Annotated in this window: 63 protein-coding genes (1 of these 63 running past the window's edge); 47 read left to right on the top strand and 16 right to left on the bottom strand. The window is 43.6% G+C overall.

Annotated elements, in window-relative coordinates; all coding sequences use genetic code 11:
* The 6 genes from OKX56_RS08005 to OKX56_RS07980 all read left to right on the top strand — a co-directional run.
* Nucleotides 1–202, top strand: the end of a protein-coding gene (locus OKX56_RS08005) for a TorD/DmsD family molecular chaperone (protein ID WP_019226241.1). 491 nt of this gene lie to the left of the window's left edge; 202 of the gene's 693 nt are visible here — the last part of the coding sequence; its start codon lies beyond the left edge, outside the window; the stop codon is at nt 200–202.
* 32 nt (nt 203–234) lie between these two features.
* Nucleotides 235–2,904 carry a molybdopterin-dependent oxidoreductase gene (locus OKX56_RS08000; RefSeq protein ID WP_019226240.1) on the top strand — a complete coding sequence of 890 codons (2,670 nt, stop codon included), beginning with the start codon at nt 235–237 and terminating at the stop codon, nt 2,902–2,904.
* 14 nt (nt 2,905–2,918) lie between these two features.
* Nucleotides 2,919–3,527 carry a 4Fe-4S dicluster domain-containing protein gene (locus OKX56_RS07995; protein WP_019226239.1) on the top strand — a complete coding sequence of 203 codons (609 nt, stop codon included), beginning with the start codon at nt 2,919–2,921 and terminating at the stop codon, nt 3,525–3,527.
* A 10-nt stretch (nt 3,528–3,537) separates the two neighbouring features.
* Complete coding sequence (gene nrfD, locus OKX56_RS07990) at nt 3,538–4,641, top strand: NrfD/PsrC family molybdoenzyme membrane anchor subunit (RefSeq protein ID WP_019226238.1); 1,104 nt, start codon at nt 3,538–3,540, stop codon at nt 4,639–4,641.
* Between the two features lie 246 nt (nt 4,642–4,887).
* Nucleotides 4,888–5,118: a hypothetical protein gene (locus OKX56_RS07985; protein ID WP_141690650.1), complete on the top strand. Its 231-nt coding sequence runs from the start codon at nt 4,888–4,890 to the stop codon at nt 5,116–5,118.
* Complete coding sequence (locus OKX56_RS07980; protein WP_019226236.1) at nt 5,115–5,798, top strand: hypothetical protein; 684 nt, start codon at nt 5,115–5,117, stop codon at nt 5,796–5,798. Before OKX56_RS07985 ends, OKX56_RS07980 begins: the two co-directional genes overlap by 4 nt.
* 109 nt (nt 5,799–5,907) lie before the next feature.
* Here OKX56_RS07980 and OKX56_RS07975 read toward each other — a convergent pair whose 3' ends face one another.
* Together OKX56_RS07975 and OKX56_RS07970 are read right to left on the bottom strand one after the other, a co-directional pair.
* A complete protein-coding gene (locus OKX56_RS07975; protein ID WP_282432012.1) occupies nt 5,908–6,690 on the bottom strand; it encodes a Fic family protein in 783 nt (260 codons plus the stop codon).
* The gene (locus OKX56_RS07970) at nt 6,663–7,031 is read right to left on the bottom strand and encodes a hypothetical protein (RefSeq protein WP_199269248.1); all 369 of its coding nucleotides are present in this window, start codon (nt 7,029–7,031) and stop codon (nt 6,663–6,665) included. Before OKX56_RS07970 ends, OKX56_RS07975 begins: the two co-directional genes overlap by 28 nt.
* Nucleotides 7,032–7,210: 179 nt before the next feature.
* Between OKX56_RS07970 and OKX56_RS07965 the strand changes: the two genes are divergently transcribed.
* From OKX56_RS07965 to OKX56_RS07880, 18 genes are all read left to right on the top strand, one after another.
* On the top strand, nt 7,211–8,089 hold the full coding sequence (locus tag OKX56_RS07965; RefSeq protein WP_019226235.1) for an AraC family transcriptional regulator: 879 nt from the start codon (nt 7,211–7,213) through the stop codon (nt 8,087–8,089).
* 258 nt (nt 8,090–8,347) lie between these two features.
* Nucleotides 8,348–8,734: a GntR family transcriptional regulator gene (locus OKX56_RS07960; protein WP_019226233.1), complete on the top strand. Its 387-nt coding sequence runs from the start codon at nt 8,348–8,350 to the stop codon at nt 8,732–8,734.
* Entirely contained in the window at nt 8,727–9,626 is a 900-nt protein-coding gene (locus OKX56_RS07955) for an ABC transporter ATP-binding protein (RefSeq protein WP_019226232.1), read from the top strand. Before OKX56_RS07960 ends, OKX56_RS07955 begins: the two co-directional genes overlap by 8 nt.
* Entirely contained in the window at nt 9,601–11,649 is a 2,049-nt protein-coding gene (locus OKX56_RS07950) for a DUF6449 domain-containing protein (RefSeq protein ID WP_019226231.1), read from the top strand. The genes OKX56_RS07955 and OKX56_RS07950 overlap by 26 nt, the downstream gene beginning before the upstream one ends.
* A gap of 333 nt (nt 11,650–11,982) precedes the next feature.
* The gene (locus OKX56_RS07945; RefSeq protein ID WP_019226230.1) at nt 11,983–13,143 is read left to right on the top strand and encodes an acyltransferase family protein; all 1,161 of its coding nucleotides are present in this window, start codon (nt 11,983–11,985) and stop codon (nt 13,141–13,143) included.
* A gap of 229 nt (nt 13,144–13,372) precedes the next feature.
* The gene (locus OKX56_RS07940; RefSeq protein ID WP_019226229.1) at nt 13,373–14,158 is read left to right on the top strand and encodes a hypothetical protein; all 786 of its coding nucleotides are present in this window, start codon (nt 13,373–13,375) and stop codon (nt 14,156–14,158) included.
* A 215-nt stretch (nt 14,159–14,373) separates the two neighbouring features.
* Nucleotides 14,374–14,916 carry a sigma-70 family RNA polymerase sigma factor gene (locus OKX56_RS07935; protein WP_019226228.1) on the top strand — a complete coding sequence of 181 codons (543 nt, stop codon included), beginning with the start codon at nt 14,374–14,376 and terminating at the stop codon, nt 14,914–14,916.
* On the top strand, nt 14,913–16,175 hold the full coding sequence (locus OKX56_RS07930; RefSeq protein WP_019226227.1) for a zf-HC2 domain-containing protein: 1,263 nt from the start codon (nt 14,913–14,915) through the stop codon (nt 16,173–16,175). The genes OKX56_RS07935 and OKX56_RS07930 overlap by 4 nt, the downstream gene beginning before the upstream one ends.
* 435 nt (nt 16,176–16,610) lie before the next feature.
* A complete protein-coding gene (locus OKX56_RS07925) occupies nt 16,611–17,573 on the top strand; it encodes an ABC transporter ATP-binding protein (RefSeq protein WP_019226226.1) in 963 nt (320 codons plus the stop codon).
* On the top strand, nt 17,557–18,426 hold the full coding sequence (locus OKX56_RS07920) for an ABC transporter permease (protein ID WP_019226225.1): 870 nt from the start codon (nt 17,557–17,559) through the stop codon (nt 18,424–18,426). Before OKX56_RS07925 ends, OKX56_RS07920 begins: the two co-directional genes overlap by 17 nt.
* Before the next feature lie 187 nt (nt 18,427–18,613).
* Nucleotides 18,614–19,807 carry a radical SAM/SPASM domain-containing protein gene (locus OKX56_RS07915; RefSeq protein WP_019226224.1) on the top strand — a complete coding sequence of 398 codons (1,194 nt, stop codon included), beginning with the start codon at nt 18,614–18,616 and terminating at the stop codon, nt 19,805–19,807.
* Between the two features lie 117 nt (nt 19,808–19,924).
* A complete protein-coding gene (locus OKX56_RS07910) occupies nt 19,925–20,341 on the top strand; it encodes a hypothetical protein (protein WP_019226223.1) in 417 nt (138 codons plus the stop codon).
* 34 nt (nt 20,342–20,375) lie between these two features.
* Nucleotides 20,376–20,939, top strand: coding sequence for a hypothetical protein (locus tag OKX56_RS07905; protein ID WP_287896113.1), 564 nt, complete (start codon nt 20,376–20,378; stop codon nt 20,937–20,939).
* Complete coding sequence (locus tag OKX56_RS07900) at nt 20,936–22,228, top strand: FAD-dependent oxidoreductase (protein WP_287896112.1); 1,293 nt, start codon at nt 20,936–20,938, stop codon at nt 22,226–22,228. Before OKX56_RS07905 ends, OKX56_RS07900 begins: the two co-directional genes overlap by 4 nt.
* 165 nt (nt 22,229–22,393) lie before the next feature.
* On the top strand, nt 22,394–22,789 hold the full coding sequence (locus OKX56_RS07895) for a GntR family transcriptional regulator (RefSeq protein WP_019226220.1): 396 nt from the start codon (nt 22,394–22,396) through the stop codon (nt 22,787–22,789).
* Nucleotides 22,773–23,678 carry an ABC transporter ATP-binding protein gene (locus OKX56_RS07890; RefSeq protein WP_287896110.1) on the top strand — a complete coding sequence of 302 codons (906 nt, stop codon included), beginning with the start codon at nt 22,773–22,775 and terminating at the stop codon, nt 23,676–23,678. Before OKX56_RS07895 ends, OKX56_RS07890 begins: the two co-directional genes overlap by 17 nt.
* Nucleotides 23,656–24,432, top strand: a complete 777-nt coding sequence (locus OKX56_RS07885; RefSeq protein WP_287896109.1) for a hypothetical protein — start codon at nt 23,656–23,658, stop codon at nt 24,430–24,432. Before OKX56_RS07890 ends, OKX56_RS07885 begins: the two co-directional genes overlap by 23 nt.
* Nucleotides 24,429–25,103: a hypothetical protein gene (locus tag OKX56_RS07880; RefSeq protein ID WP_019226217.1), complete on the top strand. Its 675-nt coding sequence runs from the start codon at nt 24,429–24,431 to the stop codon at nt 25,101–25,103. The genes OKX56_RS07885 and OKX56_RS07880 overlap by 4 nt, the downstream gene beginning before the upstream one ends.
* A 235-nt stretch (nt 25,104–25,338) precedes the next feature.
* Here OKX56_RS07880 and OKX56_RS07875 read toward each other — a convergent pair whose 3' ends face one another.
* The gene (locus OKX56_RS07875; RefSeq protein WP_019226215.1) at nt 25,339–25,584 is read right to left on the bottom strand and encodes a hypothetical protein; all 246 of its coding nucleotides are present in this window, start codon (nt 25,582–25,584) and stop codon (nt 25,339–25,341) included.
* A 409-nt stretch (nt 25,585–25,993) separates the two neighbouring features.
* On the opposite strand from OKX56_RS07875, the gene OKX56_RS07870 reads away from it, so the two are divergent.
* The 8 genes from OKX56_RS07870 (at nt 25,994) to OKX56_RS07835 (ending at nt 32,961) form a co-directional block, all read left to right on the top strand.
* Complete coding sequence (locus tag OKX56_RS07870) at nt 25,994–26,593, top strand: GTP-binding protein (protein WP_025205254.1); 600 nt, start codon at nt 25,994–25,996, stop codon at nt 26,591–26,593.
* Nucleotides 26,586–27,056 carry a hypothetical protein gene (locus tag OKX56_RS07865; RefSeq protein WP_019226213.1) on the top strand — a complete coding sequence of 157 codons (471 nt, stop codon included), beginning with the start codon at nt 26,586–26,588 and terminating at the stop codon, nt 27,054–27,056. The genes OKX56_RS07870 and OKX56_RS07865 overlap by 8 nt, the downstream gene beginning before the upstream one ends.
* Nucleotides 27,057–27,125: 69 nt before the next feature.
* Nucleotides 27,126–27,929, top strand: a complete 804-nt coding sequence (locus OKX56_RS07860) for a methyltetrahydrofolate cobalamin methyltransferase (protein WP_019226212.1) — start codon at nt 27,126–27,128, stop codon at nt 27,927–27,929.
* Nucleotides 27,930–27,979: 50 nt separating this feature from the next.
* A complete protein-coding gene (locus OKX56_RS07855; RefSeq protein ID WP_019226211.1) occupies nt 27,980–28,609 on the top strand; it encodes a cobalamin B12-binding domain-containing protein in 630 nt (209 codons plus the stop codon).
* 93 nt (nt 28,610–28,702) lie between these two features.
* Complete coding sequence (locus OKX56_RS07850; RefSeq protein WP_019226210.1) at nt 28,703–29,668, top strand: uroporphyrinogen decarboxylase family protein; 966 nt, start codon at nt 28,703–28,705, stop codon at nt 29,666–29,668.
* A 211-nt stretch (nt 29,669–29,879) separates the two neighbouring features.
* Entirely contained in the window at nt 29,880–31,172 is a 1,293-nt protein-coding gene (locus OKX56_RS07845) for a PocR ligand-binding domain-containing protein (protein WP_019226209.1), read from the top strand.
* 9 nt (nt 31,173–31,181) lie between these two features.
* Nucleotides 31,182–31,841 (top strand): cobalamin B12-binding domain-containing protein, encoded by a 660-nt coding sequence (locus OKX56_RS07840; protein WP_019226208.1) that lies wholly within the window; start codon nt 31,182–31,184, stop codon nt 31,839–31,841.
* Between the two features lie 289 nt (nt 31,842–32,130).
* Entirely contained in the window at nt 32,131–32,961 is an 831-nt protein-coding gene (locus OKX56_RS07835; protein WP_019226207.1) for a protein-tyrosine phosphatase family protein, read from the top strand.
* A 173-nt stretch (nt 32,962–33,134) separates the two neighbouring features.
* Here OKX56_RS07835 and OKX56_RS14930 read toward each other — a convergent pair whose 3' ends face one another.
* From OKX56_RS14930 to OKX56_RS07815, 5 genes are all read right to left on the bottom strand, one after another.
* Nucleotides 33,135–33,218, bottom strand: a complete 84-nt coding sequence (locus OKX56_RS14930; protein ID WP_353737766.1) for a putative holin-like toxin — start codon at nt 33,216–33,218, stop codon at nt 33,135–33,137.
* A gap of 543 nt (nt 33,219–33,761) precedes the next feature.
* On the bottom strand, nt 33,762–34,931 hold the full coding sequence (locus OKX56_RS07830) for an ArsA family ATPase (RefSeq protein ID WP_019226204.1): 1,170 nt from the start codon (nt 34,929–34,931) through the stop codon (nt 33,762–33,764).
* Nucleotides 34,932–34,943: 12 nt separating this feature from the next.
* Nucleotides 34,944–35,174 (bottom strand): hypothetical protein, encoded by a 231-nt coding sequence (locus OKX56_RS07825; RefSeq protein WP_019226203.1) that lies wholly within the window; start codon nt 35,172–35,174, stop codon nt 34,944–34,946.
* A 13-nt stretch (nt 35,175–35,187) separates the two neighbouring features.
* Entirely contained in the window at nt 35,188–36,357 is a 1,170-nt protein-coding gene (locus OKX56_RS07820) for an ArsA family ATPase (protein ID WP_019226202.1), read from the bottom strand.
* A gap of 151 nt (nt 36,358–36,508) precedes the next feature.
* Nucleotides 36,509–37,000 carry a MarR family winged helix-turn-helix transcriptional regulator gene (locus tag OKX56_RS07815; protein ID WP_019226201.1) on the bottom strand — a complete coding sequence of 164 codons (492 nt, stop codon included), beginning with the start codon at nt 36,998–37,000 and terminating at the stop codon, nt 36,509–36,511.
* Between the two features lie 296 nt (nt 37,001–37,296).
* On the opposite strand from OKX56_RS07815, the gene OKX56_RS07810 reads away from it, so the two are divergent.
* Nucleotides 37,297–37,983 (top strand): DNA alkylation repair protein, encoded by a 687-nt coding sequence (locus tag OKX56_RS07810; protein WP_026071878.1) that lies wholly within the window; start codon nt 37,297–37,299, stop codon nt 37,981–37,983.
* Between the two features lie 42 nt (nt 37,984–38,025).
* Here OKX56_RS07810 and OKX56_RS07805 read toward each other — a convergent pair whose 3' ends face one another.
* The 4 genes from OKX56_RS07805 to OKX56_RS07790 form a co-directional block, all read right to left on the bottom strand.
* Complete coding sequence (locus OKX56_RS07805; RefSeq protein ID WP_025205255.1) at nt 38,026–38,547, bottom strand: metal-dependent hydrolase; 522 nt, start codon at nt 38,545–38,547, stop codon at nt 38,026–38,028.
* Between the two features lie 239 nt (nt 38,548–38,786).
* Nucleotides 38,787–39,119: a hypothetical protein gene (locus OKX56_RS07800; RefSeq protein WP_025205256.1), complete on the bottom strand. Its 333-nt coding sequence runs from the start codon at nt 39,117–39,119 to the stop codon at nt 38,787–38,789.
* A gap of 207 nt (nt 39,120–39,326) precedes the next feature.
* Entirely contained in the window at nt 39,327–39,584 is a 258-nt protein-coding gene (locus OKX56_RS07795; protein WP_287896106.1) for an aldehyde dehydrogenase family protein, read from the bottom strand.
* Complete coding sequence (locus OKX56_RS07790; RefSeq protein WP_287896105.1) at nt 39,560–39,784, bottom strand: hypothetical protein; 225 nt, start codon at nt 39,782–39,784, stop codon at nt 39,560–39,562. The genes OKX56_RS07795 and OKX56_RS07790 overlap by 25 nt, the downstream gene beginning before the upstream one ends.
* 148 nt (nt 39,785–39,932) lie before the next feature.
* Here OKX56_RS07790 and OKX56_RS07785 point away from each other — a divergent pair, with 148 nt between their 5' ends.
* Nucleotides 39,933–40,667 carry a type II toxin-antitoxin system prevent-host-death family antitoxin gene (locus OKX56_RS07785; RefSeq protein WP_287896103.1) on the top strand — a complete coding sequence of 245 codons (735 nt, stop codon included), beginning with the start codon at nt 39,933–39,935 and terminating at the stop codon, nt 40,665–40,667.
* 37 nt (nt 40,668–40,704) lie between these two features.
* Nucleotides 40,705–40,899: a YwbE family protein gene (locus tag OKX56_RS07780; protein ID WP_025205259.1), complete on the top strand. Its 195-nt coding sequence runs from the start codon at nt 40,705–40,707 to the stop codon at nt 40,897–40,899.
* A gap of 2 nt (nt 40,900–40,901) precedes the next feature.
* On the opposite strand, the gene OKX56_RS07775 is transcribed toward OKX56_RS07780, so the two are convergent.
* Nucleotides 40,902–41,825: an RluA family pseudouridine synthase gene (locus tag OKX56_RS07775; protein WP_025205260.1), complete on the bottom strand. Its 924-nt coding sequence runs from the start codon at nt 41,823–41,825 to the stop codon at nt 40,902–40,904.
* Between the two features lie 229 nt (nt 41,826–42,054).
* Between OKX56_RS07775 and OKX56_RS07770 the strand changes: the two genes are divergently transcribed.
* From OKX56_RS07770 to OKX56_RS07755, 4 genes are all read left to right on the top strand, one after another.
* Nucleotides 42,055–42,486: a helix-turn-helix transcriptional regulator gene (locus OKX56_RS07770; protein ID WP_242837030.1), complete on the top strand. Its 432-nt coding sequence runs from the start codon at nt 42,055–42,057 to the stop codon at nt 42,484–42,486.
* A complete protein-coding gene (locus OKX56_RS07765) occupies nt 42,417–42,968 on the top strand; it encodes a helix-turn-helix transcriptional regulator (RefSeq protein ID WP_242837031.1) in 552 nt (183 codons plus the stop codon). Before OKX56_RS07770 ends, OKX56_RS07765 begins: the two co-directional genes overlap by 70 nt.
* A gap of 100 nt (nt 42,969–43,068) precedes the next feature.
* Nucleotides 43,069–43,530, top strand: a complete 462-nt coding sequence (locus OKX56_RS07760) for a GyrI-like domain-containing protein (RefSeq protein ID WP_025205261.1) — start codon at nt 43,069–43,071, stop codon at nt 43,528–43,530.
* 240 nt (nt 43,531–43,770) lie between these two features.
* Nucleotides 43,771–45,612 (top strand): cell wall-binding repeat-containing protein, encoded by a 1,842-nt coding sequence (locus OKX56_RS07755; protein ID WP_242837032.1) that lies wholly within the window; start codon nt 43,771–43,773, stop codon nt 45,610–45,612.
* 2 nt (nt 45,613–45,614) lie between these two features.
* Here the strand turns inward: OKX56_RS07755 and OKX56_RS07750 are convergent, their stop codons facing one another.
* The 3 genes from OKX56_RS07750 to groEL all read right to left on the bottom strand — a co-directional run bounded on the left by OKX56_RS07750 (nt 45,615) and on the right by groEL (nt 48,821).
* Nucleotides 45,615–46,733, bottom strand: coding sequence for an aldo/keto reductase (locus OKX56_RS07750; RefSeq protein WP_025205263.1), 1,119 nt, complete (start codon nt 46,731–46,733; stop codon nt 45,615–45,617).
* Complete coding sequence (locus OKX56_RS07745; RefSeq protein ID WP_287896101.1) at nt 46,657–47,472, bottom strand: Crp/Fnr family transcriptional regulator; 816 nt, start codon at nt 47,470–47,472, stop codon at nt 46,657–46,659. The genes OKX56_RS07750 and OKX56_RS07745 overlap by 77 nt, the downstream gene beginning before the upstream one ends.
* Before the next feature lie 131 nt (nt 47,473–47,603).
* Entirely contained in the window at nt 47,604–48,821 is a 1,218-nt protein-coding gene (gene groEL, locus OKX56_RS07740) for a chaperonin GroEL (protein WP_287896100.1), read from the bottom strand.
* 12 nt (nt 48,822–48,833) lie between these two features.
* Here groEL and OKX56_RS07735 point away from each other — a divergent pair, with 12 nt between their 5' ends.
* The 8 genes from OKX56_RS07735 (at nt 48,834) to OKX56_RS07700 (ending at nt 57,155) form a co-directional block, all read left to right on the top strand.
* On the top strand, nt 48,834–49,217 hold the full coding sequence (locus tag OKX56_RS07735) for a Crp/Fnr family transcriptional regulator (protein ID WP_287896099.1): 384 nt from the start codon (nt 48,834–48,836) through the stop codon (nt 49,215–49,217).
* A 320-nt stretch (nt 49,218–49,537) separates the two neighbouring features.
* Nucleotides 49,538–50,479, top strand: a complete 942-nt coding sequence (locus tag OKX56_RS07730; RefSeq protein ID WP_025205274.1) for a trigger factor — start codon at nt 49,538–49,540, stop codon at nt 50,477–50,479.
* Nucleotides 50,480–50,626: 147 nt separating this feature from the next.
* Entirely contained in the window at nt 50,627–52,129 is a 1,503-nt protein-coding gene (locus OKX56_RS07725; protein ID WP_025205275.1) for a spore germination protein, read from the top strand.
* Nucleotides 52,126–53,067, top strand: coding sequence for a Ger(x)C family spore germination protein (locus OKX56_RS07720; RefSeq protein WP_287896097.1), 942 nt, complete (start codon nt 52,126–52,128; stop codon nt 53,065–53,067). The genes OKX56_RS07725 and OKX56_RS07720 overlap by 4 nt, the downstream gene beginning before the upstream one ends.
* A gap of 371 nt (nt 53,068–53,438) precedes the next feature.
* A complete protein-coding gene (locus OKX56_RS07715) occupies nt 53,439–53,747 on the top strand; it encodes a hypothetical protein (protein WP_025205308.1) in 309 nt (102 codons plus the stop codon).
* A gap of 13 nt (nt 53,748–53,760) precedes the next feature.
* Nucleotides 53,761–55,182, top strand: coding sequence for a reductive dehalogenase (locus OKX56_RS07710; RefSeq protein ID WP_025205309.1), 1,422 nt, complete (start codon nt 53,761–53,763; stop codon nt 55,180–55,182).
* Between the two features lie 273 nt (nt 55,183–55,455).
* Nucleotides 55,456–55,764 carry a hypothetical protein gene (locus OKX56_RS07705; protein ID WP_019225049.1) on the top strand — a complete coding sequence of 103 codons (309 nt, stop codon included), beginning with the start codon at nt 55,456–55,458 and terminating at the stop codon, nt 55,762–55,764.
* Between the two features lie 14 nt (nt 55,765–55,778).
* The gene (locus OKX56_RS07700) at nt 55,779–57,155 is read left to right on the top strand and encodes a reductive dehalogenase (protein ID WP_019225050.1); all 1,377 of its coding nucleotides are present in this window, start codon (nt 55,779–55,781) and stop codon (nt 57,153–57,155) included.
* The last annotated feature ends 516 nt before the right edge of the window (nt 57,156–57,671 follow it).

Here is a 57,671-nt window from a genome sequence, read left to right as displayed (position 1 = left end):
AGAAGGAAATCTCGAAGAAGTCCAAAGATTTAAGGAACGCACGATAAAATTCATTTCAGAACATGTGGGTCAATGGGTTTTATTGTTCAGTCGCGAGGCTAAAGGTTTTGCCCGGACAGATTTTTATCGGGGACTTCTTAATTATTTGCCAACGTTTATACAGGAGCTTAAAGAGTATGAATGCAGCACATATCTGAATTAAGTCAACAAGTTCCAGGAAGGGGAGAATGAATAATGGATCAGAACAAGACGGGCGGTGGAAAGGGCTTAACGCGCAGAAGTTTTTTAAAAGGGTCTGCCGGGGTTATGGCGCTTGTTGCCATGGGAGGCGGATTAGCCTATCAATCCGCTGCCGTTTTTGCCGGTACGGATTCAGCTGAGCAAGCCAATGGCACGGAATATGTGAATGGGTTCTGTGACGGCTGCCTTTATAAAAAATGCCGGACCAGATATAAAATCAAAGACGGAGTCCTTCTAAATGTTGAAGGACACCCCGAAGGGCTTTATAACAAAGGAAATTTGTGTTCCAGGGGACAGGCGCAAGTGATGAACCTTTACAATCCCTGGCGGACAAAAACACCGCTTAAGCGGACAAACCCGAAAAAAGGGCTGGATGTGGATCCGGGTTGGGTGGAAATCACCTGGGAAGAGGCATTAAGCATAACGGCAAGTAAGATTAAGGAAGCAAAAAGTAAGGATCCCCGTTTATTTGCCATGTTTTCAGGTTTTGGCGCTTATCACTCTCTTTATATGAGGCCTTTTGCCACGGCGCTTGGTACGCCGAATATCATTTTTTCTCCGGGTTGCTTTTGCTCGGGACATTCCGGATCAGAGATCCTTCATGGTTCCTTTGTGGAGTGCGCGGACCCCAAATATTGCAAGTTTAAAATTGATATTGGCCGAGGGCAATTAAACAACGGTTCTGCAGACGGAGAAACTCAGGGGGATGTCGACAGTGTGGTCGACCGGGGAACGCGGATCATTAAGGTTGATCCCCGCAACTCCACATTGTTCAGCAGCAGCGAATGGGTTCCCATCCGGCCGCAAACCGAACTCGCATTCGTCTTGTCACTCGAATATGTCATCTTACACGAAATTAAAACGTTTGATGTGGAATTTGTGAAAAACAGGACCAATGCCTCCTATCTTATTGGGAAAGACGGTTTTTATGTACGCCACGCCACGAGCGGCAAACCTTTGGTTTGGGATGCGGCAGCCAATAAACCCAAAGAGTTTGATGACGAGACAATAGGAGACCTGGCGCTGGAAGGAAGTTTTGAGATTAGCGGTGTCCCGGCTCAGACGGCCTTTTCTCTGATCAAAGATAAGATTAAAGACTATACGCCGGAATGGCAGGAGAAAATCACCACCATCCCGGCGGCTAAAATCAGGTACCTGGCCGGCGAGCTGGTTAAAGAAGCGTGTATTGGCAGTACGATTAGCATTGATGGAATTACCCTGCCTTATAGACCTGCCTGCATCAGTATTTACAAAGGGCTTACCAATCATCAGTTTGGACATGTTGCCTATTATACGGCGATGACGATTAATATCCTTCTGGGGGCCTTTGATGTTCCGGGAGGTAGCCTTGGTTTTAATAACTTCAGATATGCCAAGGATGAGGATGGTCAACCGCAGATATATCATCTGGGCGCAGTTGGCAACAAGATTAAGTTCCCCCCTACAACGCTGGATATGTCCAACTTGATTCCGCTGGCCCATGATGTGGGATACCAGTATACCAATACCATCAAGGATCCAAAGAAATACTGGCTGGACTATGCGCCCAAAGTCGGTTTGTTTTATGGTGGCAATCTGTTCTCTAAAGGCGGCAGTATAGAAGAAATATCCCAGGGTCTGGCTTCTCTGGAATTTGCGGCGGCGATTGCCACCGTGTTGGATGAACACGCTCATTTTGCGGATATTATCCTGCCGGAAGCCAACCATTTCGAGACGGTCTTCTGCTATGAACGCATATTTGAAAGGCCCTCCACCCAGCGGGATATGTATGGGCCCATGGGAGCACGCAAAGCACTGGTGAAGCCTCTTTATAACGGGCGACATGGCGATGAGATCCTGATAGACCTGGCGGCAAGAATTGGCACGCTGCCGCCAACCAATGGCATGGCCAAGGGAATGAATGGGATCAAAGGTGATATTCCACCGATGACCAACAAAATCCAGGTTGTTTATGATGCCTGGATCAAAGGAAAATACGGAGCAGAATGGGATTTCAACAAGGTGGCCGAATTAGGGCAGATTGTGCCCCCGTCTTTGGCGGAGCATGAAATATATCAATATTACTATGCGCCGGATAAGAAGATTAAACTGCCGATCTATAATATCTTCCTGCAGAAAACCCGGGTTCAGATGCTGGAAATGCTTGAAAAAGCAGGCGTTGAACATCCGGCTGGCAACAATACCATTCGCGAAGTTTATCAACCGATTCCGCATTGGTTTGAGGGTACGGAGTTTCCGCATGGGAAAGATGGCTTCGATATGAACCTTGTCGGCTGGCGAACCCCTCAGTTTCTTCATGATGTGAATAATAGTACGGGTAATCCGGTTTTGCAGGAGGTTGCGAGTCATAATCCATTCTATGGAAAACTGATTCTCAATACCGAAACGGCAGTAAAAAAGGGTTTGAATGACGGGGATATGGTTTTTGTTGAGAATCAGCATGGGGTTAAGATTGGTCCGGTCCCGGTGAAAACATCTGAAAGCATTCATCCGGACGCTGCAGGTGTAGCCGGAGGTCATCACCGGAAGGCCTTTGGCATGGACCCGGTAAACCATACGACACCGGTATCATGGAACAGGCTGATCCCGATTGCCTGGAATACGATAGACCCCGTGACAGGCGCCATTGAAATCAGTCCTTTAATCCGAATTAGTAAGGCGTAGGGAGGAGGAGCAGTATGCACTACGGAATGGTTATTGATTTAGCGAGATGTATTGGCTGTACGGCGTGTACAGTAGCTTGTAAGACCCATAATGTTACGCCCAAAGACATTGCCTGGGCCCAGGTACTTGTAGAAGAAAAGGGGAAATACCCAAATTCAAATATCGAATCGACCCCAGTTTTATGTATGCATTGCCAAAACGCCCCTTGTATATCAGCCTGTCCGACTGGCGCTTCCTACCGGGACGATAGTGGAATTGTACACATTAAAAAGGATAAATGCATCGGCTGCCGGGCCTGTATGGTCTCCTGCCCCTATAACGCCAGAAAATTTTCGTTTGGCGATGCACAGTCATACTACCCAGGGAAAGAGACCACCCCGCTGGAAAAAGTACAACAAACCAAATTCCCCAAAGGCGTCGTATCCAAGTGTGAATTTTGCTATGAACGTCTGGCCGAAGGATTGCTTCCCGCCTGTGTGGCGACATGCCCAGCGCATGCTCGGATTTTCGGCGATTTGGATAATCCGGTCAGCCAGGTCAGTATTCTGATCGCTCAGAAAAGCGGGCAGCCGCTGCACCCGCAAGTTGGTACAAAACCTTCGGTCTATTATTTGCCGAGATAGGAGGGACAGCATGAAAACGAATTCGCGTTTTATTCAGGGCGCTTCTAAACCTGTTTTAAGCCTGGGGGTGATTTTGACCCTTCTGGGGATGGGTTTATGGATCTTACAATTAATCCGGGGACTGGGCGTTACAGGCCTGACCCAGGATGCCGTTTGGGGAATGTATATTGCCGGATTCTTTACCGCCGCCGGAGCGGGAGCCGGAGCCTTAGCCCTGGCTGGGCTCATGGCGCTGAACAGAGATGATACGGTTGATAACAGGGAGCAGTATAAACTTTTTAGTGTTGCACTGGCCAGCTTTGTAAGCGCCGGCGTTCTGATCGTTATCGATATCGGCAATGTAAGCCATATTTTCAGCATGATCTTCAGTTTTGAATACACCTCATCAATGGCACAGGATTTTTGGGCCTTAATGATATGCCTGGTTGTCGCCGTCATTGGCTTGCTGAAAGCGAAATCGGGGAAAACGGGCTTGGTCTTTAATGTCATCTGTATTTTGGCTTCATTGACTCTCATCATCACTGAGGGGTTGATGCTATCCAGAGTCAGCGCGCATGCTTTTTGGGGAAGCGGTACGGTGGCGGCATTTATTATCAGTATGATCGTTGCGGGATGTGCTGTTTCCCTGTTTGTACTGAAAGAGGAGAAAAATGTTTTCCAGGTTCGCAAATATCTGATAATCGGGCTGCTGGCGTCCGCCTTATTGACGCTAAGCGAATTGCTTACCTTGACAGCCGCTTCTGAAGCTTCTACGGGTATGGAATTACAAAGTCTCCTTTCCGGTTCAGCAAGTCTTGCTTTTTGGGCCTATATCCTGGCCGGGCTGGTTATTCCGCTGGCGCTGCTTTTCAAGGTTCAGACTCCGATTGGCTTGAAGGTCAGCGCATTTTTAGCAGTTTTTGGCGTTCTTGCCGAAAAACTCTGGATCCTGATCGCCGGGATGGAGCATCCGCTGGTCGTTATACCGGGCAGAGGGGCTTACCATATTTCAGCGGTGGAGTTTTTTACAGTAGTGGGGATATCCGGTCTGGGCGTGTTAGCCTATGTAATTATTTCCGGGCTTTTTGATAGTCCCAGCCTGCACCAACAGGAGAAAGTTCACTTTACGCCATAATAAGATCACTCCCAATGAGAATTCACCAAAGGATCCAGCAAACAGCCGGATCCTTTTCAATGTATGGTGATGTAGGTATAATTATGATAAACTATCAAGTAGAAATATATGGAATGTTGCCTTAGCTAAGGGCTGACGTCCTGTCGGCTCTGAATCTGGGGGCGCGCGACTTTACGCTTCGGCAGCTCTCGAAACGTTCTACGCAATGCAATGCAAAAGGCCGCCATTCATGGCGGCAGTTTGATTGTGAATGTAATCTATTGGGATGTGATTATTTTGAGCAGATTTACATTTGTTGCATCTGACTATGAGTTACCGGAAATTGATTTATCAGGAATTATTAAACTTGAGGTTAAGGATCTAAAAGAAATGAATCCAAGACCAGAATCATTCTGGAATCTTGATGAACTTCCAGATGATTGTGAAGCGTTATATATCCCCGCGGGTAGTGAGCAGAGAGGGGGAGGTTACCCTTGAAAAGGAGTATTGTCATCTTATTAGTTGGACTATTCTTATTAGCAGGTGTTCTGGCTAAAGAGGCTAACGCATCTTGGGCTGCATTAAGTACAGAAGAAATAATTGAGAAATCTGATGTTGTATTAATTGGTGAAATAATTGGTCCTGATAGAGAAGAAAAAATTTCTACAAAGGGTTTGCCTGACTCATGGGCTACTCATTGGAAGGTTAAGGTCTATTATTACCTTAAAGGGAATCAGAAAGCAGAAGTGTTTACAGTTACTACTCCTGGTGCTAAAAACAAATCTCCTCAAAGTTCTATTGATTATCGTCTTGATCAATTTGGTAAAACCGTATTAATTTTTCTACAAAATAGAGAAGGGATATTCGAGCCACTTTCTCCACAAGGTATTGTTGTCTTGAAAGTAAATTACTATTCCCCGAAACAAGGTGAACAAATAAATGGGCAAACAGTGTTAAATGAATTTACAATCGTAAACCCGCAGATTAATGACCGTTCTATATTGGAGAAATATATTTCTGACAATCAGACAATTCTAATCCCGGAACACGGAATGTCAGATTCATACTCAAACTCAGGAAATTCCAATAAATTAAAGATAATTACAATAGTAATTTTGATCATTGCGTTAATATCAACCGGTTCATGGTTTATAGTAAAACAATTTCAGAAGGGTTAAGTAAACATTTGGGGAGGCCGAACATCATATAACACAGCATTCCCACAACTTTGCTAATATGAAAGCGGTATGACGCTGCGGGAATGCTTAAACGTTATCAGACATTGGCCTATTTTAGTAGATATCGGTATCTTTCTGGTTCTAAGCGGATTTCTTGAGCCAAAGACTGATATTCTTGGGCTAAAACTATAGAACGAATACGCTGGCCATCACTATCTCGTGGCATAACGAAACCGCTGTCAATCCATTTCTTAACCTTATCTCTAATTGTTCTATCAGAGAGATTTAACCACTTCCTCAAATCAGAAGTACTCGCCCAATTGTTTTGAAAAGCAAGCTTTGTAAAAACGATTCTTTGATTTGGGTCTAGTATTCTAATAAGTTCTGGTTCAACCGTAGTATATTCTCGACTTTTTTCTTCAACCAGATTAGCTGCTTCAACAAAGACTTCAGATAAACCGGAAATGAAAAACTCAAGCCACTGAGTAATGTCACAATCGTTTCTACCGTAATAATAATTGTGCTGTAAACCCATTTGTAAATTCTTGTAGTATTCCTTTAAATTGCGGTCATAAAAAGATTCTAGAACAAAAAGTCCTTTTAAACCCAAACCACCAAGCTTAAGAATATAGGTTGCAATCATTCTAGCGGTTCTTCCGTTTCCATCCATATAAGGATGTATAGTCAGAAATTGCCACATGAATATACCGGTTTTAATAGGCGAAGGAATTGATTGAGTATTAGGCGAATTGATCCAAGCTACAAGATCTTCTATTAGGATCGGAACATCTTGTGGCTCAGGGGGAAGATACCAGTTAGTTTGATTACGTTTGCCGACCTGATTTTGTTCAGTTCTGTATTCACTTAGTCGAGGCCTACGACCGTGGTTAATAACTCTGATGATTGCTGGAGCTTTTTAATAAATTCTTCAGTAATGGGCAATTGTCTTTCTTCGCACTCATCTAAATAGTCAATCGCTTTCATCAAGTTGTAAACTTCTTGTTGTTCCCCCGATGTATTCTGAAGATAGAGGGCTTCCCGTTTAGCTTGCTCATCAAGGGTATTACCCTCAAGCTTAGTTGATAAAATAACTGTTTCTTCTCTGGACTCCTTTTTTAAGGTGTCAAGGATTGAAGAAGGAAGCGGTAGGTTTTCAACAAGAATACTCGCTTTTTGAATTTCCATTAGATTTTGAGCTATTGTATTTGTAATTGTAAAACGTGGTTTATACATATAACTTACCTCCCCATGCATAATATAATTATATCATTGCCGCTAAATTGCCGCAATATTTATTCTGGTTATAATTTGATAAGGTCCCACTGCCATGGGTCAACATCGAACCGCACGGAATGTCATGAAACATAGTGTAATTTCCTTTATCATGGACTCATACGGAAAGGAGCGAGGCGATGGATTGGATCACAGGTATACAGAGAGCTGTGGATTATGTGGAAGCCCATATTACGGAATCAATAGACTATGAAGAAGCAGCGAAACAGGCCTATTCGTCCAGCTTTCATTTTCAGCGGGTTTTCAGCATACTTTGTGGCTTCACGTTAGGTGACTACATTCGGATGCGGCGCCTCTCTCTGGCAGGAAACGAGCTTGCGTCATCAGGCATCCGGGTAATCGACGCCGCGTTCAAGTACGGGTATGATACGCCTGAGAGTTTCAGCCGTGCTTTCACCCGATTCCACGGGGTATCACCCTCGCAGGCGAAACAGGGCGGCGCTGCGCTCAAATCCTTTTCTCCGCTTTCCGTAAAACTGATTTTAGACGGAGGAAACACGATGAATTACAGAATCGAGACCAAGGACGCATTTCAGATCATCTGCAAAAAAAAGCAGGTCTCCTGCAAGGCGGAACTAACGACGGAGGAAATCTCCCGTTTCTGGCAGGCTAGCAGCACGGACGGCACCATTCCTGCGCTGTGCAAGTACATCCCAGAGGATAATATCTTTCCGAACTGCATCGTAGGCGCCAGCTTTGGCAAGGATGCCAGTGACACGGAGTTTCCCTACGCCATCGGCGTCCATTATAACGGAATGCCTGTCAGCGATACCGGCTTGACTGTGGAGAATATTCCTGCTCACACTTATGTGGTGTTTCCCTGCATCGGCAAGATGCCGGAGGCGTTTCAGAAGCTTTATCAGCAGATCTACAGCGAGTTTTTCCCCACCAGTGAGTATCAGCCCTGCGGCGGTACGGATTTTGAGGCTTACCCCTCGGACAATGTGACGGACCCCGGCTACACCTGCGAAATCTGGGTCGCGGTGGAAAAGAAATAATCCAGCGGGAGAAGTGCCGAAAGGTGCTTCTCCAATTTCTGTTTTCAAGACGCATCGGTGCACTGATTCCGACAAAGTTCGAATTGGCTGATCTTCGTATTCCGATTTGCCTTGGAGGCTTTTATTCAATAAGAAGAAATCCAGCTGCACCGGACAGTTGGATTTCTTTTTTTTTCTCTATTGACAAAAAATGGAGGATCAGATAATATAATCACTGTATTAACTGTACTATATAAAATAATACAGTTGGAGGTAACGATGTTTCAATTGGATTATTTGGATCATAGGCCTTTATATGAACAGATTAAGGAAAAATTAAAAGCACTTATCATCAGCGGCGTCTTAAAACCCAATGAAAGGGTTCCGTCTGTTCGTGAAATGGCCCAGTCTCTCACCATAAACCCCAATACCATTCAGAAAGCTTACAAAGATCTGGAGCTGGAAGGATATATATACGCCATCCGTGCCAAAGGAAGCTTTGTTACACCCTTTAATGACAAAGTCAATCAAGCAAGAAGGGGTGACTTGATGCTGGAGATAGATAAACTTGTCTCAGAGCTTGCCTATATGAATATACCCAAAGAACAGCTTATTTCCAGGATTGAAGCAATATATTCAAAGAAGGAGGGCGAAAAAATTGATTGAGGTTAAAAATCTGACGAAAGGTTTTGGCAAAAATAAAGTTTTGCATGACTTAAGTATTAATGTCAGGAAAGCATCGGTATATGGCCTGCTTGGGCCGAATGGTGCCGGAAAAACTACGCTGATTAAGCATTTAACCGGATTATACCGCCAAGATCAAGGAACAGTGACAATTGACCATAAGCCGGTCTACGAAAATCCTGAGGTTAAGGCTCAAATAGTCTACATACCTGACGATTTATACTTCTTTTCTCAATACAGCATCGATGAAACAGCAAAGTTTTACGCAAAAATATATCCCCAATGGAATTGGAACAGGTATGAGCAATTAAAGCAGGTATTTCCTATCGACAGCAAGAGAAGGGTTGTCAAACTCTCGAAAGGGATGCAGAAACAGGTGGCCTTCTGGCTGGGGATTTGCGCAATGCCCAGGGTGATGGTCCTTGATGAACCCGTCGACGGTCTTGACCCTGTCATGCGAAAAAAAGTATGGAGTCTTGTACTTCAGGATGTCGCCGAAAGAGAGGTAACCGTATTGGTGTCATCCCACAATTTGAGAGAACTGGAAGATGTCTGTGATCACGTCGGAATACTTCACAATGGAAAAATCGTTGTGGAGAGAGAACTTGATGACATGAAATCGGATATCCACAAATTTCAGATTGCATTCTCTGATGGCATTCCGGAGGGATTCCTCGAAGATACACATATTTTGCACAAGACCCAGACAGGAAGCATACTGCTGCTTATTGCCAGAGGAGATAAGGACGAATTAATGCAAAAAGTAAAATCAGCGAATCCGGTTATTTTGGATGTACTTCCCCTGACGCTGGAAGAAATTTTTATTTATGAATTGGGAGGAATGGGCTATGACATTCAAAATATCCTTATTTAAAAAAGCGTTGATCTTAAGTGATTTTAAACGTTACTGGTGGCTAAGCGTCCTGTATGCCCTGGCTCTTTTTATTGATATGCCTTTCAGGCACCTGATGGACACGCTGAAAATAGAAATCTTCAATACACAATGGCTCCAAGATACGGTAGACAGGACGTTAAGCCTTTCAGAAAACGGGCTTCAGAATATTTTACTCTGTACGGTGCCGGTTTTATTGGCAGTGCTCATATTCAGATACTTGCAGGCAGACAAGTCATCCGTTATGATGCACAGCTTGCCATATAACAGGAGTTCTCATTATGCCAGCCGCTGTTTTTCAGGCCTCGTTCTTTTACTGCTGCCTGCAGTGCTGAATTGTTTCATTCTCATACTGTTAAAATACGTTACGGTACTCGGAAGTTATTATACGCTGCCTAAGATATTAATGTGGCTGGGATTACACGTATTGTTCAGTGTCTTGTTTTATAGTGTAACTGTATTTGTTGGCATGTTCACCGGATCTTCCATTGCCCAAATCGTGTTTACTTATATCTTTCATGTACTGCCGGTGGGAATTTATGCTTTGATTACCTACAGCTTAGGGCAATTATTGCACGGATTCGCCAACACCTACTCACTGTTTTTCGAGGATACTTATCCGATATTCTTGCTTTTAAATGGGAGGCTGATGGGAACAACGTATACGGTGCATACTGTCGGCTACTTTATTGTATACCTGATAGCGGCAGTGCTATTTTTGGGCTTGGGATGGTTGGTTTACAAATACAGAAAACTCGAAACGGCCGGAGACATTATTGCTTTTCCCGCCTTATACCCGGTATTCAAATATGGGGTAACCTTCTGTTTGATGCTTGTTGGAGGGTCCTATTTTAGCAGTCTTGCCGGACAGTCTTTGCCTTTGCTGATGATTGGCTATTTTTTAGGTTCGGTCCTGGGGTACTTTATTGCCGAAATTTTGATTCATAAATCTTTTAAGGTTTTGCATTCCTATAAGGGCTATTTATGCTATTCCGCTGTGATTCTGATCCTTTTTGGAGCAATCTCTCTGGATGTTGGTGGCTTTGTTAACCGTGTACCAAACCCGGAGGAAGTGGACAAAGTTTATATTGGGTATAACATCGAAGAGTGGACTTATTATGAAAAAGAAAAAAAGCCGGAATACCTGGAATATCGGTACGGGAAGTATTACTTCGAAAATAACAATCCTGTATTCTTTGTAAGCAAGGAAAATATTGCAAGAATGACGGAGCTTCACAACTATTTGATAAAAGAAAGGAATAAGGCTGAAGGCCAACCCCGTTATCTTATTTATACACTGAAAAGCGGGGGCTATATCATCAGGCAATACAACGTTAATGAAGCCGATCAGGAAGATGCTGCTTTGTTAAAACCGATTTATGAATCCGGTGAGTATAAAAGCTTGAGATACCCGGTAATGAGCCTAAAGCCGGAAGATATCAAACTGATCACACTCAGCGATCATCGCAGCAGCAAAAAGCCGCTCATTCTCACAGGCAGCACGGACCTTAAGGAATTTACAGAAATCCTGAAAGATGAAATAAGTAAAATGTCCTATCAGGAAATGACGTCAAATAAGAAGGAAAATATCAACATCTCCGTGCTGGACAATGAAGATAAAACAACAAACATCATGCTTCAAAGCAGTTTTACTTTGCTGATAAAGTGGCTTGAAGAAAAGGGATATTACGACCAATTTGCCCTGCTCTTGGAGGACATCGAATCTGTCGAGCTGGAAAACTATGAAGAAAGGATGATAGCAAATAGTGCAAGAAATTCAGGTGAAGCAGTAATCCCCAAGAAGGTGGAAATTAAAGAGCCTGAAGTGATTGCGGAGTTATTCAATATGGATGATTCGAGAACAAGCTATAACACCAATACTGTTATCGTGCACTTCAATGTCCAAAATGGTATGAGTAGTAGTTCCTGGGAAAGGTATATCAACATGGATACGGAAGTTTCGGAAAAATTAAAGGGATATTTTAGGCAGTTGGAAAATAATTAAATTCAGTACGAGTTTCACATACTCAGTTTCCCGAGTCGGGGCAGGAAGTTCTATTAAATGGGAAAGCTGCCTTCATCGGTAAAGAATTTGATAAGGTGCTTCATTTGAGGCGTCTTTTCTTTTTTGGGTGATGCATCCTTGCACGAAATACATTCTGTGCAAGGATGCAATAGTTGGAGAAATCATAAGAAATATAGAGAAATCATGATAAAATGTAAAAGGAGATAATTATTGCCATATTTGGAGGTGTTTAAATGTAGAGGAAGAACAGAAAGTACATATCAAGAAGATATTTAACCCTTAAATTTAATGAAAATATTTGAGGTAATAATAATGACGCTTGCAAGTAAATCAGATACCAATAACAGTTCAGCCCGACTGGAATGCATTGATATTTTCAGGGGGCTGACCATGGCGCTGATGCTGATGGTGAATAATCCGGGTAATCCGAATACGATTCCTGTCCAATTGGAGCATGCCTCTTGGAATGGATTTACGCTGGCAGACCTGGTATTCCCTTTCTTTTTATTTATCATGGGCGTTGTCGTACCGGTTTCCATTAATAACAGATTGGCAAAAGGCACCGGCAAAATAACCATCATCGTTCATATTTTTCTCCGCAGCATTCAGATCTTTTTACTTGGTTTGGTGTTGAACGGTTTCCCACTTTTTGATCTGAATACGATCAGGATCCCGGGCGTCCTGCAGAGGATTGCCGTAGTCTATTTATTCTCGGCTCTCTTATACCTGCTTTGCAAGTCCATATTCAAAAAAGAAACGGTTCAGATGGGTGTCCAGCTTCTGACGTCGGTTTTTCTCCTGCTTTTGTATGGTGTATTGCTAAAGGTTGTACATGTTCCCGGATATGGGCAAGGGGTCATGGAACTTCAAGGGAATCTTGTCCAGTACATTGATCTGAAACTCCTGCCCGGACATCTTTATAAACCCGACTGGGACCCCGAAGGGATTCTTAGCACCCTGCCGGCTCTCGCTTCGGGAATCATAGGGGTTCTAGCAGGCATGATCCTGATAAAGCCAAATAAATGGATCATAAAAATGGCTGTCTTTATAGGCAGCGGGGGATTGCTGCTTCTAGCTGCGGCATTGTTGAATACTGTCTTTCCGTATAATAAAAACCTCTGGTCGAGTTCCTATGTTCTGCTGACATCCGGCCTTGGCATCCTGCTTTTGGCTTTTTTCTACTTGCTTACGGACCGGATGAAAAGCGGGAAAATCTTTAAGCCTTTTAAAGCCATAGGGGCCAGCGCTATTTTCGTCTATTTTGTGTCAGAGCTGATTCGGAGAACGCTTTGGTTAATTCCGGTGCAGGACGCTACGGGCAGCACAATGACGCTTAAAATTTGGCTTACGACAAGGCTTATCAGCCCATGGGCACATGGGCTGGATTCCTTGTATTTCTCCATTTTTTACGTAATGGTCTGGCTGGTGATTATGGGTGTTCTTTATCACCGTAAGATCTATATTCGGCTTTAAGCTTAACAGAAGATTGGTGCCGTCCGAGTTTATGTTAGGCGGGAGGCGCATGATGAACCGCATTTTAATTGGATGCTTGGACAGCGTGTTTTGACAAAACTTTGCCCAATTCAGGTTATACTCCTAATGGCAATAAAGGGGCGTGCCAGTTATGGACACCGGTAATAAAGAGGTGCTAAACGATACACCCCATTAACGTTTCTAATGTTCGGCATAGGAGGAGAAATAGGTGAGAAAGTTTTTCATTGGCTTCACAGCTTGTCTTCTGTCTCTAACCTTGTTGGGCTGCCAGCCAAGCACCAAGACAGATAACGCGCCGTCTAAGTCTGATAACAATACGCCTGCTGTTATTGAAAGCGGCGTAAACAGTGAACTAAGCAATAAACAAAAACCGAATAGCGAAGCAAACAATCAAGCAAATGAACCTAAGAAAGAAGCGACAGCCTTTACAGACAACCAAGCTGAGGTTATCGCCATGAAAACGGCAGCGGCAGTTTTGAAATCCGTGCAAGCGGAGCTTTGGCCGGAAGCGAAATTCGATACGATATTACTGAGTAGACCAATGATACACAAAGACAATGATTTTTATCCCTGGAATACGGGGTACAGCAAAGATTTGGAAGTAGAAGCTTTCGCCATTGGCAATCAGGGCGATTACTCCAAAATGCAGGTCATCTATGTGGATGCCTTCGGCAAGGTGATAAATAACCAATTCTTTGAGGCCAAGATAACCGCCAAGGTGGCGGAAGAAATAGCTCTTGAAGCCGCAAAAAAGGCCAGGGAAACCGTGCCTTATTGGAAAGATGCGAAAATAGAGCACCGAGAAACCAGTTTGGCGTTATGTACACCTAATTATGTGTTTTCTTTGGATAACTTCAACAAAGAAACGAAACCGGTAGCAGCAGTAATGTATGAAGTTTGCTTCAGGGATTCAAGCGCCACGAGCAGCTTCTTATTTATTTACGTTGATGCCGCAACAGGAAATATCCTTGGTGCCAAGTATGGATCTGATTAGGAGCTTTGCAAGAATCTGATATGTTTTTTATTGGAGAGGTTACTGCCACTTGGTCAATATGCATGTAGTATAACGCAGCGGTAATCCGCAACCATTCTACGACATATCGGTCAAGGCCGCGCCATCTTGGCGCGGACAAAAAGAATTAGTTAGTGTCACAAAACTCCCGGCAGCGGTTTCTAGAGAATGGAACCGCAAAGGGGGGATAGACGGAAATGGAGGGTACAACCTTGATCAAGAAACTGCCCGATCCTGATTTTCAAACGATCTTCAGGACGCACTATCCGAAGGTTGTCCGCCAAATCTCCGGGTTCACCGGAAGCATCACCACAGCCGAAGATCTAGCTCAGGAAGTATTTCTCCGTTTATACCATTTGGATTGGACCCAAATCCATCATCTGGATGCCTGGCTCGCAAAATGCTGTTTTCGTGCCGCCTGCAATTATTTCCGGGGAGAAAACAGAAGAGCTGCCCGGGAAGCCTTGGAATACCAGATGAGTTATCCAACAATGAAATCGAGTGAAGAAAACCTGATCGAAGATTTGTTGATCCGGGAAGAAACCAAACGTTTTGTTTTTGAGGTGCTGTCAGGCCTTGAAGAGCGGGACCGGCTGCTCCTTCTGCTGAAGTACCAGGATTACAGCTATCGGGAAATCGCTGAAGCCCTAGAACTTAACCCCGCTTCCGTCGGCACGTTTCTGGCGCGGGCCAGAAAGCAGTTTAAAAATCTTTATCAGAAAGGGAGGGAAAAGGCATGATCTGTTCGTTCGAAAACGATCTGCAAGCGTATCTGGACGGAGAACTGAATAAAGAAGCGCGCAAAGCTTTGATGATTCATCTTGAACAATGCCCTTCCTGCCGTGATCAGCTCGCAGAATTGGACAGCCTTGGAAAATGGTCCGATCAAGTCTTCAGCCAGGCTTTTTTTCCCGATGCATGCGTATCTTCTCCTGAACAAGCCAATCCTGAATCAGCCTGGGCAAGATTCAGCCGAGCAGTCAGCGCTGACAGCCCCGCTGCGGATACGCCGGAGTCGGAGTCCACACGTTTACCAATCAACCCTTCCTCACCGCTGATCCCTTCCTTAACGAACGGTTCCCCCGCATATTTTGAAAGGAGTTGGAAAACTCTCATGAAAAAATACCGTAAACTGACGACAGGTCTCGTTGCAGCCGTTTTGTTGGTTGCTTTTCTAATGGTCCCTCAGGTACGGACATACGCCGGAGAGCTATTGGCTTTATTCCGAGCGGATAAGATTCAAATGGTAACCATTACGCCTCAGGACATTCAGCAAATCGAAAACTTTTTTGAATCAGGTAAAAACACCCCGATTGATATCAAGGATATTGGCAAAATAGCGATTGCCGAAGGTGACTTCGAGCAGAAGGTCTATGCTTCCGCCGCCGAAGCAAAAGCAGGCGGCGTCAGTCTACCCGCCTCGCCTGAAGGTTACACCGTAAGCAACGTCTGTGTGCAATCGGCAGCCAAAGTGGATATGACGCTGAATACGGACACCATTAATGCCGCCATGAAAAATTTAGGTTCGGAGGCCTTCTTCGACAACAGTCTCAACGGCAAGACATTCAGTGTCATGTGGCCCGGCTTTACTGATATCAATTATCAGGGAAGTTCAGCCCAACCTTTTGCCAACTTCGCTTACACCGTCATGAACTCCCCCGAGATTCAGGCTCCATCGCTGACCGACATTGATAAGCTCAGAACAACCTTGCTTCAGCTTCCGTTTATCCCGGAAAATATCCGCAGCCAGCTTGCCGGTATCGACGACTGGCAGAATACCCTTCCTATCCCGGCGATTCAAGGGACTACGGAAATTGACCGCACCGAGAAGGTCATGGTGAACGGCGGGGATGGCGTCTTTATCCTGGCCAAAGATCATTCCGCCCTTCTCCTTTGGGAGAACGCCGGTCAGCTTCATTCTCTACGGGCAAACCTCACCGCGGGAGCAGATGGGAACTCCGTAAAAGCGGATTTACTGAAACTTGCTGAAAATTTCTAATTTCTCTTACGATCATCTTACCGTCAGCAGGAACAAGTATACCGTTCTCTAAATAACTAGATATTTAAACCTTCATAGCTGGGTCTGTGTGCCACAGCTCCAGCGTAAGCGGAGCATAGATGCGGAGCGCGGCAGATAGCGCCATAGATGGCGCTATCTGCCAAGAGCGGAATGTGGGGCGCAACCAGACCCAAATGAATATTTTTGTATTTGGATAACTACGCAAAACACGACATGCATACCGGCTCAAAGCTTAAAATCAGTCTGTGGGTCACAAGTACTGCGGCAAGCGTAGTATGGAGTGCGTAGCGCGGCTGTTTGCGCCATGGAGGGCGCAATCAGCCGAAAAGCAGTATTGTGACACACAGACTAACCCAGATTATATATCATGCTGTTTATGGTTACCCACTTGTTGTTTTGGAAAGGAGACCTTTAATGACGGATTTGGCAATCCAAACCGAGGCTTTAAGCAAGCAATACAACGGCAAAGGGGGATGCCAAAATATTACCCTCCAGGTCCCTAAAGGCGTGGTGTATGGATTTATCGGGCCAAACGGAGCGGGCAAAAGCACATTTGTCCGCACGCTTTTAGGTTTACTGAGGCCGACAGGCGGCAAGGCCGAACTTTTAGGAAAGCCGCTCGGCGATCTTGAAGCACGCCGGAAAATAGGCTATCTGCCGGAACTTTTCCGTTATCCGGACTGGTTAACCGGACTCCAGCTTTTACATACGCATGCCGATCTGCTCGGTCTTAAATCTTCTTTACGGCCACAGCACTTTACGGCTTTACTGGAAAAGGTGTGCCTCAGCGGCAGAGAAAAAGAAAAGATCGCCAAATACAGCAAAGGCATGCAGCAAAGAATCGGTTTGGCCTGTGCCTTGCTGGGTGACCCGGAATTAATCTTTCTGGACGAACCGACTTCCGCCTTAGATCCGTTGGGCCGGATGGAGGTCCGCAGCCTGCTGGCGCAATTAAAGCAAGAAGGCAGGACGGTCTTTTTAAACAGCCATTTGCTGCAGGAAATCGAAACGGTCTGTGACCAGGTCGCGATCATCGACCAGGGCAAACTGATCACCCAAGGAGATTGGCGCAAACTTTGCCGTTTCCAAAACCGTTATAAGCTGATCGCTTCCGGTCTTGACCAGGAAGTCCTAAGCGACCTTCCTTATGTCATTGGCTCAGAGCTACGCCAAAATTTCGAACCTGAAGCTGGCACAGCCTTGAAAGCTGAATGGCAAATTGAGATTGAAAACACCGAAGAACTTCCGTCTTTGGTCAGAATACTGAGTGATCACGGGATAGGGGTCTACGAGCTCACGCCTCTGGAACCTCATCTGGAAGAAATATTCCTCTATTGGATGAACCGAAAGGAGCCGGAAAATGTGGACCATCGCTAAACTTTCTTTCAAAGAAATCCTCTATAAACGCATCTTCCTGATTGCTCTGATCATGACGTTGGCCTATTTGCTGCTGTATGGAATCGCGACCCATTATGCAGGCGCATCATCTTTAAAAACACTATACGAAATAGATCCTGCCCAGAAAGCAGCAATGAGTGTACAATTTAAAATCGTTGGTTCGCAGCTCTTAAGCATGGGCCTCTATTTTGCCAACTTTATTATTGGCCTGCTGACCATTCTGGCAACCGTCGGCAGTATTGCCGGCAATATTGAGAGTCATCAAATCGATCCGATCCTGACGAGGCCCATCCGGCGTCTGGATTTTCTTCTTGGAAGATTCCTGGGGTACGGAATCCTTTTAATGGTTTATACGTTATTTTTCTTTCTCTCCATCATCTTGGTGAATCATCTGTTTGGAGGCCCGCTGCAAGCGGATCTTTCTACCATCAACATCTTCAAAGCCAGCTTGGTTTTCGCTTGTGTTCCATTTATCGTGATTTCACCGGCGTTGTTTTTCAGCTCCATTGTAAGTACCATCAACAGCGGGATTATTCTCATCGTCCTCTATGGCATGAGCTTTATTGGCGGTTTTGTTGAACAACTGGGAAATATTCTTCATAATATCGCCTTGATTAATATTGGGATTGTCTCCAGCTTGCTGTTTCCCGCCGATAACCTGTTCCGCTATATGAACACACTCCTCGCCGGCAGCAGTGCAACGCCTTTCGATCCCGCATCCCTCTTCTATGGCAGCGGTTCACCGAGTGCCCTGATGCTCGTTTACTGTGCCGTCTACGTACTCCTGATTCTTCTGCTGGGAGTTCGGACATTTGCCCGCAGGGACATATAAGGCAGCCTACACCATTTGCGGCCCATATTAAATAAAAAATCCACATCTATCACGGCGTGGATTTACCGTCTTCTCACTGGCCGCCTCATCGCCATTATAAATTACAAGCAGGTCAATGTATGGTGATGTAGGTATAATTATGATAAACTATCAAGTAGAAATATATGGAATGTAAGGGGCGCCGGCCATGTCCGAATTCAAGAATAAGATTGCCTTAGCCAGATCGCTATGGGCAAACAAACAAATCATCAGGGTCAAACCTTCAATCAATTGGTTCCTGATGAAATACATGGGGAAGTTCCGTTTACTGAATGTCGGCGGGCAGCTGGTCCTTCATTCCCATTTGCCCCCGGTAAACAGTAAAGCCTTTACCCGCTTTATCAACGAGCACCTTCTGGCAAGGACGGAGGGGCCTTCCCACGCTCAAATCAGCCTGACCGATGCCTGTCCTCAGCATTGTGCCTATTGTTACAATAAGAATCGAAGCGGGGAACTTCTCAATACGGCAGAAATCAAACAGCTCATTCAGGATCTTAAGAAAATGGGTGTTTTCTGGCTGGGTTTTACCGGCGGGGAGCCGCTTATGAACAAAGATCTCGTAGAGATCGTCCAAAGCGCCAGAGATGATTGCGCCATTAAGCTGTTTACCACAGGCATGGGTATTACAAAAGAGCTGGCGGCGGAGTTAAAGCGGGCGGGCCTTTGCTATGTCTCGATCAGCCTGGATCATTGGCAGGAGGAAGAACATGACGGGATCAGAGGATGCCGTGGGGCTTTCCAGGCAGCGCTTCAAGCGATCGAGATATTTAAAGGCACAGGCGTTCATGTCAGTGTATCGACGGTCATCTCCAGGAGGATGCTTCGGGAAAATCAGGTTGAGAAATTTCTGGCGTTCCTGATCAGCCTTGGAATCGATGAAGCCTGGTTGAGTGAAACCAAGCCAACGGTGGAAGCTTTTTGGAATGAGGCCGCAGTCCTTACCGAAGAAGAGCGTTTAAGCCTTGTGCACTTGCAGGATAAATACAATCAAGAGAGAAAAATCACGGTGAATTATCTTGGGCATTTTGAAGGTGGAGAGCATTTTGGCTGCAATGCAGGCCATAAAATGGTCTATATTGATGCCTTTGGCGAGGTAAGCCCGTGTGTGTTTACACCGATAACCTTCGGCAATGTCCGGGATAAATCGGCGCAAGCCGTTTTTTTGGAGATGAAAGCGCATTTTCCGTCGGAAAGCTGCTGCTTTATGAACAAAAATTATGCGTTACTGAAAAAACATTATAAAGGGCAGTCACCCCTTAGCAAAGAAGATACATTGGAGATGATGAAGGAAGTCCGGTTCAGTCCGTTGTCCGAATTTTCCCGGCTGTATTATAAGGGGTAAGGCTATCGGAATAAAGCCGTGGAAGTGAAATGATTGGAGTGAAGCAATAGGGATGAAATCATTGGGATGAACAGGTAGGAAAGAAGTAATGGGGATAGGATTATGGGGGTATAGGTTATGAGCTTGTATAAACTGTTCAGCTTGTTTGCAGCAGGGATATTTGCCGTTGTAGGCCTGATTTTTCTGTTCTTTCCTGATGCGGCCCTGGTATTCTTTAACCGTATTTCCGGTTATTTTGGATTACCCGAAGCTTCGTTTGAAGGCGCCGGGTTTTATCTGACACTGGCAGTTGCTTATATGTATCTTGTTACTTTGCTTGCCATCCTGATGTATCGAAATCCGGCGCAGCACATCTATCCGTTTTTATTGACCCATGCCAAACTGGCATCTTCCATCCTTTCTCTGCTTTTATTTTTCATTTACCAGCCCTACCTGATTTTTTTTGCCAACTTCGTTGTTGATGGGTTGATTGGTTTAGCGGCACTGTATTTTTACCTAAAAATAAGGAAAACCGGACTTAGCGGTAATGCTTAGCGCTTTTGGCGAAGACTGAAAAAACAGGGAGTCAATGATGCTTCTGAAAATCATCCAGCGCTGCCTGCCTGAATGGATCAAGAGGAAAAAACTGAAGGAATTGTTCCGCTTGACGGCGGATGCTTTCCAAAGTGAGCTGCCGGAGCTAAAGGGGCTTTCTTCGGCTGCGCTTCTCCCGCAATACGCCTTATTTACCAAAGAACAAGCGGAAAATCATTTGCAGAGCGGACGCCCCCTTGAACAAGTCAAACAGCGGCTGTACCAAAATGCTTATCGATTCGGACGGAACTTGAGAAAAACCCTGCATATCGGAACCTGGGAAGAGGCTGTTACGGCCCTGAAGGTGATCTATCAGTTGATCGGCATTGATTTTCAATGTGACCGGCAGGGGGAAATCATCATCCGGCAGTGCTATTTCAGCAGTTATTATTCCGGGGAAGTCTGCAAACTGATTTCCGCGCTGGATGAAGGGCTGGCTGCGGGGCTTTCAGGCGGCGGCAGGCTGTGTTTCCAGCACAGGATTACGGAAGGCAATGAATGCTGTAAAGGATATTTTCAAAGGGAACTTCAGGTAAAAAGTAAGGACGGTTCAACATGAAAAGGGTAATCGTCGTCGGCAGCGGTGCGGGAGGGGCTGCCTCGGCCAAGAAACTGCAGGGGAAGTTTCAGGTGACAGTCCTGGAGGCAGGCCGGGAATTCAAGCCGTTTTCTATCAATTTATCTATTCTGGAAAAGTTAAGAAAAACCGGACTGTTCTTCGATGAGAGGAAAATACAACTGCTGTTTCCGTCGATGAGCGTCAGGAAAACCCCGGATAGTATGGTAATGGTCAGCGGCAGGGGCTTAGGCGGGACGACCACGCTTTCGGCAGGAAATGCGCTGCGTATGGACAAGGGGCTTAAGGATCTTGGCATTGATCTGGATGATGAATTTGAGGAGCTTTACAGGGAAATCCCTGTCACCGATGACCATCGGCCTAAATGGCGGAATTCCACCAAAAGGCTGTTTGAAATATGCACGGAAATGCACCTGAATCCTGTGCCTTTGCCTAAGCTGGGTAATTATCAGCGCTGTACCGGCTGCGGGAGGTGTGTCCTGGGCTGCCGGTATCATGTCAAATGGGACAGCCGTCAATTTCTGAACGCTGCACAGGATTTGGGTGCGGAGCTCATCACAGGCTGTCAGGTAGTAAAGCTTGTAACGGAAAAGGGTCTCGTAAAAGGGGTCCAGGCCCAAAAAGGCTTCAACTCCGTATTTTACCCGGCGGATATTGTAATCCTGGCGGCAGGCGGATTTTCAACCCCCGTCATTCTTCAAAACTCGGGGATCGAATGCGAAAGCAAATTATTCGTTGATCCGGTTCTCTGCGTGGCTGCCCGGCAAAAAGGAAGTCTTCAGAACAAAGAGCTTTCGATGCCCTTTGCCGTACAGAGGGAGCATGCTATTTTATCCCCTTACTTTGATTATCTGAGCTTTTTCTTTCATCCTAGCTGGCGGTATCCTGCCCAGGATATTGTATCCCTGATGATCAAGCTGGCGGATTCAAGCGCCGGAACGGTTGATAACAAAAACATCAGGAAAACGCTGAGCGATATAGATCAGGAAAGATTGCGGGAGGAAGTCGGACTCTGCATGGAGATCCTTTCCACGTATGGGATAAAAAAAGATACTATTTTCCTGGGAACGATCAATGCCGGACACCCCGGCGGTATGCTGCCGCTTACCGCAGACGAAGCCGTGACCTTTCACAACCCCAGGCTGCCCGAGAACCTGTATGTAGCTGATGCAACGCTTTTCCCTGAGTCTTTGGGGAATCCGCCGATTTTAACGATCATGGCGATGGCGAAGAGGGTCAGTAAAATCATCATTGACAAAAATGGCCTGTAAAACAGGCTGTTTTTGATATCCATTCCATTCAATTTCCATCTCCTTCGCGGAGCCGATTTTATCCCCAGGAAGATTGAGGACGTACTTACTTGACAGATAAAGGAAAATAAACTATAGTGCATTATAGTAGTAATGTACTATAGTTTTATTTAGGATGAGGCAGGCATGAAATTGAAAATTGAAGGAATGAAACCGATTTATCTGCAAATTGCGGAATGGCTGGAAACCGAAATATTAAATGGGGCCATCGGTGTCAATGAAAAGATATATTCGCAGTATCAGCTTGCTGAAATGTATAATATCAACCCTGCTACCGCGGCAAAAGGGCTGACGATTTTGGCGGAGGCAAATATCCTGTACAAAAAAAGAGGGTTGGGTATGTTTGTTTCGGCCGATGCCGCCAAGCTAATCCTCAACCGGCGCAAAAACGATACGCTTAAGAATATGGTGATCGAGGTTATCGGAGAAGCCCATCGACTGGGGATAAATACGGAAGAACTAATAACGCTGATTAAAGAATTGACGGAGAAGGGGAGTGGGCTGAGTGACGTCTGTGATTGAATGTATAGAGCTGACCAAAGCTTATGGCCATGTAAAGGCGGTTAATCAACTGTCCATGCACGTTGAGGAAAATACGATAATTGGACTCATTGGACGCAATGGGGCTGGAAAAACAACACTCTTAAAGCTGGTTGCTGCATATTATCGTCCAACATCCGGTGAAATACGCGTATTTGGTGAAAATCCGTTTAACAGCCTCAAAGTATCATCCAACCTGATCTTTATCGATGATCAAATGAGCTGGCCAGTGAATTTATCTTTGGAAGATATTTTAAAGGCCGAAAGCTATTTTTATCCGAATTGGGACATGGGATTAGCAAGCCGCTTGCTAGCGTATTTTTTCACCAACCCCAAACAATATTATCACAAACTTTCCAAAGGAATGCGGAGTACGTTCAATATGATCATCGGCTTGTCAAGCCGGGCGGCACTGACCATCCTGGATGAACCGACGACCGGGATGGACTCGGCTGTCCGTAAGGATTTTTACCGGGCCCTCCTTAAAGACTACCTGCAATTTCCGCGCACGATGATCCTCTCCAGTCACTTACTGAGTGAAACGGAAGACATCTTAGAAAATATTGTGCTGATCAAAAACGGGAAAATGGTATTACAGCAGCCTGTAGACGATTTAAAGGAAATGGCGGTCGGACTTCAGGGCAAGGCAGAAATCGTCGCGGATTTTGGTCAGGGTAGGATGCTTTATCACCGGGAAACATTCGGCAATGATAGCGTCTATGCCGTCGTTAAGAACGATTTATCCGAAGACGACCGGCTTAAAGCCATAAGGCTGGGTATCGAAATTACAGCGGTATCGACCGATGATCTGTGCATTTACTTAACCGATCGGAAAAAGGGAGGGATCGATGATGTCCTTAGTGGAAACTAGATTCTTAAGTTTGGTTAAAAAACAGTTCATATATAAATGGAAAACGAATACAAGCTTTATTATCAGTATGATCATCGTGCAAATGCTGGCGCTTTGCCTGTCATTTAATGGCGTTATGACTTCCGGCACTGGAAACCAGTGGTTGAGTTTTACTTATAGTACATTGACAGGGGATATGATCATCATTTTTACCATGATCTGGTGCCTCATCATTGCCGGTACCTTAGCCACGGCCAATCGTCGCAATATTGATTTTTACCATGTGTCTAACCGTTTGACCAGCAATCTGGCGAATACGTTATTTCTGCTGACGACCAGCATCGTCAGCGGTATTTCCACTGTTTTGGGAAGTGTCCTGTTGCGCGTCCTGTTCTATGCTATCCATGGCACTCAGTTTCTAAGCGAAGGTGAAGCTTTTAGCCTGCCCCCGCGTTATCTGATGCTGGGAATCATCGTCACGGCCACCTACCTATGGTTGCTGAGCGCCATCGGATATCTTTTTGGAGCGATCATTCAATTTTATCGGATTTTTGCCATCATTATTCCGGCCGTTATCATCGGGAGTTTGTTTTATTTCAACACCGTTGGCATTACTGTTGCCGGTGACGAGCATGTTAGCTTTATCAGGCAGCTCTGGAATTTCTACACGAGTGAAAGTACCCTGTGGCTTTTTATGCTTAAATCACTTCTGACAACAGGTTTGCTGTTCGCCGTCACAGCCCTGATGACCAACCGTATGGAGGTGAGAAAATGACAGTTCTGTTGATTCTTATTGTTGTTTTGGCAGCGATTATTGTTGCGATTGCCAGGTACAGCGGCCATAAAGTATCTGTACACTTATTTAAGTGGGTAGCCGGCGTGTACGGGTTCATTTTGATCGCCGGCCTTTTTGCCCTATATTTACTGCCTGCGGATCAACTCCTTCAAGGCAGTGTAACTCAGCCACAAATCATTAGTGGATCAAATTTCTATGAATTAGGCGGACAAGGCAAATTCGACCAGACAGAAGGAATTCATAGACTGGATCTGCAGACTTTTGATTATAGCGGTGAGAAATTGGTGGTTGATTCTGATGGGGGAATCTTTGTGTTTGCTCAACGAAAAAATACGGATGACGGGATAATTGCAGTTAAATTTTATACAAGTATTTCTACATTTAACGGATTGGATGTTTCGGACAAGGTTAAACCCCCTTATGTCACGCTACAAAGTGGGATTTTGAAGGTTCGTTTGCAAGAGCTTGCGGATTTTAAATACTACAGTTTCCGCTATGAACTGCCTATCCGGCAATTCTTAGGCGTAGCTGAAAAGAAGTATGATAACCCTCATGAAATGAATTTTGCTCTGTATCTGGAGATCCCCAAAAATGTGCAGGTCGAAGGACTCGATTATGGGGTGATAATCGTGGACGAAGAGGGAAAGTAACTGCCGCTTGCTATCTGTCGTGTGGCTAAAAGTATCATGCATTATTTTGTGGTCACCCCGCCTCTTCCCGATGATGTCAGTCATATTCCGTTTCGGTTAACGGTCAAACCTTTTCAGGATTTTCCCGAAACCAAACACATCCCAACAGAAGAAGTGACGGTGACTTTTGCGCCCAATAAAAGGGTATAATCAATGCGCTGTAAACTTCTTGAGGTGAAAAACATAAAAATAAAGGCTATAAAGCCTTCACCTTGTTATCAATGATTTTAATTTGGGCACTGTTTTCCGTCAAATCATCCCGTATCTCTTGTATTGCCTGCCAGGACATATCTTGCTTTTCGCTGACTTTATCAACTTTGTTCTCGAGTTTTTCAACTTTGTTCTCAAGTCTATCTATTTTGTCACTAAGCGTTTTATTTTCTGCTCGCAAAGATTTTTCCATTGAATTTAATTTATCCAGGATTATATCCGATTTATCCATAGGCTCGCCCTCCTGACCTTTAGCAATATCATATCACTTTCCAGTTGTTTGGACAAGAATAGTTATTTCCATAAATATTCATTTTCTGCAATCAGATCGTAATGGCTATTGTCTTCGCTTATCGAGGCAATAGCCTAATTAAGGTTTCACTCATTTCGTGTCTTTCAGGCAGGCTTGTCACGTAGTCTTTAACAGAATAACTGAAATTTACCATTCTGAGCGTATATAATAGCGTGATTTTACCAAAATTAAAAAACCGGCATCACAGCCGTGTTGACAAGGTTGGATTGTTATAAAATTATACCATTTCGTCCATATACGCTATTATTTCGTTTATATATAATGAGCACATATAACGAAGTAATAGGTTAAATTCTTAAATAATCTGTGAGACTGGGGGGGACTTGCAATCAAAATAATTATTCTAGGCGGGTTTTTGGGTTCAGGGAAAACCAGTGTCCTCTTGCAGTTGGCGCATTCTATTGTTAACAGTTCTGAAAGAATAAAAGAAACAACTGTTGCAATTATAGAAAATGAAATTGGTCAGGTTGGGATTGACGATAAAGTATTACGAAGAAATGGTTATGAAGTAAGAGATATTTTCTCAGGTTGCATCTGTTGTAGTTTAAACAACGATCTCATCACAGGCATTCAAGACATCGCGCGTAAAAATGACCCCGAATGGCTGATCATTGAGGCAACAGGCGTTGCATATCCAAGCAGCATCTCAGATTCAATTTACAATAATCTTAGGATGACAGCCCGAATCGTGACAATAGTTGATGCTAGCCGCTGGCAACGGATCCGCATTCCTTTAGAGAGACTGATTGAAGGACAACTGAGTAATGCACAGATCATTCTTATCAATAAAACAGATCTTGTAGATGAAGAAACACTGAATAAAATCGAAAATGACGTTCGAAACCTAAATGACAAAGCCGCATTATACCGCATCAGTGGGATGAGTGAAATTGATGAGACGATATTGCAGGTGATAAGAAGTGGTTGAATTCAGCAGCGATACAGAATTGTCAAAACGGGGAAAATATCGAATTAAAACGACAATACAGGAAGGCGCATTTGCAGTCTCAGGTGAAAATACGATTCAGCATGAGGATTGTAATAAGATAAAAAACATCATAGAAAATGAAATCAAGGCGCTGAATTCCTGGGTCTTGGACCGAGGCGGTATTATCGGACATGTCAAAGGATTTCTTTCTGCCAACAATCATTCGGTTATGATTTCTTCAACAGGGGATGAAGTATACTGCCACACCCATGAATCAGCAGGTTCGATAAATGAAGATGTACAAGTCAGTTTAGTATTGATCGTATTTAATGTTTCACAATTAGGACTGGAAGAACAACTGATCGCAATATTTGACAGACTTGAAGATGATCAAGAAAGCCCTAGACGGATCGGAGGTGACACAGAAAGGAGAAGCGACTGGAAATTTGAACTACACAGGTGAAGAAGGCGTTCAATAGTATAAGAAGTATTATAAGAAGTATTATAACAAGTAGATAGGAGATTCTTAAGCATGATTATTATTGGTGAAAAAATTAATGGTGCAATTCCTTCTGTAGCAAGAGCAATCGCTGAAAAGGATGCAGGCTTTATTGACAATCTAGCTAAAACTCAGGCTGATGCAGGAGCAAACTTCATTGATGTATGTGCATCAGTGGAAGATAGCCTTGAACTCGAAACAATGAAATGGCTTATCGACTTGGTTCAGGAAGTTACCGATACGCCGATAGCGATAGACAGTCCCCATGCCCATATCTGCGTTGAAGCCATGAAGTTCTGCAAAAAGCCAGGGATTATCAATTCAGTCTCCGGCGAAGGGAACAAGATCGAACTCGTGTTTCCTGTCATCGCGGATACGAAATGGGAATGCGTGGCCCTCTTGTGCGATGACACCGGAATTCCTAAGACAGCCGAAAAAAGGATGGAAGTGTTTAGGAAGATCATGGAAAAAGCCAAAGCACACAATATTGCTCCATCACGCTTGCACATCGATCCGTTGGTAGAAATGCTCTGTACGTCTGAAGATGGTATTAATATGGTGGTTGACGTTATTAAAGACATTAAAGCTCAGTATCCAGCTATCCATGTAACCGGGGGTTTAAGCAATATTTCCTTTAATCTTCCGGCTAGAAGACTGGTGAATCAGGCATTTATCGTACTGGCGATGAACGCGGGAATGGATAGTGGGATTATCGCTCCAACTAACCAAGATTTAATGGGGATGATCTATGCAACAGAAGCACTCTTAGGGAAAGACGACTACTGCATGGAATACATTGGTGCATATCGAGAAGAATTATTTGGTCAAAAAAAATAATTTTAAATAACTCTCTCGAAATTAAATCAACTAAAGAGGAGGACGTAGAAATGCCTAAGATGGAAGAATTAAAAGCAAAGGTTGAGGCAGGAAAAGCGAAACTTGTTCCAGGGTTAGTACAAGAAGCGTTAGACGCGGGAAATGATGCTCAAAGTATACTCAAGGCGATGATAGAATCCATGGGAGTTGTGGGAGACAAATTTTCTTCAGGAGAAGTATTTATTCCTGAAATGTTGATGGCTGCTAAAGGGATGGCGAAGGGTGTCGAGGTGCTAAAACCGCTTCTAGCTGGAGGAAGCTCCACTTCCTTAGGTACCTGCATTATTGGTACGGTTGAAGGGGATCTTCATGACATCGGCAAAAATCTGGTAGCTATGATGATTGAAAGCGCTGGATTTGAAGTAGTCGACCTTGGTGTAGACGTACCGATCGCTAAATTTATTGAGGCTATCAAAGAAACTAAAAACGTTACCTTAGTGGCCTTGTCAGGACTTCTAACAACCACCATGCCCGCATTGAAAGCTACTGTTGAAGCAATCAAAGCTAGCGGAATGACTGGTTTCAAGATCATTGTCGGTGGAGCACCTGTTACACCAGAATTCGCGGCTTCAATCGGTTCCGATGCTTATGCTCCTGATGCAGGCGGTGCTGCTGTAAAGGCGAAGGAGTTAGTTTCCTAAGATAAATGATCAGGATAACCTTGTATCCACAAAGATTTAGAGATTATAAGGATTTTATAAACTCTAAACTTATTAATGAAAGGATGGGTTCAAATGAATCAGAGAGAAAATTTTCAAGTAATGTTGGATGGAGGAAAGCCTGAGTTTATTCCATTGTACATGGAGTTATATAAAGTGTGTTTATTAGGAGCAAATCAAATTGATCAACCTTGGAACGGAGGACTTGATCCCTTTGGCGTCAATTGGATAGCAACCAAAGAAGGTGTGATTCCAGAACCGAATAAATTTTTGTTTGATGATATTGCTGATTGGAAAAAATATGTTCATTTCCCCAATATAGACACATTAGGCATTGAAGGGGTCGCTCAATTTGAATTGGCTGGCTGCAATCGTGACGAGCAGATTGTCAATGTTTTTAGTACTACTGGTTTGTTTGAAAGACTGGCAGCTTTCATGGGATTTGAAAATGCCCTCTGTTCGTTAATTGAAGATCCGGAGTCATGTCAGGAATTTTTTGAAGCCATGGCTGATTACAAGATTGCATGTCACAACCGCTTTATTGAAGTATATCAGCCGGGTATCATCACCTATTTTGATGATCTGGCCACAGCCAATGGGCTGTTTATGTCGCCAGCTGTGTATCGATCATTAATCAAACCTTCACATAAGCGAATCATCGAAGCGGTGACATCCCGAGGTGTCATCTTTGCACAACATACCTGCGGACGATGTGAAGAAATTATTGAAGATTATGTGGAAATGGGTGTAAAAATATGGAATGCTGCACAGATCAGCAATGATCTCGAAGGAATTATGGATAAATATAAAGGCCGCCTTATTGTAGAAGGGGGTTGGGATTCATCCGGACCGGTGAGCTATCTTGGTGCTTCTACTGAGGACGTCATTGCCGAAGCTTTAAGATGTGCTAAGCAATATGGGCCGAAAGGTAATTACATTCTAGTACCGGTACTTATGAATGAAAAAGGCAATTCTGTAATGGTAGGTGATGATCGCCTGGGGCCAATGATTGAAGCATGGCATAAGGTAAATAAACTATAGGCGTTGACTGATATATATTTGAACAAAACAAAACATGGTAAAAACGGTAACCTCCTGGATGATGGAAAAAACATTATGCAGGAGGTTTTTAGAATATATAAGACATTGTCCACTAGGAGTTCTATAATTGTTTATCCTTCATATTTAATTCTGAAAATTGATGATATAATAATACCTGAAGGTAAGATATTTGTTTTTATAGGCGGTCAGAATGAAAGATCAAACAAGTCAAAACAGAATCATTGACTTTGTGGATATCGGAACCTTGAAAGAAATATTGGACTCATTTACAACGACCACCAGTTTGATGGCCGATATTGTTGATGTTGAGGGCATATCTATTTTCCCAAGAAGCGGTATTAAAAAATGCTGTAGATTCTGCCGTATTATATATGGACTGAAAGATGGAAACAATAGGTGCCAGAGTGCCTATAAAAGGGCAGGGAAACAGGCAGCCATGTTTGGTGAACCATACATTTTCCGCTGTCCGTCAGGTCTGATTGAATGGGCGGCACCGATCATACTGAACGGAGAGCATGTGGGAACGATTATCTGTGGTCAAGTGCTGATGTGGAAGCCGGAAGAGTTCTTTTGGATTGAACTCAGAGAAATGAACAAGTCGCTTACCACAGACTTTCAGGATCTATTTGAAGCGGTGCGCGAACTTCCAATTATATCTGGTCATCAGGTTCAGGCGGCAGCTTATCTGCTCTATGTGGTTGCCAATTATATCACGAAAGCTGGGTGGGAGAATTATGAACAGATTAAGGAATTCGCCAGCCAGCAGTCAATGTATTATGCTGAAATTGAAAACAGAAAAATCCTGGAAAAACAGCTCGGCAGCAGTTCAGGCGGTTCGCTGGTTGACGAAAACGAAATAATGATAGAGTTGTACAAAAACGAAAAATCAGCAAAAGCCTATCTTCAGACTGTCATATTTGGGCTGAGGTATGAATCACACAACAATTTATCTGTGGTACGTGCCAAAATGACCGAATTGTTGGTAATTCTGTTACGGGTTACAAACCAGATGGGCTTGGAAATGTCACAGTTTCTGGATATCAATAACAACTATATCGGTAAGATTTATGAAACAAATTCTGTTGAAAACCTCTGTGTTCTTGCTTCAATAGCTGTGGACGCGTACTTAGAACGCATCAAGGAAACACAAAATAAACCCTTAAACGCAAATATAAAAATGATGATCGAATATATTGAAAATGAATATATGAAAAATCTTTCATTGAAAGCTATCTCAGATTCGGTTTGCCTGAGCCCTGGTTACGCCAGTAGAATGTTTAAAGACCATATGGGCATGTCAATTAATGATTATGTGTTAAAGGTACGCATCCAAAAAGCGAAAAAACTTCTTTTGAATCCCCACTATCAAATTCAGACTATTGCTGAAAATGTCGGTTTTTCGGACTCTGGTTATTTTACCAAGGTGTTCAAAACATCTGAAGGGATTACGCCAACTCAATTCCGAAAATACCATAAAAGATAGGGATGAAAAATGGAAAAAGTACTTGTTGAACTTCAGGAAGCCATTGAAAAAGGCCAGACCCAGATGGCGATGGATAAGACAAAAGAAGCTCTCAATAACGGGCTTCGAACAGATAAGATTATTGACACTGCCATCAACCCGGCGTTTAAAGATCTTGGATTAAGAATGTTTAATGGGGAAATTTATGTGACAGATGTGCTGATGTCCTCCAGAGCGGCACATGCGTCGATGTATGTAATGGAACCGATAATATCACGACACAGTGGTTCGAAAAAGGGGATTGTGGCAATTGGCACAGTTGCAGGAGATTTACATGATATCGGAAAGTCCTTAATCGTTATGGTGCTTCAGGGCAGCGGGTACACGGTTATTGACTTGGGCATTGATGTCACGGTGAAATCATTTATCGAGGCTGTCCGAAGGTATAAACCGGACGTTCTGGCGTTGTCTTCGCTTTTGACTACAACGCTGCCGGAATTAGGCTATATCATTAACGCATTAACCGAACAGGGGCTGCGTTCACAGGTTAAAGTCATCGTCGGTGGTGCACCGGTAACGGTTAAATATGCAGCTAGTATAAAAGCGGATGCCTATGCAGCTAATTTATTTGAAGCGAGCGAAGCGGTCGATGATTTAGTCAACAACCGAATCGGAAGATTCCTTGTATAGCAATTTTAATAGCCGCTTTAAGGGCGGTCGGCATTGAGAGTAAGGAAATAAACCGCTACTCCCTTGACTGATATGCTCCCTTCGTAGTAGACAGTTAAAATAATAAAACTGTTTCTATGAAGGGAGCATATCACCTTGACAGGGGCGGTTTATTTCCTTTTAAAGGATGGGAGGCGTCTGCTCAGCACTGCCGGTATCCTTTCTGACAATCACTTTTTCATAATAGCCTCCGTATCTGTGGTATAATTTTATTATAATACAAATAAATGGAAGAGTCAGAGGAAAAGCCATGTCGATGCGCGATAAGTTCTACGATCAATTCAAACCGGTCCACCGCGTCATTGGGATAGTATTGATCCCCATCATCCTGGATCTGGCGAACTATCTGCTCTATGAGAAAATTTTCCGGACAGAATACCTGCCTGCTCATAAGCTGCTAAACCTGAAGATCGGGCTTGTATCGGCGCCGCCGAGTGTGCGGTCTATCCTTGAGGACTTTCCGTCGCCTCTCTTTCAGGCTAACAATGGCAGCGTGTCCGGAATCGTAAACCAGTTGACCCTGTTTAATATCTTGCTGCTTCTCAGTGCGACGCTGATCCTTAGTTTCCTTCACAGCGGCTATTTGGGTGTATTGGCCGAGTCCGGACGCAGGCCCATGGGCTGGAAGGACTTCTTTGTGCTTGGCAATCAGTTCTGGTTGCGGTTTTTAGTCTTACAAGTCCTGGGCCTTTGGCCGCTGATCCTGATGCTGATTAACCCCGAACTGGTTTTTCTGGGGTTGATTAACGTCGTGTTTGTTTACGTCCAGTATGCGATTGTCGTCGATGAAGGGTCGATCAAAGAAAATTTTCAACGAGGAATTGGTTTTCTTCTGCAAAATTTGAAGCTGACCCTGATCATGGCCATCTACTTCGGCCTGATCTTCTCTTTTCTGGGAATTTTCATTCATGTCCTTGCGGGTCTGGGAAGGACAGGAATCATCATCGCCATTGTTTTGATCGCTTACCTGGGAGCGGTGGCCAATAAAACCGTGCTGGAAATCTACCGGGAGAAAAGCCAGGGGGAGCAAATGAATCCGGAAATTGAGAATATGGGCGGTCTTGATAGCGATGATCTTTGAGCAACGTTCTAGACTTCAAAAATTTTACAATTAATATGTATTTTATATCGGATTTGTTATATACTATAAGAAAAGAGGAACCATGCTCTATACATGATTCCTCACAACAGCCGCTTTGAGGGCGGTCGGCATTAGTAAACGGAATAGACCGTTATCATTTGCAGGTTGGCGGTCTATTTCCTTTTATGAAATGATAGTATCAAAACGACCAAAGTCGCAAATGAAACCATCAACATCAAAGCTTGAAATACTTCCATGGGCATCACCTCCTTTCCGGAGGGAATGCCGACCGCCCTGCACGCCATCTGTTGCAGGGCTATCATAACATATATTTACAAAATATTCCATATATTTAGAGCGTATAAAAAACAAGTGAATGATTTTTTAATCAAAGCGATGCAGGAGAGAATGTAGTTTTTTTCGATAACCTTCTATTTTGGGACAACCAATAGGATGTCTACATAAGATAGTATTGGGAGACGAAAACAGAATGTAGGAGATGATTATATGTATCTTTCCGGTCTAGCGTTTCTCCCTTTTCTGGCCAAATATATTATACGAAAACCTGTAGTCGCGCCGATTAATAATACGGTGGGGATAGTATCGCCCATATTAGCAGGAACGCGTCATTGGCCGCCAAGCCATAGGCCGCCTGCTTATCATCATCCGCCATGTCATCCACCTGTAAGACGGAGGCGTGGTTGCTGCTGCTAGATTTTTTAAAGAAACCCGAGGGAGAATTCCCTCGGGTGTTTTAATACATCGATATGCTTGTTGACATATCCAGTGGTGGGAAGTGATCAAGCATGATGATGATTAAACCGGATCTGCAATTTCCCCTCATCAAGCTTGGCGGAAGTAATCTGTTTATTTAATAAATGCGGTGGCAGCATCATGCACCGCTTTTCATTTTTTATGGTGATTTGAATCTCGCCGCCGGCCTGAGAAAGCGCCATTTCCGATTTGTCGGCAAAGGGCAGGTGGAAAATCAGGACATCCTGATCGTTATCCCGGAAGGTCTCCATTAGCCGTGTCCGGCATAAAACGGCCTCCGGATTCATTTTACCGTAGAGATCCCCGATCTGGGCCAGTACGGGAACCGATTTGAGTTCGTGTTTCAGCAGATTCAGGTAAAAGACGGGAAGATCAGCAAAGCTTTCCCTGATTTCGTTCAAGCCTTCATTTTGAAGTTCGACCCAGCGGTTGAAATAGCCGGATAGCGCTTCCTGCGGAAATACTTTATTGACGATGATGCCGTCTACCTGGTAATCAAACAGGCTCAGCCAAGTGAAGCTGCGTTTTGTTTCCTTGATGACGATTTTTTCAGGCGTCGTCACGAGGCGCACGGTGAGGACTTCTTTGTTGAGCATCAGGGCCTGAAGACGTTCGAGCTTAGCCATCAGCTTCGTCAGGTCTTCAAAGACATTATCTTTGGGCATCGGCACCTTAAGGACTTTTTCGACGACCGGTCCGGCAATCTTGACGGCCTGACGCTTCATGGGAAGAATTTTGCTGACGATTTCCCCGAGCATTTCCGGGTATTTCAGCAGGTTCAGCGTTTCACCCGTTGGGGCACAATCGACGATGATCACGTCATACTTTTTCTTTTCGTAATAATCCAACACCGTAAATAAGGAGAACAGCTCTTCAAGGCCGGGAAAAATGAGGAGTTCTTCCGCTTCAATCCCGCCCTCGGCCCGTGACAGGATCATTTGCTTGATATAGGATTTTAAGCTTCCCCAAGCTTTTTCGCTTTCCTTGACGACGTCGATTTCCAGGGCATCCAGGTTGGGGATGACTGCGGTTGGTTCACTGCCAAGCTTCATGGCGAGTGAATCAGACAAGCTGTGGGCTTGATCGGTGCTCATTAGGAGTACGCGGTGGCCTTCATTGGCCAGCCTAATGGCGGTTGCAGCGGCGACACAGGTCTTGCCGACACCGCCTTTTCCGGTATATAAAATGATACGCATGCTGTTTTCCTCCTAATTGATGGTTACCGAGTGAACGTTGCTGTGAGTTTCAGGTTGGTCTGTGTTTTTTGAGGTTTCGGAGCCGTCCATCAGGTATTCCAGCAGCAAATCTTTAACTTCTTTTTCAATGACGGACAGATGGTGTCTGACGTTCTCAGGCATCAAGGTTTCCAAGGCTTCCTTTTGCAGCCGTTTCGCTTCGAGCATTTTTTGGATGAATTCCGGATTAATGGCGGTATTCATGATATGACCTCCTTTATTTTGGTTCGAACCGTACAGTGAGCTTGCCATCGGTTAACTTGGCGGAGTTGACCAGGTAGTGGCGAAGGGTTGCGGGTTTTGGAATGCTGCGTTTGAAGTTCCCGATTTTCAAAATCAGATCGGTTGCGGACTCGTTGAAACGGATGTCGCCTTTTTCCACAAATGGCAGATCCAGGACTAAGGCATAGCCTGTTTCTGTCTTTTCATAATGCTCACCCGCTGATGGCGGCTGCAGCTCAAACAGAGGACTGCTCTCAGCAAGGATTTCCGCCAGGCGTCCGATGCCGCCGACACCGTTTAAATCGCTGTCAAACCAGGGGATGCGGCGGATAGTCCTGCCGGTAAATAAACTTTCAAGTTCCTCGGTGTATCGCGTCTGGATGGCGATCCATTCATCAAAAAACGGATTATTCAGATCCTGCGGTAAGATCCGGTTGATGAAAAGACAGTCCACATTGAAGCCGTAAAGATTCAAATACATGAAGTTGCGCTTCGTTTCTTCCACAACCATCTTTTCAGGTATGGTGACTAGGCGGATGGCCGTTGTTGCGGGATCTTTCAGAAGGGTCTGAAATTCAAGGAGTGTTACGTAGAGTCTCTCGATATCCGTCATGGCCTGCCGGTCAGGCAGCTGTACTTTGAAGACTGTTTTGGATATCGGGGAAAGGATCCTTAGCGCTGCCTTGCCGATCGGGAACATTTTCTCCATGTACCAGGACAGCAGTTCGGGAAACTTAAGCAGCGCCAGTGTTTCGCCTGTGGGCGCGCAGTCGACGATGATGCGGTCATAATGGCCGCTTTGATGAAGCGATAAGATTTTAAGCAAGGAAAACAGTTCATCCATACCCGGAAAAACAGCAATCTGTTCCAATTGTTCACTGGCCATGCCGCTGGAAGCAACCAGGCGGAGGAAGGCTTGTTTCATATCCTTGAAGTCGTTTTCCATAACGTCATGCGGATTGATCTCCAGCAAATGAAGGCCGTTATCCAGGGCCGTGATCTCACTGCCGAGTGTCAATTCAAATAAGTCGCCCAGATTATGGGCCATGTCGGTGCTGACAAGAAGCGTTTTCCGGCCATCACCCACGGAAAGCATGGCATGGGCTGCAGCGACACTTGTTTTACCGACGCCGCCTTTGCCTGTAAAGATCAAAATCGTACCCATCTCAAAAACTCCTTTCTTAGATTCGACAGACGAATAGTTCCATGATGGAAGTATTCGTTCTAAAGCAGACTGCCCGTCCGGCAGCCTGAGTCACAATCGTTAATCGTAATCAATCACTCATTGATCATTCAGTTGATGTTCACTTGAAGACTCACTCGATGATGATTTTTCGTATCGTCTGCGCGGGACTGTTCATCGCTTGGAACTGCTCCTTTTGCATAACAGAGATGACTTTCTCGATGATCGTGAAGATCAGGGCTGTTTCCTCGGAGGTCAGCTCGGAAAGAACCTTTTGTCCGTATTGCCTGAAGGTCGTAAGAATCTGTCGGATCTGATTCCTGCCGGACGCACTGAGACGAATGGTTACGACACGCTTGTCATCTTCATTCCGCTCGCGGCTGAGCAATGTTTGCTTCTCCATGCGGGAGATAATGCCGGTTGCCGTGTTTAGTGGAACACGCAGATACTGGGCGACCTGCGACATGGTGACATCCTCTTGGCGATATAAAAGCAGGAGGACGAGTAATTCATTTTTGGTGACGTTCAGCAGAATATTCGCCCATAACTCATTGGAGATCAGCGGTCTGATCCGGTCGATGAACTGAAATAGGGTATCTTCCATTAAGAGTTTTTCAGCATCCAAACTTAGTTCCTCCTTCGAAGTAATTTAATTCTACTCCGGAACTAAATGGACGTCAAGAGGAAAATTGTCGTTCAAAAATCTTACAATTAGTATGTGATTTAACTTAGGTATGGTATATACTATAAGCAAAGAGGAACCATGCTGATACCTGATTCCTCGTAACAGCCGCTTTTGGGCGGTCTATTTCTTTTTAGTGAAGGATATTGTTGATTAGGAGAATCCTATGGAAACAAATGATGCACTTACTCGGTTAATAAATCCCAGAATAACATTCTGTTGATGAAAGGGATAACGATATGAGCAGCAAAGAAGAGATACTGCGCCGGCTATTCGAGCTGCAGGATCTGAAATACAAAGAGTTTGCGTGCAAACTTATGCCGACGGTGAACCCGGAAAACGTGATCGGCGTCCGCACGCCGGATCTGCGGAAGCTCGCCAGGGAGTTTTCCAAAACGCCGGAGGCTTCGGAGTTCCTCAAAATCCTGCCGCATGCGTATTATGAAGAAAATAACCTGCACGGTTTCCTGATTGAAACGATCAGGGATTATGATACTGCTGTTGCCGCCGTTGACGAGTTTCTGCCGTACATAGACAACTGGGCAACCTGTGACCTCATTTCACCGAAGATATTCAAAAAGCACCTGCCCGAACTCTACGAAAAAATCAAAGTATGGCTGGTATCCGGCCGGACTTATACGGTGCGGTTTGGGATCGGAATGCTGATGCGCTTCTATCTCGATGACGATTTCCAGCCGGAGATGCTTGAGCTTGTGGCGGTTATCCGGTCAGACGAATACTATGTCAACATGATGATCGCCTGGTATTTCGCAACGGCATTGGCCAAGCAGTACGAAGCGGTCTTGCCGTACATACAGGAACAGCGTTTGGAGAAGTGGACGCACAACAAAGCTATCCAGAAAGCGATTGAGAGTTACCGGATCGGCGACGAAGCAAAGGCGTACCTGCGGACGCTTAAAACGTAAGTCTCTATGTATCCATGTGCCGGGCGGCCGAGTCACTGCTCTTTATAGTACGCCATTTTGGAGGAAAGCCTTAGCCCTATGGTGTACAATCAATTTTCGGATGAAATACAGGATGATGATAAACCCCGTAATCTCCGGCACATAAGATGCCGGATCGGTCATTAGGCTGGTCAAATCTGCTTGAAGCCATGACCCTTCTGTTGACGCATAAAATTTCATGCCGTAAAGCGGCCAATAAAATGTCTCCGGAATCATCCACATGGCGTCAAATATGTCATGGAAAAGACAGCTTCCGGTCAACACCAACCAACCACTTTTTTGATATCTATGCCAACGATAGTATCCAATCCCCAATAAGAGAAAGATAAACAATAACGTGTGTGCAAATACTCTACCGGTATGGAAGGTTTCGGCAAACAAAAAACGGCCGATAGGTTTATCAATCAAGTCGGGCAAAATGGACCCGACGAAGACTACTCTGTAATCAATTTTGATGTCTCCTAAGGATTTTTCGGCTGCTTTTGCAGCTAATCCTGTCAATCCTAAATGTCCGAAGAAAATCATATCTTGCTCCCTGATTGCAAATCACAGTTTATCGCTGGTATGGTCAGCGGTAAGGCTTCTTATTGTCAGTTACATCCTAATCGCCGGATATATTGTACCACGAAATAAAGGATCATTGCCAAAATCCATGCCGATGAAATCATTTGACAAAAAAAATAAGTGCTCAAAGGGATCAGTATTGAGGTGAATAGTAAAGGAAAGGGCAAGAATAATCATGTTGTCAGCAGGGTGTCTATCCGCTACTGAAGAGCTTTTTCCTTGTTGCTATGGTGTTCTTCTATCCTCTGCTTTAGCTCTTCAACCGTTATGCCTTTTTTTTCAGCTATTTCCTTAAGTTTCGCTTCATCCATTTTTCCGTGGCCTTTGCAGCATTTACCTTCCGCCATCCGCTTTTTCAGTTCTTCGACCGTAATACCTTTTTTCTGGGCGATCTCCTTGAGCTTTGCCTCTAATCGAACTTTAGCTTCTTCCTTAGAAATTCCCTTTTCTTGCGATATTCTGTCGATCATTTTGTCATAGCAGGACGGGGATTGTACGTTCGGGCTATTCTGCTCCGTAGCAGCAATTGCCACGAAAGACAATGACAAAGTAAAAATTAAAGCAACGGTTAGGGATAATGCAATTAACTTTGTTTTGTTAATTATAAGCCCTCCTTTATTTTAACTTGCCCTTTCCAGTCTTTATTTTAAGCAGCTTAGAAGGAATCATACTTCTACTTCAAAAAACGCTTGATTAGTTTGAACTTTCTATCTGTATAAGGGTGATATCTCATGGACAGATCAAGCCAAGTGGACTTTTTGACTATCCTCCATCGCTTTGCTTGAAGTGAACAAATAGAGCGCCAGAGGCTTCGGATGACTCCGGATATATTCAATAACCGTTTCGATATCTGTATAGGTCATCACGGGTAAAATGGGACCGAAGATTTCTTCCTGCATGATGGGAGATTCGGGCTTAACGTCGATCAATACGGTTGGTTCAATAAAACGTCTTGGCTCGGCATATCCGCCGCCTATGGCCTTGGTTGCGCCGTCCATCGTACAATACCGATTTCCGTCATATAGGTTTCGAAGGGTGGCTTATTGAAGTCCTGCATCATTGCAGTACATAAACCATCCTCATTTTCACGCAAGGCACGTTGTAATTTTCGGAGTGCCGAGATTCTGAATTCTACAGGGCGGGTCTTGCCGCTGAAAAAATAGCGGTGTTGGTTTTCGGTGATTTCATGTATTCCCATTGAACGACTCCTTTCTCGGAAGAAAGCGAGATCATTCTCGCTTTATAAAAATGTGAGAAAAGAACATTAGCTAATAATAAATTGACATAGTAGCTAATATTTTTTATAATAATACCTAAGTTGGTAAATCCAGGATGAAGGTGATCTTATGCGTATCAATACCACAGATATGCAAAATGCTTTTGGAAAATATCTTTCTCTGGTAGAGAAGGAAGATATTATTATTACCAAGAACGGCAAGAGTGTTGCCAAACTCATCCGTTATAACGAACCGGACTATTTCCTTGTCCACGAAGAAGCAAATACATATCGATCGACAAAAACGGTGAGCTATGAAGAATATATGGAGCTGGTTGATTCCTCTGATCAAAGGTACGAACTGATCGACGGTGAGATTTATCTGTTAGCTTCACCTTCCTTTACCCATCAGGTGGTTGTTAACGAAATATCCGGTCATTTTTATAACTATTTTAGGGGAAAACCTTGTCGATCCTTAACCGCTCCGTTGGATATACGGCTTTTCGGTTATGCGACCAAGTTTGAAGAAGATCCGAATGTTGTCCAGCCGGATGTCATCGTGATCTGTGATGAAGACAAGGTTAATGAAAAGAACAAGTATGAAGGCATACCGACTCTGGTGGTCGAAGTCTTGTCTCCTTCGACCAAAGGCAAAGATCTGGTTGCCAAATTAAATCTCTATATGAAAAGCGGTGTTTTAGAATACTGGGTTGTAAGTCTGGAAAACAAAAGCATTCTTCAATACGCTTTTTCTAAAGAAAGAGATATAGACAATCTAAGGAGTTTCCAGCAGGGAGATACGATTCAATCGACTGTCTTTCCGGATTTGGAAATACTTTTATCTGATATTTTCTCTGAGATTTAGCTGCCAGAAAATTAGCAATAAGTAGGTGTTCATATTGATGGATGGAAATAATCGTGCAAATATTAAGCCCGGCACACACGTTTTTATCGTACAAAAACAAGATCAGCGAACAGAAAAATTGACCGAAGGAATCGTTAAAGATATTCTAACGAATTCATCGAATCATCCTCATGGAATTAAAGTCCGGCTAAGTAATGGCATTGTAGGTCGAGTAAAGCAAATCATTCCTTAGGATTACTTATTTTGTTTTTTATGAAAAAAACTCAAGAACTCTTTAGGAATCGGACTTTCAAAATGCATAATTTCATTGGTTACCGGATGCTTGAAAGCCAGGATGTGAGCATGAAGTCCTAACCGGTTGATGCTGCTCTTTATTCCTCCATATTTTATATCCCCGATAACACTGTGCCCGATATCTTGCATATGAATACGTATTTGATTTTTGCGGCCGGTCTCCAGTTTTACCTCCAATAAAGAATAGGAATTGTTTTTTTCCAATACCTTGTAATGGGTCACGGCTTTTTGCCCCCCATTGGGAGTCTTGCTAGAGTACATTCGAAGCGCTTTATTTTCCGTTAACCAAGAGGTGATGGTCCCTTGATCGTCGGTTAGGGGACCATGAACAACCACGGCATAACTTCTTTCCAGAACAACTTCCTTCCAGGCGTTTTGGAGTTTTTCCTTTATCTCTTCGCTTTTGGCAAACATCATGACCCCGGAGGTTTCTCTATCCAGTCGATGTACAACAAAAACCCGACTCTGATTATCTCTTTTTTTGATATGTGTACTTAAAACATTATAAGCTGTTAATTCCTTTTCTCTGTCGGTCGCGATTGAAAGCATTCCGGCAGGTTTTTCTATGATGATAAGATATTCATCTTCAAAGAAAATCTTTAGCCCCAGGGGCTTGAGCTCTCTTCTTTCTTGATAGACTTTGCTCCGATTAATGTTAACCTTTTGACCAGCAACCAACGGATAGTTAAACAAAGTTGTTACTTCGCCGTCTACAGAAATCTGGCGATGGGCGAGAAGTGACTTAATAGAGTTTCTCCCTTGTTGTGGCAACTGAGCGATAAGGAACTTTAACAATTCATTTTCTTTATCAACGATAAGGGAAGCTTGTTTCTCTGGACGATGTTTGGTATTTGCTTTTTTCATCTGTTAACCCCTTCATGATCATATTATTTTGAGTAAGCGAGAATCTTTCCATAAGATAATTGCCATTATGATAAAAAAACTCTGACATTTTAGTATTAGCTATTATTGAATAAATAGCAATAGGCGAGATTTTCTATCAGCCATTTGGCCTCCTATATATTTAATTATTGCATTTAATCTGTTGATGGTATAAAATAACAATAGAACATATGTTCTAAGAGGTGAAACGATGAAGATCAACCGGCTTTTGGAAATGATTATTCTTTTATTGAATAAAGGGACCATCACTGCCGGTGAGCTCTCCGACCGGTTTCAGGTATCTGTGCGGACGATTTACCGGGATATTGATATTCTATCCACGTCCGGGGTTCCGGTGGTGATGACCAGAGGCAACGGCGGGGGAATATCGCTGCTGGAGGAGTATTCTCTGAGCAAGGTCATGATCAGTGAGCAGGAGAGGGACGGTTTGCTGCTTGCTTTGCAGACCCTGCAAGCTACCGGATATCCGCAAAGCGAGGATATCCTGACAAAACTTGGAGCGGTGTTTAAGGAGCCCTCCCGCAAAGATCGGATCGAGATTGATTTCTCTTATTGGAGCACACGCCCAATGAAAAGAATAAATTCAACGATATTAAAGAAGCGATTTGGCAGCGCAGGGTAATTTCCTTTGATTACGTAAATTCCAATGGCCTAAAAAGCAGCCGTTCGGCTGAACCGGAGAGGCTGCTGTACAAAGGCCATACCTGGTATTTAATTGCTTACTGCCGCAAGCGGGAAGGGCACCGCATTTTTCGTCTGACCAGAGTTAAAAATGTTATGGTCTTGGAAGAAACATTTACCCCGAGGCTTTGTCCGGAATGGGAAGAAGAGGCAAGCGGCCTACCGGATTCTGTCCATCTTAAACTAAAGTTTCAGCCCAGGATCTTAAACCGGATTTACGATGATTTTGCCGAAGAACTCATTACAAAAAATGAGGACGGCACTTTGGTCGTCGAGGTGGACTTTCCGGAAGATGAGTGGGTCTATGGCTATATCCTTTCTTTCGGCAGCTATGTTGAAGTATTGGAGCCCGTACATATCCGGCGAATCGTTACCGAACGGTTAAAACAGGCTTTAGAAAAATACGAAGCTCCTCAAATATGACATCCTATTGTCAATGCATTCCAGTAAGATAGAGGTAGTGAAAACTTAGAGATAGTGAAAACTCAATGGAACAAAAATATTTGAAAGGGAGAAAAGTGTCATGTTTCAAATTGAACTTTCGGAGCGTAAAGCTCAGCCTGCCCTGGTGGTCACAGCGAAAACGACCGTGGCCGAACTGCCGAAAGTGATCGGCGAAAGCTATGGGAAAATCATGGGGTATCTGAATGAACTCGGTGTCCAGCCGGTCGATGCTCCGTATACTGCCTACTACAACCTGGATATGGAAAACCTGGATGTAGAAATGGGGTTTCCCGTTGCTAAGCTTTTCCCGGATAAGGAGGAGATTCATGCTCGGGAGATTCCAGCCGGCAAATCTGCCAGCTGCATTTACAAGGGACCCTATAGCGGGATGGAGCAGCCTTATAACGAAATGTTCCGCTGGATCGAAGAAAATGGCTGCAAACCGGCTGGCGTGTATTACGAATACTACTGTAATGCGCCCAGCGATGTTCCGGAGAGTGAGCTTCTGACCAGAATTGTAATGCCCATTATTGAAAAATAAAATCCTGGGTTCATAAAACCTCCTTACAATTTCTGTTTGGAGGTTTTACATCTATTTCTAGAAGAGGAAAACATATCAACTGGTGGTGAAAGGAATAAATATAGTACAATTCTCTTATGGAAACATCATGATTTGACAAGAAATAAAACAAAAGAGGAAAGCAGATTGTACATAAAATTATTAAGACACCTTCGATCCAGTGGATTACTTATATTTTGTTTTCTTTTTTTCACCGGATGGATGACAAGCTCAGCGAATGCAGATACGACTCAAATCGATCGAATCTATGGTTCAGACCGTTATGCGACAGCGGCAGCCATTTCCCAGAAAGGATGGGAATCGTCGGAGTATGCTGTCTTGGCCCGCGGCGATGACTTTGCAGACGCTCTCTGCGCCGGGCCACTGGCGGCGAAGTATCATGCTCCAATCCTGCTGACGGAGTCTGAATCCCTGAATGCTGATGCACAGAGTGAGATTCAACGGCTTGGTGTCAAGCGCGTATTTATTACAGGCGGGACTTCGAGCATCTCTGCGGAGATTGAGATAACACTGCGTGAAGCCGGTGTGATCGAGATCATTCGTCTCGCCGGTAATGACCGCTATGAAACATCGGTAAAAATCGCCAGAGAGTTAAACAGCAACAAGATGATTCTGGCGACAGGGAAGAATTATCCGGATGCACTCTCCATTGCGGTGGTGGCAGCTCAAGCGGAAATACCGATCTTACTCGCCGGTAAAGACAGGCTGCCGCAAAGCGTCAAGGAATATGTGCAAAAACAGACCATTGAGCAAGCCTATATTGTTGGAGGTACAGGCGTAATCAGCGAGGGGGTAGCCCAACAAGTGCCGGAAGCTTTCCGGTTAGCTGGTTCTGACCGTTATGCCACCAATGTAGCGGTTTTAGCGTACTTTTCCGGCCAATTGGATTTTTCCCGCTTGTTTGTTGCTGTGGGTGAGGGGCCCAAAGGAACAGAGTTCGCCGATGCTTTAACTGGTGCTGTACTGGCTGCTAAATCATCATCCCCGCTTATTCTCGTGCGTGACACCCTGCCGGAGGTTACGCAAAAATATCTTAAAGGGAAGATCACACCTTTTACGGTGGTGACGGGACTTGGCGGAGAGAATGCAGTTAAATTTCCGGTCCTGCAGCGGATCATTAATTTAGCCAATACCAACGATGGCGAACTTTCAGTATCTCCGGCGAGTACAATCGCGGGAGCCACCAAGAATATTTACCTGGTCTATCTTCCTGGGGAAAACATGAACAACGGAACCGTGGAGTTCTTCCTTCCGGATAAGTACTTGGCGATAGCCGGGCAGGATAAAATCACGATAAACGGAGCCATGAATGCATTAACCCCTGAACAGATTTTCGATGCTGGACAAAGGGTCAAGATATCGGGCCTGAACGTTACGACCGGTCAAAAAATAATCCTGACACTCAATGACAAAAGCGTTCAGGACATTGGCAACTATAATTTTAAGGTTATTGCGGATGCAGATGGTTCAGGAATTCTCAGACCAAGCACAGGAAGTCTCACGGAGTCAAGGACGCTTCCGGTCCGTTTCCCGAGTCTTAAAGTGGGGATACAGCTGCTCTCTTACAACCGGCCGACTACGCCTTTATCCCCCCAAGGATTTGTCATTCATTCCACAGCGGATCCTGGGGCCACCGCACAGAAAATAGTTCAATATTTTAATTACCCCAACCGTTATTCCTCTACCCATTATGTTGCGGATTGGACTGAAACCGTGCAAATGATTCCGGAAGACGAAATGGCCTGGCATGCTGCCCGAACAGCCAACCAAAGGTACCTTTCCGTAGAAATGTGTGAACCGGAAGGAAATCAGCCCGAGCAATTTAAAAAAGTTTGGGATCAGACCGTTCTTTTGGTTGCAGACGCTTGTATCCGATATGGTTGGGACCCCCAAAAAGATATCTTCAGTCATATGGATATCTCTTATGCCTATCGGGAAACAGATCATATTGATCCAATCCCGTTCCTTAAAAAATATAACAAGACCTGGCAGGATTTATTGAATGCAATTCAAGCTAAGATGGTTGAACTGCAAACGAATTAATCCTATTCCGAGAGAGCTGCGGCATCCTTTAACGTGTCAATAATATGGATTTGCTGAGGACAGACGTCTTCACAGTTGCCGCAGGCAATACACGCGGAAGGCTTTGTGCTGCCCAGCATCAAGGCAATTTGATAAGTCCTTTTGGCACCTTGTAAATCACCGAAGATCATATTCCGGTTCAAGGCATCTAAAAAAACCGGTATGTGAATTTGCTGTGGGCATCCTTTAACGCAATACGCACACGAGGTACAAGGAATAGAGGGAATCGCACGGAGAGCCTCCCGTGCCCGTACGATCACGGCCTTTTCTTCCAGACTCAAAGGCCGGAAATCCTCCATATAGGAAAGATTATCTTTCATCTGCTGGGAAGTAGACATCCCGCTGAGCACAGTGATGACATTGTCCAAAGAAGCGGCAAAGCGAATGGCCCAAGATGCCAAAGAGGCCTTAGGATCAGCTTCTTCAAATATCTTCCGGACACTGTCGGCAGGGTTTGACAGTACGCCGCCCTTGACGGGTTCCATGATAATGATCGGTTTATTATGATTAAGTGCCACTTCATAGCATTGGCGTGACTGAACGGATTCGCTTTCCCAATCAGCATAGTTGATCTGAAGTTGGACAAATTCTGTCTCCGGGTGTTCAGTCAGGATACGGTCGAGTAAATCAGCCTTGTCATGGTAAGAAAAACCGATATGACGGGCAAGTCCCTTCTCTTTCAGCTCCAGCATATAATCCCAGATACCGAAGTCGTCAAAGACTTTCTTGCGGCTTTCACTCACATTATGCATCAGATAGTAATCAAAATATCCGGCTCCTGTGCGCCGAAGCGAGGTATGGAGCATTTCTTTCGCATCTTTGGCAGTGGCAGCCGCCCAGGCCGGAAGCTTGGTCGCAAGTTGAAAGCTCTCGCGGGGATAGCGGTCAACAAGGGCTGTCTTGATGGCCTCTTCCGATTTCCCATTGATGTAGCCGTACGCCGTATCAAAGTAAGTGGAACCCTTGGCCATGAACAGATCAACCATTTCTTTGGTCTGCGCAAGGTCAATTTCTTTTTCGATTATCGGAAGCCGCATCAGTCCAAAACCGAGCTTCCGTATATTTTTGCCTAAATAGTCCATGATTTATCTCCTGGCACCGTTCACGTGCAATAAAAATTTTCAATAAATAGAGAATAAAGTAGATTTGCCATTCCGTCAAGCATACGGCAGGGGAGGTATGTATAGCTCTATCAATGAATCCTTCATCAACAAGTTCGCTAATTAATTGACAGGCTACCGGCCGGGAAATTCCAATCAAATCTGCAATTTCTTGCTGAGTTAATTTTATATTGATTCTGATTCCGCCTTCAATTTCTACACCATGATCTTGGCCTAAAGATAAAAAAGTGCTTTTTAATTTTTCTTTGGCAGGCATAATCTTATTACCCAATATATTTTGATTTAAATTAGCTAAATAATTGCTCATTTCAGATAATGTAGTTTGCATTAAAGTGGGTTCATCCATCAAAAGTCTTTCAAAATTGGCCCGATCTATACAACATATTCTAGATTCTATTACAGCAACACAAGAAGTATAATTATAAACATTTTGCTGGAAGAAAGTATCGTATCCGACGACTTCGCCTGGAGATACATAATCAAGAATGGTTTCTGTACCGCACTCATTTACTCTAAAAAGTTTCAAGACGCCATACAACAATATACGAATGGTATCAGCCGCCTCATCCTGTTTAAAAATATATTCGTTAACTTTGTATAATCTCTGGCTGGCAAAAGAGCACATCTTGCCACGTATTCTTTGGTCCAGAGAGGAAAAAGTCGGTATACTTTTTAGGCAAAAATGAACGTTACTATTCATCACATACACCCACCCATTTTAATTTTTAACATATACTTACCCAAACAAAATGTTTTTACAAATCTTTATCCTCTATTTATTAATCAAGTATATATTTAAATAATTTTTGGATTTGTATGGTCATTTTTATTTCAGACCTCATACGTGATTAAACCCTCAGAATTAATGACCAAAGCTGCAACAGAATAAGCATTTTGCAATGCCTGAATAGTCACTTCTGCTGCGTCAAAAATTCCTTGCTCCACAAGGTCCACATAACAGTCTGTTAGCGCATCATACCCATATCCTTGAGGTAAAGTCATGATTTCTGAGATAACCTCCAAGGAGTTACGTCCATTATTTTCGGCGAGAATTTTTACTGGTAGTTTTAAGACTTCGGATACAATCTTGTTTCCTGCCATTTCACCCTTATTAGCACTTTGAACAGTTTCCAAAATTTTTGCTGCTTCCAGTAAAGCAACTCCGCCTCCGGGTAAAACACCATGCTCGATCCCTGCTCTTGTAGAGTTCAAAGCATCTTCTACTAAATATTGTTTTCTGATCGCTTCTGCTTCTGTAGCCCCCCCTACTTTAACAGTACAGATCTTTCCATTCAGCCATCCTAATCTCTCCAGAAGCTTACCTTTGGTCCAATCGTCCTCAGCATCCGCAATTCGCGCTTTAACTTGTTGGGCTCTTTCCTCTATCTCGGTCTTAGAACCATACCCGCCAATTATGGAAGTGCTTTCTTTTTGGACAATTACTTTTTTAGCGCCGCCCAGATGTTGGCTGAGTACTTCCTCCAAGGTAATCCCGTTTTCCTCAGAGATTACCATTCCCCCTGTAAGTGTGGCAATATCCTCCAGATAAGCTTTCCGCCTCTCCCCGTAACCAGGGGATGTAACGGCAGCGATCTCCATGGTTTTATTTATTTTGTTGGACACTAACAACTTCAATAGTTCTATTGAGATGTCCTCGGAAATAATAAGCAAGGGCCTTTGACTGGAAACAACACTTTCCAGAACGCTCATGATTTGATAGATATACGTAATCCTCTCATCAACAATCAGAATCAATGGATTCTCCAACTCTACACAGGCCTTTTCCTGCTTATTGATCATGAGAGGAGAAAGATATCCTTTGGCAAATTTAATGCCATCCACAATATCTAAGATTGTTTCTTGTTTTTTACCCAGTTCAAACTGGATAATTCCATTCATTCCTACTTTTTGATAGGCCTGGGCAATGATTCTTCCAATTTCCTCCTCACCGGATGAAACGGTCGCCAGTTGTTGGATTTGTTCTATTGTTTTTACTTCAGTGGCATTTTCTCTAAGCTTGGTTATTACTAAGTCAATTGCCTTACTCATACCCAAACATGTATGTTTACAAGTGGACAGCTTCTGCAGATCATCTCCAATGACAATACGATTGCGCTAGAAATCCTTAAGGGTTTAAGCCAAAAATCAAACTACTTTGAAGAAAAGTTAGTAGAAAGAACCTATGATACAGCTACAACAAGAATATGTCATCTGATTAGAAATCTTGTTTTACAGGTAGGCGTATATGAGGATGGAAAGTGTCTTATTGACATCCCCTTGCCGCAGAACTATATTTCACAAATTACCGGGTTGCATTTTATAACGGTGTGCAATGTCATTAAAAAACTAAAAAACGAAAAGATCTTAGGAAAGGACGGGAAGAAACTTATCGTCTATGATGTGGAAAAGCTAAATAAATACCTTATGCTTTATGAAGAAGAATAGAATAACCTATTTAATTTTATTGCTTAAAAATATTTTTGCCTTCAACTGAAGGCTGTGATTAAGCACAACCACGAAGGGGACGTAACGAAACTTTATTTCGCGACGTCCCCTTAACCTATCTAGCCCAATTTTTTCAGCTCATCTTTTTATCAGTTAGTACTGATTTAGTACTGCCATCTTCCTCATATTATGAGCAACACAGTGCAAATGCTTACCCTAATATTAGAACCTGATTATCCAAAAAGTATATCATGGTTAAGTTTTATTTTTGAGTCATGGGATAGAATTTAAATAGTTATAATGTTTACAGGAGGAATACAATGCATAAATTTATTCTTGGTCAATACAAAAATTTAAGTCTGGCTGAACCGAAAGGGTTTGATCAAAAAGATTTAGAAAAAGCAGTACTTGAATCAATCCTAAATACCGTGGATATTTGGTGCAAGCAGAATACAACCGTCGAAGAGGAAGATGTCATCATTATTAAAGTCGAGGCCAAGGAAAGAGGAGTTTTAGTCCCAGAATTTTGCCAAAACAAACTGCAGTATAAAGTAGGTGATAAGAGTTACTTGAAAGAGTTTATGAACGCTATCGGCAAAAAATTGGGGGAAAGCTTTAGCATGGAAATCAATTTTGATGAGACCTGTGTCATTGAAAGGATCAGGAATAAAAAAGTTAGTTTATACGCAACGATTACGGATGTCCTTTATAAAAAAATCCCGGAAATCACAGATGACTTAGTACAAAAAATGGAAACGGATTGCCGTACCTTGGACGAAATGAAAGAAAAGTATGCGGCTATATTGAAATCCAGAGGTTTAGCCAATATTTATCAACAAAAAAGGGACTTAGTTCTGAAAACAATTATCGAAAACTCCAGTTACGAATTTGATGAAGATGAGTTTGATCAAGCTTTAAATAAGATAATTGAACAAACTAAAATGTCAATTATGAATTCAAGTTCTCCTGACATTGACCGAATAATGCAAATTAATGAAAACGACGCATATTTTAGAATGGAATGCGAAAGAGTAACCAGACGAATGATTATGGAAAACCTGGTGATCAATGAGATTTGCAACATGGAACAGATTGAAGTTACCACTGAAGAATTTGCTCTAGAAAAAGCGAAATACACAGAGGATGAGGCGGCGTCAGAGGAATTCACAAAATACTTTCCTACCGACCAGTCCTTTGAATTATATCTTTTAAGAGAAAAGGTTTTGCATTGGTTATGTCTGAACAATTTTAATGTCCATTAAAATCAAGTAACCTATTAGCTAAAGATACCTGCTGCCTTTATAGGCGCCTAAAAGTGCTAGCTGAAAAAATGAATAAACTATATGTCTTATTGGTACAATACAGTATTGAAGCCATGCATCACAGTACGGATGGAAGTGTATTTTGGGATGTGGATTCGGAGAATTTACGCTTCAAAGATTAAAGATAACAACCGACCAATTTTAACGACTGATTTAAATACAAATATACGTCTCATAAGAAACATTTTTAAAGATGATGAAACACTGATCACCCGTTATATTGAAAATCAAACGGATACTACGATTAAATGCTGCATTTTTTATATTGACGGCATGGTTAATAACAAATTATTAAATGAAGATATTATAAAACCGCTTTTGGAACATAAGTTCGATCCAAAAGTATCCGATCTTATTAATATTGTTGCTAAGCAGGTCACCTTATCCGGCAGTGTTGATAAAACATCTGATTTTTATCAAATCATTCAGGCTATTGTGTATGGGGATTCGGTGCTGCTGGTTAATGGATACAGTGATGCTCTTATTTTAAATACAAAAGGCTGGGCAACCAGAGCCATTGCAGAACCTGAGGCAGAAAGGGTTTTAAGAGGTCCGCGTGAAGGCTTTAATGAATCCATCATGGCCAATTTAACGATGCTTCGGAGGAAACTCAGAACACAGGATTTAAAAATCAAATTCAAGGTATTCGGAGCCAGAACGCAAACAAAAGGGTGTATTTGTTATATTGAGGGTGTGGCTAATAAAGATATTCTGGCCGAGCTTGAAAGAAGGCTCGATAAATTTTCAATTGACGGCACGTTGGATGTCAATTATATCAGTGAACTTATCGACGAAGAACCCTACTCCCCCATCAAGACAATCGGAAGTACGGAAAGACCTGATACTGTTGCAGGGAAGCTTTTAGAAGGCAGGATAGCGCTGTTTTTGGACGGCACACCGGTTGTGTTAACGTTGCCCCATCTTTTCATTGAGCACTTTCAGAGCAGTGACGACTATTATCTCAATTATTTTTTTGCGTCGATAGGCAGGTTATTAAGAATCTTCGGGTTTTTGTTGACAATAAGTGCACCGGCTGTTTATGTGGCCATAACATGCTTTCACCATGAAATACTGCCAACACCATTGATGATGAGTATTATAATGGCCCGTCAGAGTGTTCCTATGCCTACGGTAGTTGAAATGTTTTTGATGCTTATTATGTTTGAAATATTGCGGGAAACAGGAAACAGAATGCCCAGCAATATCGGTCAATCTCTGAGTATTGTCGGCGCTCTTGTTGTCGGACAGGCTGCCGTAGATGCTAAGCTAGTCAGCGCACCTGTGATTGTCATCGTGGCAACAGCAGGTATTACCGGTCTATTGATACCCAGAATTAAGGGCGGAATTATTATCATACGCTTTATATTGCTGTGTCTTTCTTCGATACTCGGCTTATACGGATATATTTTCGGCATGATGGGTCTAATGATATATTTGTTCAATATCCGGTCTTTTGGAATCCCTATTATGAACGGCTTACAGAGTAAACAAGATATGTATATAAGGTCACCATGGTGGAATATGATGAAAAGGCCCCAATTTATGGCTGTTGATAAAACCAGAAGCAATTCAGACGGTGATCCGGAATGAAAAGGCAAAGAAAAGTTTTAATCTTCTTGTCAATCTTTATTCCAATACTGATGACGGGATGCGCTAATTACAGAGAACTGGAAACACTTGCAGTTGTTACCGGAACGGCCTTTGATAAAGGTAGCGACGGTACCGGATATCATCTGACTTTCGAGATATTGGGTCAATCAGGAGGTGACGGTACGCAGGGACCAACTGTAAAATCCCAATTAATTGAATCGGATGGAAATACAATATTTGACGCGGTCAGAAATGCCCTAAAGAGATCCGATAAAAAACTGTATTACGGAGACTGTAAAACAGTGATCATCAGCAATGAGTTGGCACACGAAGGCATAGCCCCGGTTTTGGACTGGCTTAACAGAGATTCTGAACCCAGAATCACGATTAATCTTTTTATCTCCAAAGAGAAGACAGCAAAAGAGGTGATCGAACAAAAAAGCCTTAACGATCCCATAACTTCTTATGCTCTTAGTAATATAGATAAGAACAATCCCAAGTTTTTGTCGAAAACAGCATCTGTGCAATTATACCAGGCCAATAATATGTTGGGTGATGAAGGAATCTCATTAATACTACCTGCGCTGGATATTGCAAATAATCAAAACGATAAAATCACGGAACTTGGTGGCACGGCAGTTTTTAAAAAAGACAAGCTGCTGGGCTATCTTGGGAGCGATGAATCAAAATACCTGGTTTTTATAAAAAACCAGGTGACTAGCGGGCTGCTTATAATCAATATGGAATCTGCCTCTCCTGATATAAGCCTTGAGATTATAGACAGCAAAACAAAAGTGACACCGATTTTAACCGGTAAATTGCCTGAAATGAAAATTGAGATCAAAACGCAGGTTGCGTTGAGTGAAATGCAAACATCAGCCGACCTTGATACCGAAAGCGGGATTAAAAAAATAGAAGAAAAAGCATCAGCAAGGTAAGGAAGTGATGTAGGGAATGTAAAGTATAAGGAGATAAGTATCTTTTTGAAAATCAAGTATTTTTACCTGTGAGAAAGTTGTCAGTAAAAAATTCAAGGGGAGAATGTAAGTATGGAAAAAACAAATAGTTATTACATCTTTGCCACGGTTACATGATTTGATTGAAGAGTGGATGAAAACTTGAACGCAGCCGAAAGACCATTAGATTGTCGACAAAGTCATTGTCGGCATTTTTTTTATTTATATCATTATAAAAAAATAAACTGTAAAGAAAAATTCTTATACTAGACTAAGTCTGGTTTTGTTAAATCTAATACAATGTTAATTAATTAAGATATTACTAACGAGAAGGTAAAAGGAGGTGTAAAACAATGAGTACTTTTTTGATTTTCTTAGCGGGTGTCCTTTTTTTAGCCGGTATCCTTTTTATCAAGCCGCGCGCTGCTAAAAATAAAATTTGGCAGACAGTGCTGGTATGGGCTCTATTTGTCGTTTGGTATTTCATCACATGGATTGGAATTTCGTTTGTTTACATTAATGCCAGCGTAGGGCACGTCAAAGCGACAAGCACCGCAATCTTCTTATTTGGAGGAATTTCCGTGGTGCTGGCTATCATCTTAGCGCGTATCTTGGGATTCATCACGATGAAGAAAAAAGTAGATCATACGTCACAAGCCTAAAGGAGGAGAACTAATGTCAGAGATTCCGGAAAAAGGAAATAAAAAACCCAATCAGCAAGCGCACGTAAGCCGCCGGGGTTTTTTAAAAGCAGGTGCAGGGGCCGCTGCAACGGCCCTCGGCGTGATGGGAGCAATTGCAAGTTCGCCCGGAGTGGCAAATGCTGTAATTGATCTCGGGTACAAAAATTCATTATATAAACAAATGGAGTATACACCCATCAAGGGCCAATGGTCAAAATTAAAGCCGAAGATGGATTACGGCGGCGCCGCAGTCCATTTTGTAGAGCATAATGATCAGTGGCTTGGAACCTCTCAGATTCTGGGAAAGGTAGAAAGAACAAATGAATCTGACGGTGGATTTCCATATGCAATTAGAGGATTACTGGGAAAGAAGTCCCAATATGGATTTGTTTCGCAGGCGATAAGATATCCACTCGGAGATGCCCTGATGCTTCCAACGCAGGAAATAAGCAAAGAAAACATTGTAAACGGCGTTCCGAAGCCGGATAAACTTCCGATTCCTGATCCGGAGCAAATGTCTCAGCATATCAAAGATCTTGCGTATTATCTGAGAGCGGATGAAGTAGGGATCGGGAAAATGCCAGCCTATGGCTACTATAAAGCGGTTATGGATCCGCCTGAAGGAGCCTATGCTGCCGGCATTGTTACCCTTGAAACCCCTTATGATGATGTACCTGTTACGGAGTCAATGCCTTACGTTATTTGTGTTGCTGTGGAACAGCATTGGGAGACGTATGCGGCTTCAACGGGGTATGACGGAATTTCCCTTGAGCAGTCCTTCCGCAGTTATCATGCTACAGCCAATATTTCTGTCGTCATGGCACAATACATTCGTAACTTAGGCTATAATGCCAGGGCCCATCATTTCGGGAATTATCATGCGGTTATGGGACCTCTTTTGATTGCAGCCGGTATGGGAGAACTGACCCGTACAGGGGACTGTGTGGCGCATCCCCGGATGGGATTCAGAAATAAAGTAGCCGCAGTTACGACAGATTTGCCTTTGGTACCGGATAAACCGATCGACTTTGGTATGCTGGATTTCTGCAGGGTATGTAAAAAATGCGCCGAAACCTGCCCGAACCAAGCGATAACCTATGATGTAGATCCCATACCATTTAACGGCTACATGCGCTGGAATACCGATGCCTATAAATGTGCAGCGTTTAGAACCGGCAACGAGGAAGGCGTTAACTGTGGCAGGTGTGTAAAAGTCTGTCCGTGGAATTCCAAGGAAAGATCCTGGTTCCATGATGTCGGAATATGGATTGGAAGCAGGGGACAGACAGCTTCATCACTGCTCAAAAAAATTGATGATATGTTTGGTTACGGAACGGAAGAAATTGCTCGATATAAGTGGTGGCTGGAATGGCCGGAAATGTATAAAATCAGAATACCGGCAGATAAACAATAAATACTGTTTTCTCGAAAGAAGCTGCTGCCAGCAATTTTATGGATTGTTGGCAGCGGCTTCTTATTTTTAAGCACCTATTTAAGGCCTGCTGAAATACGCCATCAATCTCAGTATCATATCTGTCGAGATAAGAGATGGCCTTATATTAACAATGATAAAAAATATTCGTACAAGGATAGAAAAGATTAACAGTCGATAATGCCCAACATTTAAAAACGAGTACAATAAAGCTTGGCAAGGGATATAATTTGTGAAATTAAAGGAGGTGAAAAAATGAGTACTTTGTTAATTTTCCTGGCTGGTATTCTTTTTTTAGCGGGAGTTCTTTTCGTCAAACCCAGAGCCAAGCAAAATAAAACATGGCAGACCGTGACTGTTTGGGTAACTTTTGTTATTTGGTTTTTTATTACATGTATAGGGGTATCATTTGTTTACATTAATGCCAGTGTAGGACACGTCAAGGCCACAAGTACTGCTATTTTCCTGTTTGGTGGGATCTCGGTGGTTCTGGCCGTAGTGTTAGCCCGCGTATTAGGGTTTATTGGAATGAAAAAGAAGGTCACCGAGTCTTCACAGGCTTGAAAGGAGGAAAATTGATGTCGGATCATTCCGAAAGTAAAAAGCTGCCTGGGCAGGTAAGCCGCCGCGGCTTTTTAAAAAGCGGTGTAGCTGCAGCAGCCATGGGTGTAATGGGAGCGGTCGCAGCTCCATCGAAGATAGCAAATGCGGCTGTAAGTAACTTTGGCTTAGACTATACGCCGGCAAAGGGACAATGGTCAAAACTGCGTCCTACTGTCAACTATGGCGGCGCTTCGGTAAGTTTTGCCGAGCATAACGACCAGTGGTTGGGAACAAGCAAGATTGTGGGGCCGATTCAGAGATCAAGTGAATACGACTCAGGTTTTACTTTGGCGCTTAGAGGGTTACTCGGAGAGAAGGCCAGATGGGGATTTCTTACCCAGACCAAGCGATATCCGCTTACAGATGGAATTGGCTGGGCAATAGCGACGGTTAGCCCGGATGAGATTTGTATCGGTGTCCCGAATGCCGAGAAACTTCCGATACCCGATCCGGAACAAATGTCCCAGCATATGAAAGATGTTGCGTATTATCTCAGGGCAGATGAAGTCGGTATCGGCAATATGCCGTCCTATGCTTATTATGGATTTAAGCAGGTTCCGCCCCAGGGGCTGTTCCCCGCGGGTATCGTTCCGCCAGATACGCCGATTCACCAGATCCCGAACACAGAACCGGATTTGCCCTATGTTATTACGTTTGCTGTGGAACAGCATTTGGAAACTTATCTAGCCTCGACCGGCTATGACGGAATATCCGTATCCCAGTCATTCCGGTGTTATCATGCCGTAGCAAATATTGCGGTCATTATGGCGCGGTACATTCGGAGTCTAGGTTATAATGCCAGGGCGCATCACTTTGGCAACTACGATCTGGCCGTTCCGCCGGCGCTTATCGCTTCCGGAATGGGTGAGCTCAGCCGTACGGGAGACTGCGTTGCTCATCCCAGAATGGGATTCCGCAACAAATGCGGCGCAGTCACAACCGATCTGCCGCTCGTGCCCGATAAACCCATTGATTTCGGATTGCTGGATTTCTGCCGGGTTTGTAATAAATGTGCGGACAATTGTCCGGCCGGTGCCATTACCCATGATAAAGATCCTGTTGTACAAAACGGTTATCTGCGCTGGAACAGTGATATGAAGAAATGCGCGACCTTCCGGGCCGGAAATGACGAAGGTGTCAATTGCGGCCGATGTGTAAAAGTCTGCCCGTGGAATTCCAAGGAAGACTCCTGGTTCCACGAAGCAGGCTTGTGGATCGGCAGCAAAGGCGAGACCGCCTCAGCATTGCTTAAGAAAATTGATGATATGTTCGGTTACGGTACAGAAGAGATTACCCAATATAAGTGGTGGCTGGAATGGCCCGAGCTTTATAAAATCAATATTCCCAGTTAATTGAATTAACTTAATTTCTAAGTATTACTAAGAGGCACGTTACTGAACGTGCCTCTTAATAATATTTAATCTAATAGTAGAAAGAATTATCTTTTTCTGAGTGTTGCAGACCTGATCAGAGAAAATACTAAAAGTGTAAAACTTGAGGTTTTAGTTATATATTAAATTAAAATAGCAAGAATGATTGTATAATAAATTTAAGAATAATGTGAAATATATGCACTTGCTTTGCATTGCTTTTTAAGTACGGTATTTGGTTAATGTGTTCTTCCTGGCGCGGACTAGATTCAATTGTTACGTTTTTAATTTGTTTTTTTGTGTAGAATTTAGTTGCGGGACGTACATCTGTTATTACAAGAGGGATTTAGTGGGTGGCAAAATAAATCCTGTGACCTAGATCACGTTTGATAGACACAGAGAATACCCCTATAATCAAAATAACGGAGGTATTCAAAATGGCTTACGACAAAGAGTACAAAGAGTTGGTTGTCAAGAGGATCATAAACAAGGAAACAA

Source organism: Dehalobacter sp. (assembly GCF_030063005.1).
In the GTDB taxonomy this organism is placed as follows: Bacteria; Bacillota; Desulfitobacteriia; order Desulfitobacteriales; family Syntrophobotulaceae; genus Dehalobacter; species Dehalobacter restrictus.
The sequence above is the reverse complement of the archived record's forward strand: the minus strand, read 5'-3'. Positions and strand labels throughout refer to the sequence as shown.

Coding starts and splice junctions, on each gene's coding strand:
- OKX56_RS07720 (WP_287896097.1), top strand. CDS start 52,126: ATGAAAAGGCAAAGAAAAGTTTTAATCTTCTTGTCAATCTTTATTCCA.
- OKX56_RS07900 (WP_287896112.1), top strand. CDS start 20,936: ATGAAAAGGGTAATCGTCGTCGGCAGCGGTGCGGGAGGGGCTGCCTCG.
- OKX56_RS07700 (WP_019225050.1), top strand. CDS start 55,779: ATGTCGGATCATTCCGAAAGTAAAAAGCTGCCTGGGCAGGTAAGCCGC.
- OKX56_RS07830 (WP_019226204.1), bottom strand. CDS start 34,931: ATGCGTATCATTTTATATACCGGAAAAGGCGGTGTCGGCAAGACCTGT.
- OKX56_RS07795 (WP_287896106.1), bottom strand. CDS start 39,584: ATGGACGGCGCAACCAAGGCCATAGGCGGCGGATATGCCGAGCCAAGA.
- OKX56_RS07710 (WP_025205309.1), top strand. CDS start 53,761: ATGTCAGAGATTCCGGAAAAAGGAAATAAAAAACCCAATCAGCAAGCG.
- OKX56_RS08000 (WP_019226240.1), top strand. CDS start 235: ATGGATCAGAACAAGACGGGCGGTGGAAAGGGCTTAACGCGCAGAAGT.
- OKX56_RS07785 (WP_287896103.1), top strand. CDS start 39,933: ATGCGTATCAATACCACAGATATGCAAAATGCTTTTGGAAAATATCTT.
- OKX56_RS07875 (WP_019226215.1), bottom strand. CDS start 25,584: ATGGATAAATCGGATATAATCCTGGATAAATTAAATTCAATGGAAAAA.
- OKX56_RS07705 (WP_019225049.1), top strand. CDS start 55,456: ATGAGTACTTTGTTAATTTTCCTGGCTGGTATTCTTTTTTTAGCGGGA.
- OKX56_RS07915 (WP_019226224.1), top strand. CDS start 18,614: ATGTCCGAATTCAAGAATAAGATTGCCTTAGCCAGATCGCTATGGGCA.
- OKX56_RS07845 (WP_019226209.1), top strand. CDS start 29,880: ATGAAAGATCAAACAAGTCAAAACAGAATCATTGACTTTGTGGATATC.
- OKX56_RS07805 (WP_025205255.1), bottom strand. CDS start 38,547: ATGATTTTCTTCGGACATTTAGGATTGACAGGATTAGCTGCAAAAGCA.
- OKX56_RS07855 (WP_019226211.1), top strand. CDS start 27,980: ATGCCTAAGATGGAAGAATTAAAAGCAAAGGTTGAGGCAGGAAAAGCG.
- OKX56_RS07850 (WP_019226210.1), top strand. CDS start 28,703: ATGAATCAGAGAGAAAATTTTCAAGTAATGTTGGATGGAGGAAAGCCT.
- OKX56_RS07920 (WP_019226225.1), top strand. CDS start 17,557: ATGTGGACCATCGCTAAACTTTCTTTCAAAGAAATCCTCTATAAACGC.
- groEL (WP_287896100.1), bottom strand. CDS start 48,821: ATGAGTAAGGCAATTGACTTAGTAATAACCAAGCTTAGAGAAAATGCC.
- OKX56_RS07820 (WP_019226202.1), bottom strand. CDS start 36,357: ATGGGTACGATTTTGATCTTTACAGGCAAAGGCGGCGTCGGTAAAACA.
- OKX56_RS07790 (WP_287896105.1), bottom strand. CDS start 39,784: ATGGGAATACATGAAATCACCGAAAACCAACACCGCTATTTTTTCAGC.
- OKX56_RS07950 (WP_019226231.1), top strand. CDS start 9,601: ATGACATTCAAAATATCCTTATTTAAAAAAGCGTTGATCTTAAGTGAT.
- OKX56_RS07835 (WP_019226207.1), top strand. CDS start 32,131: ATGTCGATGCGCGATAAGTTCTACGATCAATTCAAACCGGTCCACCGC.
- OKX56_RS07725 (WP_025205275.1), top strand. CDS start 50,627: ATGTGGATTCGGAGAATTTACGCTTCAAAGATTAAAGATAACAACCGA.
- OKX56_RS07995 (WP_019226239.1), top strand. CDS start 2,919: ATGCACTACGGAATGGTTATTGATTTAGCGAGATGTATTGGCTGTACG.
- OKX56_RS07935 (WP_019226228.1), top strand. CDS start 14,374: ATGGAGGGTACAACCTTGATCAAGAAACTGCCCGATCCTGATTTTCAA.
- OKX56_RS07925 (WP_019226226.1), top strand. CDS start 16,611: ATGACGGATTTGGCAATCCAAACCGAGGCTTTAAGCAAGCAATACAAC.
- OKX56_RS14930 (WP_353737766.1), bottom strand. CDS start 33,218: ATGGAAGTATTTCAAGCTTTGATGTTGATGGTTTCATTTGCGACTTTG.
- OKX56_RS07715 (WP_025205308.1), top strand. CDS start 53,439: ATGAGTACTTTTTTGATTTTCTTAGCGGGTGTCCTTTTTTTAGCCGGT.
- OKX56_RS07910 (WP_019226223.1), top strand. CDS start 19,925: ATGAGCTTGTATAAACTGTTCAGCTTGTTTGCAGCAGGGATATTTGCC.
- OKX56_RS07770 (WP_242837030.1), top strand. CDS start 42,055: ATGAAGATCAACCGGCTTTTGGAAATGATTATTCTTTTATTGAATAAA.
- OKX56_RS07840 (WP_019226208.1), top strand. CDS start 31,182: ATGGAAAAAGTACTTGTTGAACTTCAGGAAGCCATTGAAAAAGGCCAG.
- OKX56_RS07760 (WP_025205261.1), top strand. CDS start 43,069: ATGTTTCAAATTGAACTTTCGGAGCGTAAAGCTCAGCCTGCCCTGGTG.
- OKX56_RS07810 (WP_026071878.1), top strand. CDS start 37,297: ATGAGCAGCAAAGAAGAGATACTGCGCCGGCTATTCGAGCTGCAGGAT.
- nrfD (WP_019226238.1), top strand. CDS start 3,538: ATGAAAACGAATTCGCGTTTTATTCAGGGCGCTTCTAAACCTGTTTTA.
- OKX56_RS07880 (WP_019226217.1), top strand. CDS start 24,429: ATGACAGTTCTGTTGATTCTTATTGTTGTTTTGGCAGCGATTATTGTT.
- OKX56_RS07930 (WP_019226227.1), top strand. CDS start 14,913: ATGATCTGTTCGTTCGAAAACGATCTGCAAGCGTATCTGGACGGAGAA.
- OKX56_RS07945 (WP_019226230.1), top strand. CDS start 11,983: ATGACGCTTGCAAGTAAATCAGATACCAATAACAGTTCAGCCCGACTG.
- OKX56_RS07780 (WP_025205259.1), top strand. CDS start 40,705: ATGGATGGAAATAATCGTGCAAATATTAAGCCCGGCACACACGTTTTT.
- OKX56_RS07745 (WP_287896101.1), bottom strand. CDS start 47,472: ATGAATAGTAACGTTCATTTTTGCCTAAAAAGTATACCGACTTTTTCC.
- OKX56_RS07730 (WP_025205274.1), top strand. CDS start 49,538: ATGCATAAATTTATTCTTGGTCAATACAAAAATTTAAGTCTGGCTGAA.
- OKX56_RS07905 (WP_287896113.1), top strand. CDS start 20,376: ATGATGCTTCTGAAAATCATCCAGCGCTGCCTGCCTGAATGGATCAAG.
- OKX56_RS07895 (WP_019226220.1), top strand. CDS start 22,394: ATGAAATTGAAAATTGAAGGAATGAAACCGATTTATCTGCAAATTGCG.
- OKX56_RS07860 (WP_019226212.1), top strand. CDS start 27,126: ATGATTATTATTGGTGAAAAAATTAATGGTGCAATTCCTTCTGTAGCA.
- OKX56_RS07735 (WP_287896099.1), top strand. CDS start 48,834: ATGTTTACAAGTGGACAGCTTCTGCAGATCATCTCCAATGACAATACG.
- OKX56_RS07775 (WP_025205260.1), bottom strand. CDS start 41,825: ATGAAAAAAGCAAATACCAAACATCGTCCAGAGAAACAAGCTTCCCTT.
- OKX56_RS07755 (WP_242837032.1), top strand. CDS start 43,771: ATGACAAGCTCAGCGAATGCAGATACGACTCAAATCGATCGAATCTAT.
- OKX56_RS07750 (WP_025205263.1), bottom strand. CDS start 46,733: ATGGACTATTTAGGCAAAAATATACGGAAGCTCGGTTTTGGACTGATG.
- OKX56_RS07960 (WP_019226233.1), top strand. CDS start 8,348: ATGTTTCAATTGGATTATTTGGATCATAGGCCTTTATATGAACAGATT.
- OKX56_RS07970 (WP_199269248.1), bottom strand. CDS start 7,031: ATGTATAAACCACGTTTTACAATTACAAATACAATAGCTCAAAATCTA.
- OKX56_RS07965 (WP_019226235.1), top strand. CDS start 7,211: ATGGATTGGATCACAGGTATACAGAGAGCTGTGGATTATGTGGAAGCC.
- OKX56_RS07825 (WP_019226203.1), bottom strand. CDS start 35,174: ATGAATACCGCCATTAATCCGGAATTCATCCAAAAAATGCTCGAAGCG.
- OKX56_RS07885 (WP_287896109.1), top strand. CDS start 23,656: ATGATGTCCTTAGTGGAAACTAGATTCTTAAGTTTGGTTAAAAAACAG.